Consider the following 41,847-nt stretch of genomic DNA (forward strand, 5'->3'; position numbering starts at 1 on the left):
GGTGACCTGTTCAACGCCCTGACGGTCCGCACTGACGTCAGCTACTCTAGCGATGTAGTTCTTCGATACTTTGGTCGGCCGGGGGACGTTCAGAAGGCCTACACGCTCCTGAATCTCTCAGCAGTGCTGATGGATCGAGGAGAAAAAACGATGCTCCGCGCATTCATAAATAATGTTACCGACAAGAACTATAAGCTGAGCTCAGGATATTTGGCCACCGTCGCCGCCTACATAGGAAACTACGGTCCGCCAAGGACGTGGGGTCTCCAGCTTAGCCGTCGCTTCTAGCCCTAGCGCAGAGCGGGCGAAGAGCGGCTGACCGCACGGGACCAGCAGCCAGGGAGATGGCGGCGAGGTAATTCCTCGCCGCCATCTCGAAGCGCGTGGTGAAGCAGCATTTGATCAGGCGGCGCTGGGCGTGGAGGTGCTCGTCGAGCGGATGCTCGCGGGAGGCGCCGCCAGAGGGCCCGCTGTCGTGTGATGCTGGCGCGTCGCGTCCGCCCCCTCGTCGGCCCGTCCGCCGATCAAACCCGGCGCGTCGCAGCGAAGGACTCGTTGCCAATCGATTCAATAGGCAGTTAATTATGCATCGCGAGCGCTGACCCTCGCAGGCCATGGTGTTGCTGGAGCAAATTGCATGTTGATCAAGCCTGTGGCGCTTGGGCCCGGAGCGGACCTCCCACACCCGCCTAATGCGGACGAGTGGTGGCAGGAAAGCGTGGTGCTGGGCTGGGCCGACCCGTCGAAGCAGATCGGCGGTTTTATGCGCATCGGGCACCAGCCGAACCGCGGTTTTACCAAGTGTTGCTTCGGCGTCGTGTCCAAGAACGGTCCGGGCTATACGCGGAGCGTCCAAGACCTGCCATACCGTCCCTGGGACCGAACCGAGGACACATTCAGTACGGATGAATTCCTCTTCGTAAAGTTTGATGATCAGCGCAGTCGATGGACGGCGTCTGATGCTGACTGCGAGCTCGACTTGTTCGTTCAGGACGCTCACCCGGTCTACGACTTTTTCTCCCTGACCGGGGGACACACCGAAGTCTCAAAGACGATCACGCCGAATCACATCCAGGCCGGCGGGACGTTCAAAGGCACAGTTCGAATTGGCGATGAAAGTCACGACGTCTCCGGCTTCACCTACCGCGACCACAGCTGGGGCACGCGTCTGCTTCACAACCCCAAGGCCGACTTCTACGCAGCTTGGTGGCTCGGCGGATCTTTCGGGCCGGATTTTTCGTTCGGATTCGGCGACGGTCGCGCGCAGTCGGGCGACAACATGCCCTTCAGCTACATCGTCAAAGATGGGTTGACGTATAAGGTCTCTGTGCAAGACGCCACCGTGGCGACCGCGTTCGCCGATGGCATGTCAATCAGCGAGGCGACCGTAATCGTGTCATGTGACGAACTCGGCGAGCTTACCTTCGTGGCCAAGGGTTACGGCAGCGTCGTTCTCGAAATGGAGCGCAAGCACTTCGAGCTGTCGATGCCGTCCACCATCACCTGCGGAGATCGCCACGGCGGCGGAATCGTGGACACGATCTTCAATCCCCGGAACGGCACATCGCGCCCCTTCTTCCTCGTGGGCGCAGCTCTTGAGAACGGCCTCAACCGCTTCAGCAACGGTCGCATCCAGCTCGACCAGGTCGCCCCCGTCAAAGGGAGTGCAGACTGATGGGCGCTAACGATCTGGATTCCCTCAAGGCGCTGCGATCATTCACGGCCACAAGCGCTCCGATCACCGAGGCGGCGATTGAGCGGTTTCTGGCTAAGCAAATCGAGTTCGAGGGCTCCGCGGTGAAAGTGAGCTTCGCCAACGAGACGCTGAACGCCGGCGCCTCTGGCGGAACCGTCCTCTTCCAGCTTGATAGCCCTGCGGACAGCCCACGATATGCTGATGGGCTTGTCCTGAAATATGAACTCGGGAACGCAAGCTTTTTCTCGCAAACGAGCCAGCGCAGCCAGTTCGAAATACTTCAAGCGTTACGCGGGCGCGGCTTACCTGTGCCGGACGCCATTTGGCTTGACGAGGCGGGAGAGATCGCCGGAGCCCCGGCGATCATCATGGGCCGCGTCCGCGCCCGTGCACCAAGCATTCAGTATATGCAGGCCGGCCCGTTCGTTGAGGCGGACGACGCCGGGCGGCTTACGATGCTGCGGCGACTACTCGAGCTCGGCGCAAGGATTCATCAGGTCGATGCCGCTGGACTCGAGGCGCCCTCTCTTGCGACCAGGGGCGGCGAAGGCCAGCACTTCATTGACCGCCAGATCAACTGGGCCCTGGCCGAGATGCACGCCAAGTTCCCCGCGAACGAGGGGGGCGAGCGCGCCGAATTGCACGCCGAGATCCGCACCACGATCGAGGACGCGGCTGTCTGGCTGCGCGCGAACGCGCCACGCCATCGCACCCCGAGCCTGGTGCATGGCGACCTGACCATCGCCAACACCATGTACGGCGACGACGGCTCGATCGTCGCGCTGCTTGACTGGGAATTGGCGCACTTGGGGCTGCCCGAAACCGATGTCGCTTACCTGCTCTACGCCATGCACAGCATCGCCCAACTCGGCACGCCGATCGAGAACCTGCCGAGCCTTGATGACGTAGCCGAATACTATCGCGACGCAGGCGGGGAGTTGCCTGACTGGACCTTCGGCCGCGCCATGGGCGCGTTCTGCCTCATGACATGGGGAGCGATTGGAATGCGCCGGATGCCTCGGGAATTCTGGCCCGTTCAACGCAGCATGTGGCGACAACAAAGCGGCATGTTCTTGGCTGCGCAGGCCGACTTTGAAGCCGACCGTCAAGGCTCTGCCGGTCAGATCGCGGCCGTCCAGTGAACGCTGCGGCGAGCTGCGGCTGGCAGCGTCTCGGCCGGTCGCAGGCTCGATTCTAGCCGGTGGCCATGACCACCAAGCGGCCTTCCGGCTCTGCCTCGCCGAGCGACGGACTGCTGACGATGGCGTCACCTGCGCGCGTGCGGCGCTTCGAGCAGGGCCGCCATGGACTCGCCGAGGTTGTCCAGAACCTCCGTCGAGCCCCAGGTGAGGTGAGGGCGGCCCGCGTCCGCAAGCTCCGCTTCGCGGCCGGCCAGCACGCCCCCCAGAAGTGCAAGTAAGAATACGAAGCGCTGGTTTTTGACGGCGAGCGGCATGTCCGGCATAAGCCGGCGCAGGTGATCGAGACACCGCAGGTAGCCGGAGTTCCAGCGGCCGCCCAACGTCTCTTCGAAGAAGCGACGATGCGTCATGCCGAGCATGACCACGAAGCGGTTGAAGGTCTCTTCGCCTCTCCCGGGGGCCCCCAACGCGGTCTGGATCAACAGGTCCACCAACTCGCGAACGGTAAGCTGGCCGCCCTCCCCTTCCAGCCGGTCGAGCCACTCGTTGCGGCGAGCGTCGATCAGCGCCGCGCCGTCGATCACCAGCTCGCGGATGAGACCTTCCTTGCACCCGAAATGGTAGCCGACAGCAGCATGGTTCTTCTGGCCAGCGGCTTCAGCAATTTCCCGCACGGTGACCCCATCCACCCCCCGCTCCGCGAACAGGCGCTGCGCCACCATTTTCAGGTGCTCCGCCGCTTCGCTCCTCGTCTTGGGTTCCAGCCTGGGCATAGGGCGAAATCACATTGCCATCAGGATTAGTCAAGCGCATTATCCAGTTGTCTCAATCGGGCGTGCGTATGGAAACGGGCATCGATCTCGGCAGGCTCATGGCCTGGATGGATGAGCAAGGCATTGGCGCGGGGGCGATCGAGCGCGCCAAGCTGCTGGCCGGAGGCACGCAAAATCTGCTGTTCCAATTCGAGCGTGGGGGCCAGTGCTACGTGCTGCGCCGCCCGCCGCTCCATCTGCGGAAAGACTCGAACGACACCATGCGGCGGGAGGCGAGGATGCTGGCGGCGCTTGCCGGCACCGCCGTGCCGCACCCCCGCCTGATCGCAGCCTGTCCGGACGAGACCGCCCTGGGCGCCGCCTTCTATCTCATGGAGGGCGTCGACGGCTTCAACGCCGGTAATGGATTGCCGCCGCTTCACGCGAACTCCGAGCTGATCCGCCACCGGATGGGTCTGGCGACAGTGGAAGGCATCGCGTCGTTGGGCGCGCTGGATTACCGCGGGTTGGGCCTCGACCACTTCGGCCGAGCCGAGAACTTCCTGGAACGTCAGGTGGCTCGTTGGAAGGGGCAACTCGCAAGCTATTCTCAGTTCGCAGACTGGCCGGGCCCCGGCGGGATCCCTGGCGTAGAGCGGGTGGCCGGATGGCTCGATCAGCATCGCCCGAGCACGTTCCAGCCCGGGATCATTCACGGCGATTATCAGCTGACGAATGTGATGTTCCGCCACGATGGGCCAGAGCTCGCGGCCATTGTGGACTGGGAGCTGACGACGATCGGCGACCCTCTGCTGGACCTCGGCTGGCTGCTGGCCACATGGCAGGACGAGGCGGAGGGCCAGCAGCAAGGATTGAATATCCAGCCGTGGCGCGGCTTTCCCACTCGCCAGGAACTGGTCGATCATTACCGTCACCGAAGCCACCGCGATCTATCGGCCATCGACTGGTACGCCGTACTCGCCTGCTACAAGCTCGGCTTGATCCTTGAAGGCACCTACGCGCGCGCCTGCGCCGGGATGGCGACTCACGCGGTTGGAAAGCGCCTTCACGCCCACGCCATCCACCTGTTCGAGCGCGCCCTGCGCTGGATCGCCTGACGGCCCATAGAGCGATGATTGAAGACACGGATTTCACCGACCGAGCTGTGCTTGTCGTCGGCGGCTCGAGCGGCATCGGCAACGGCATCGCACAAGCCTTCCGGGCGCGCGGCGCAGAAGTTCATGTCTGGGGCACACGCCCTCGACCTGAGGACTACGACGGCAACGAGGGTTCGAACCTGGGTGGTCTCGGCTACACCTGCGTTGACGTGGCGAACGCGGACGCAGTGGCGGACGCTCCTGCATCTTTCGACCGCCTCGACGTCTTGGTGCTTTGCCAAGGGGCGGTTTTCTACAGCCGCGCCGAGTTCGAGCGGGACGGCTGGGATCGGGTGGTTGCGGTGAACCTCAACAGCCTCATGCACTGCGCTAGGCGGTTTAAGCCGAGCCTCACCGCGTCGCGAGGCTGCGTCATCATCGTGAGCTCGGTGTCCGGCCTAATGGGCAACATCGGTAATCCGGCATACGGCGCCTCCAAGGCCGGAGCGATCAACCTCACCAAGTCGCTGGCGCAGGCCTGGGCCCCAGAAGGGGTGCGGGTCAATGGCCTCGCACCAGGTCTGGTCGACACCAAACTTACGAAGGTCACGACAGAGCACCCCAGAAGGCGCGAGGGCGCGATCGCCCGTATCCCAGCCCGCCGCCTTGGCGAGCCTGCCGACATGGCCGGGGCCGCCATCTTCCTCGCTTCACCGCTCGCTGCCTACGTGCACGGCCACACCCTGGTGGTGGACGGCGGCTACTCGCTTTGACGCCCTTTAGGAGACTTCCGTGAACTTCGAACACTCGCAGAAAGTCAAAGGCCTGCTCACCAAACTTGAGGCGTTCATGCAGGAATTCATCTATCCCCAGGAGCGCAGCTACCACGAGTTCGTACACGACCCGTCGAACCTCTGGCAGGAATGGCCGAAGATGGCGGAGCTAAAGGCCGCCGCGCGCGAGCAAGGCCTCTGGAACCTGTTTCTGCCGAAGGATTACGGCGACTTCAGTCCGGGTCTCACCAACCTCGAATACGCGCCCCTGGCTGAGATCATGGGGCGGACCCTCTGGGCCTCCGAGGTCTTCAACTGTTCAGCGCCGGACACCGGCAACATGGAGGTCCTGGCCAAGTTCGGCTCGCCGGAGCAGCAGGCCCGGTGGCTGAACCCGCTCCTCGCCGGTGAGATCCGCTCGGCCTATGTCATGACCGAACCGCAGGTCGCCTCCTCCGACGCCACGAACCTGGAACTCACCATTCTGCCGGATGGAGATGACTACGTGCTGAATGGGCGCAAATGGTGGATTTCGGGAGCGCGGCACCCGCGTTGCAAGCTGTTCCTGGTCATGGGAAAGACCCTGCTCGACAACCCCCGTCACCAGCAGCATTCGACGATCATCGTGCCTCCCTCGACGCCCGGCGTGAGAATCGAGCGGCGGCAGACCGTGTTCGGCTCGCTGAACTCGCCGGGCGGCGAAAGCGAGCTGAGTTTTGAGAACGTACGGGTGCCGAAGTCCAACCTAATCCTTGGCGAAGGCCGGGGTTTTGAGATCGCTCAAGGACGTCTTGGGCCAGGCCGCATTCACCACTGCATGCGTTCGATCGGCCAGGCGCAGCGCGCCCTCGAACTCATGGCGCAGCGCGCCGAAAGCCGCGTCGCATTTGGCCGCAAGTTGTCCGAACAGGGCAGCATCCGCCAAGACGTCGCGCGGTCATTCTGCGAGATCGAAATGGCCCGCCTGCTGACGCTAAAGGCGGCGGACCAGATGGATCGCTATGGCGCGAAGGTCGCCAAGGATCTGATTGCAGCGATCAAGGTCATTGCCCCGCAGATGGCGCAGACCGTCGCCGATCGCGCCATTCAGGCGCATGGCGGCATGGGCGTGAGCGACGACACGCCGATCGCCGAGTTCTTCACCCTCAACCGTTACCTACGCATCGCCGACGGTCCGGACGAGGTGCACATGAACCAGCTCGGGAAGCAGAAGATCAGCGCGTGCGCGGCCGAGGGCACGCGCTGACCGCGCGTGGCAAAGGCGCCCGGCTGGCGGCGGGCCCTTGCTCAGTGTCAGCGCCGCCTGCGCAGACATAAAAGCCCGCTGGCTAAGCGATCATCTCGGGCAGTTGGACCAGCAGCTTGCCGTCGTGGTCGCCGCGGAACAGCCGATCGAGGGCGTCAGGCGCCTGGTCCAACCCCTGGACCACATCGACCTTCCACTTGAGCTGACCTTCGCGCGCCATGGCGCCCAGATAGGTCAGCGCCTCCTTCGCTCGCGGAAGGTAATCAATGACAACGAAGCCTTGGACCGTCAGCCGGTTCATGAGGATCCGGCCGAAGTCGGCGGGTCCCGGCATCGGGCCTTCCTGATTGTACGCCGAGATCATTCCGCACAACGCCATTCGACCGCCGACGTTGAGGCGGTCGAACACCGCGTTCATGACCGCGCCGCCGACGTTCTCGAAGCCGACATCTACACCATGCGGACAAAGGCGATCGAGCTCGACCGCCACGTCCTGCGCCCTGTAGTCGATGGCGACGTCGAACCCGAGGTCCTCAGTGATCCATCGGCACTTCTCGGGGCCGCCGGCGATCCCCACGACATGGCAGCCGATGTGCTTGGCGATCTGGCCGGCGATCGATCCGACCGCACCGGCGGCGGCCGAGATCACCACGGTTTCGCCGGACTTCGGGCGCCCCACATCCGTCAGCCCGAAATAGGCGGTGAGCCCCGTTGGCCCGAAAATGGACAGGTGCGCCGTCAGCGGCAGTCCCGGCGCCTGACGAACCCGCCCGAGCCGCTCAGCAGAACAGGTCACGTAGTCCTGCCATCCGCCGTCACCTGCACTCACCAGGTCGCCGGGTTGAAAGCGGTCGGAACGGCTGTCCAAGACCAGTCCCAAAGTGCCGCCCCGCATCACTTCGCCGATCCCGACCGGCGGGAGATATTGCGCGCGGTCGCTCATCCACAAACGGTTCGTCGGGTCAAGCGACAGATAGAGGTTGCGTAAGAGCACCTCGCCAGATCCTGGCGGCGAAATCGGCCCCTCCACCAAGATCAGGTCCTCCTGACGAACTTTCGCCGCCGGTCGCCGGCGCAGAACCCAGCGACGGTTGACCCCGTGATCCTCGCCGAGCAGCCTGTCGAGTGTTATGTCCGCCATAACTCCGCCCTCTTCGCTGATAACGCACCCGCCGCCCAAATCCATTGCCGGGACTTCAATAGGCGATTAATTATGGACGCCGCAAGCGTCCGCGAGAGGTTGGCGATCCCTGCTGGCTGGCCACGCCATCGCGCGCGGCCATAGCATAGGCAGGCCTCGACACCTGCAGGAAAGGCGTCGCGCGCCGCCCGCCGCTTCGCAACGCGGAGCGGGCGCTCTGTTGCAACGAAGAGCCGGAGAATGCTGATGCAGCGCAGTGATCTGATCGACAGCTTAGATGTCCTGTTGTCGACACGCCGGTCAGTTCGCGGGTTTAAGCCCGAGCCAGTGCCTCCTGACGTCCTGCAGCGCATCTTCACGATGGCCGCGCGTGCGCCATCGAACTGCAATGTGCAGCCGTGGGTCGTGCACGTGACGTCCGGCGCGACCGCCGAGCTGCTGCGGGACCGGCTTCACGCCGCTGCGGGCGAGGGACTTTCGGCTCAGCCGGATTTCCCACTGACGGGCCCCTACCCCGGCGCGTATCGCGTCCGTCAGGTAGAGGCCGCAAGGGCGCTGTTCGCCGCTACCGGTGTGTCCCGTGAGGACGTCGCCGCCCGCGCCCGGTCGTTCCAGCGAAACTTTCGGTTCTTCGAGGCGCCGCACGCCGCCTTCATCATGCTTCCGGACTGGGCCGAAATCCGCGAAGCCGTCGACTGCGGCCTGTTTGCACAGTCGTTGATGCTCGCCATGACGGCGCATGGGATCGGCTCGTGCGCTCAGGGCGCTCTCAGCCACTATGCGCCGATCGTGCGCGAGGCCATCGGCGCACCGCCCAATCTGCGCCTCCTCTTCGGCATCGCCTTTGGGTATGAAGACGCAGATCATCCGGCCAACAGCGTGCGCACCTCTCGCGCGGCGATCGAGCACACGACCCAGTTCCACACCTAAGCTGGACGCTGATTTGGCCCTCGATGGGGCGGTTGTGCCGCTCCGGCAACGCGGGTAAGAGCTTAGTTGAACATTTAACGAAGGAATTGCGGATGGCGCATGCGCCCATCTTTGATCTGAGTGGCCGGGTCGCTCTGCTCACCGGAGCATCCTCCGGCTTGGGTGAGCGATGGGCGCGGCTCCTGGCGAAGGCCGGCGCGAAGGTCGTGCTCGGCGCGCGCCGCATCGAGCGCCTTGAGGAGCTGAGCCGGCAAATCGGCGAGAGTGGCGGGCGGGCGATCGCGGTTCGTTTGGACGTCGCGGACGAGAACTCGATCAAGGCGGCCTTCGACGCCGCGGAAGCCGCGTTCGGGCTCGTCGACACGATCATCGCCAATGCCGGGATCAACGTTGAGGGCAGCGCCTTTGAGCTGACGCCGGACGGTCTGGACCAAATCATGTCCATCAACGTCCGCGGCGTGTTCCTGACAGTCCGCGAGGGCGCGCGTCGGCTGATCGAACAAGGCGCCGGCGCTGAGCGCGGTCGAGTGGTCATCAACGCCTCGATCACGGCCAACTACGTCGAGCCTGGCATCGCCGCTTACAGCGCCTCGAAGGCGGCCGTGCAGCAGATGGGCAAGGTGCTCGCGCGCGACTGGGCCAAGACCGGGCTGAACGTGAACATGCTTTGCCCTGGCTACGTCAGAACCGAGATGACGCAGGACTGGTTTGAGGCGCCGGGCGGACAGAAGCAGATCTCTCGGTTTCCTAGACGCCGCCTGATGGACGAAAGCGACCTAGACGCCCCGCTTCTGTTCCTGTGCTCCGACGCTTCCCGCGCGGTCACGGGGGCGTCATTCACGATCGACGACGGTCAGTCACTTTAGATCCCTCGCGGAGAGAGACCATGAGCCAAGCATATATCGTGGACGCCGTGCGGACTGCCGGCGGACGTCGCAACGGCCGGCTTTCGGGCATCCACCCGAATGACCTCGGGGCCCTGGCGCTGAATGCGATCGTGGACCGCACCGGCATCGATCCAGCAACAGTGGAAGATGTGGTCTGGGGGTGCGTGAGCCAAGCCGGCGAGCAGTCCATGCACGTGGGGCGCAATGTGGTCTTGGCCTCAACGCTTCCGCCGAGCGTTCCAGCGGTGACCATCGACCGCCAGTGCGGCTCCTCCCAGCAGGCCGTCCATTTCGCGGCTCAGGCCGTGATGTCCGGGACCATGGACGTGGTGATCGCCGGCGGCGTGGAGAGCATGTCGCGCGTGCCTATGGGGAGCCCCACGCTGCCCGGCTCAGGCGCCGAGCCGTGGGCGAAGTCCGTGCTGGACCGCTTCGAGGTCCCGACGTTCAGCCAGTTCACGGGCGCGGAGAGGATCGCCAGGAAGTGGGGATTCGATCGCGAGACGCTCGACGCCTATGGTCTGGAAAGCCATCGCCGAGCCGCCGCCGCGACTCAGGCCGGTGAATTCGCCCACGAGATCGTCCCGGTCGCGATCACGCTGCCGAACGGCGAGGCAGCGCTGCACACCAGCGACGAAGGGATCCGCTATGACGCCAGCCCGGAGTCGATGGCCGGCGTCAAGCTGCTGGTGGAGGGCGGCGCCATCACGGCAGCCACCGCCAGCCAGATCAGCGATGGTTCGTCGGCAGCGCTGATCGTCTCCGAGCGCGCACTCAAGGAATATGGGCTGGCGCCGCTCGCGCGGATCGTGAACCTGACGGTGACCGCCGGCGACCCGGTCATCATGCTGGAAGAGCCGCTCTACGCGACCGAGAAGGCGCTGAAGCGTGCAGGGCTGCGGCTCGCCGACATCGATCTCTATGAGGTGAATGAAGCCTTCGCCCCGGTTCCCTTGGCCTGGCTCAGGCACCTCGACGCCGATCCAACCAAGCTGAACATGAATGGCGGCGCTATCGCCCTGGGGCATCCATTGGGGGCGACCGGAACCAAGCTGCTGGCCACGCTGGTGCATGGTCTTAAGCGGCGCGGCGGGCGCTATGGCCTGCAGACCATGTGCGAAGGCGGCGGCATCGCTAACGTCACGATCGTCGAGGCGCTCTGACCGACATGCCTTTAAGCCGCCAGCGTAACCCGCCGGCGACGGTGCTGGAGCGGGCGAAATTGACAGCGCCTCACGCGGTTGCGTGAGGCGCTCTTCGTTCAGCGATCGTGGGTGAAGGACTCGCCTTGCGCGGCTTTGCGCACGAGCAGACCTGCCGGGCGGAATGCATCCCCGTAGGTGGACTGATACTGTAGGAGCTTCTCGACGATGGCCTTGAGGCCGATGGTGTCAGCCCAGAACATCGGCCCGCCGGTGTAGATCGGCCAGTTATATCCAAGGATCGCGGCCATATCGATGTCCGAAGCTCGCAGCGCGATCCCCTCCTCCAGCAACTTCGCCCCTTCGTTCACCACCGGATAGAGCAGGCGGCAGAGGATCTCTTCGTCGCTTTGCGCGCCGGCGTTGGCGATCCCTTTGAAGCGCGCGAAATCGGCGATCACGCCTTCCGCCGCGGCGGAAGGCGCGGAGCGGCGCTGGTCGTCGTAATCGTAGTAGCCGCCGCCCTGCTTCTGACCAAGGCGTCCCATCCGAACGAGATCTCCGCGGACGGAACGTTCCGACTCGCCACGCCCGATCACGTCCAGACCGACGAGGTCGAGCATCTGAAACGCTCCCATCGCAAAGCCGTAGTCGTACATTACGCGGTCGATGTCGGCTGGGGTTGGGCCTTCAAGCACTAGCGCGTCCGCCTGGACCATGCGCTGGTTCATCAGACGATTGGCGATAAAGCCGTGGCAGACACGGCTGACAACAGGAACCTTGCCGATCGTCTTGGCCAGACGCATGGCGGTCGCCAGCACCTCCTTCGAGGTGGCGCTGCCACGGACCACCTCCAGCAGCTTCATCACGTTGGCCGGCGAGAAGAAGTGCAGCCCGACAACAGACGCTGGGCGGGCCGTGCTGCTGGCGATTTCGTTCAGATCAAGGAAGGAGGTGTTCGAAGCCAGGATGGCGCCGGGTTTTGCGATCGCGTCAAGCTTGCCGAAAATCTCCTTCTTGATGCCCATTTCCTCGAACACCGCCTCGATCACGAGGTCGGCCCCCGCCAGCGCCTCGAGCGACAGCGTCGGGGTGATGAGCGACATGCGCCCTTCAACCTGCTCCGGCGTGAGGCGTCCTTTTCGAGCCGAGCCCTCGTAATTCTTGCGGATGTTCGCCACGCCCCGGTCCAGCGCCTGCTGGCTGGTCTCGACCACGACAACGGGCAGCCCCACGTTCAGGAAGTTCATGGCGATGCCCGCACCCATCGTGCCAGCGCCGATCACGCCGACCGACTTGACCGGAAGCGTCGGCGTGCTCGAGGGCACGTCCGGGATGCGCGCCGTCTCCCGCTCGGCGAAGAAGGCGTAGCGTTGCGCCTGTGACTCGATACTGGGCTCGAGCTCACAGAACAGGGTGTATTCCTGCTGCATCCCCTCGTCGAAGGAAAGATCAACAGCCGCCTCGACGGCCTTGATGATGTTTTCCGGCGCCTTGAAGCCGCGGAAGGCGCGTGCGTGATGGCGTCTCACTTCGGCAAAGATCTCAGGCCGCCCCCGCGCCGCTTCGATCTTGTCGTTGCGGTCGCGCACTCGCAGCAACGGATAACCTTCCGTGACAAGCTTGCGCGCGAGGTCAACGGCGTCCTCGCGTAGGCGGCCCTCTTCGGAGATCGCATCGATGACGCCGAGCTTCAGGGCCTCAGCGGCGCCGATGGCGCGACCTGCCAGCATCAGGTCCAGCGCTGCTTCGACGCCCACGAGGCGAGGCAGGCGCTGCGTCCCGCCCGCACCGGGCAACAGCCCGAGATTGACCTCGGGGAGGCCGATCTGCGCGGAGCGTGCGGCGATGCGATAGTGGCAGACGAGCGCCGTCTCCAGGCCGCCGCCCAATGCGGCGCCATGGATGGCGGCGACGACCGGCTTGCGGCTGCTCTCGATGAGGGCCAGCAGGTCACGCAGGCCCGGCTCGGCAGGCGGACGGCCGAACTCCGAGATGTCAGCGCCGGCGAAGAAGGTTCGCCCCTCGCAGATCAGCACAATCGCGCGCACCGCGTCATTGGCGGCGAACTCGCTGAAGCCCTGATGCAAGCCCTGCCGGACAGCGGCGCCGAGCGCATTGACCGGCGGCGAGTTGACGGTGATCACACCGATCCCGTTCTCGACGGACAAGGAAAGGACGTCGCTCACTGAAGCTCCTGGGCTGTGGTTATTGCGCTTGGATGATGGCGTTTAAAGAAGGACGAATAGATAGATACGTTACTCGTCAGATCGAGCGGCTGATCACTTCCTTCATGATCTCACTCGAGCCGCCGAAAATTCTGCTCACCCGCGCGTCACGCCAGAGCTGAGCCACAAGATACTCATTCATGTACCCGGCGCCGCCGTGCAGCTGCAGCGCGGCGTCAGCCACCCGGCCCTGCAGTTCGGTGTGCCAGAGCTTCGCGGCCGAAGCCTCGGCCGTCGTCAGTTCGCCGGCGTTGTGGCGCGCCAGGCACCAGTCGATGTGCGACCAGCCGACCTGCAGCTGCGCCTTGAGGTCGGCGAGCGTGAAGCGGCTGTTCTGGAATTGGAAGACGGTCGAGCCGAAGGCCTTGCGTTCCTTGGCGTACCGAACGGCTTCGTCGAACGCGCGCTGCGCCCCGGCGTGAGCGGCGATTGCGATCGACAGGCGCTCCTGTGGAAGCTGGGACATCAGGTAGGCGAAGCCCATCCCCTCTTCGCCCAGGAGATTGCTCGCCGGCACGCGCACGTCGGAGAAAAACAGTTCCGAGGTGTCGGCGGAGCGTTGGCCGATTTTGTCCAGGTTCCGGCCCTTCTGGTAGCCGGGCGTGTCTGCATCGACCAGAATGAGGGAGATGCCCTTTGCGCCTTTGCTCGGATCGGTCTTGGCCGCCAAGATCGCGACATCGGCGTTCTGACCGCTCGTTATGTAGGTCTTCGAACCATTGATGATGTAGCGGTCGCCGTCCTTGACGGCCGACGTCCGAATGCCTTGAAGGTCTGATCCTGCGCCTGGCTCGGTCATGGCGATGGCCATGATCACCTCGCCCGTCACCATCCCAGGCAGGTATCGCTGCTTCTGCTCCTCCGAGCCGTAACGCAGCAGATACTCGGGCACGATGTCGTTCTGCAGCTGCAGCCCGGCCGATGACCCTAGGTAGGCAAGCTCCTCGTTGACGACGGCGTTGAAGCCGAAGTCCAGGCCCGGTCCGCCATAGGCCTCGTCAATCGTCGGGCACAAAAGGCCTGCGGCCCCACAGCGACGGAAGAAGTCGCGGTCGACGATGCCCTGCTCTTCGAACCGCTCCAGGTGCGGGACGAGTTCGCGTGCGAAAAATTTCCGCACGGACTCGCGGAACATCGCATGACCTTCGTCGAAGGCGGTGCGGCCAGTGAGGTCGAGCATGCATTTCTCCAATGGGTCGACGACGGCTCGTTGCCACGATCGCCCTTGCAAGTCCATGCTAGTTCATCGTTTAATGAAAATCCAATCGGCTGCTTAGGTTTGAGCTCGTGCGGCTGAGCCCGGGCGCTCAAATGCAGCGCAGAGATCAGCGGAGGCGCCGAGTGCTCGAAGGTGGCAAGGTCGTACGGCTCGCCGAGCAGGAGGGGCCGGCGCGTTACCTGATAGCGCGCGAGTCAAATGTCACGCCGCGCGCGGGCGAAGTCTTAGTGCGTGTCCACGCTTCGTCGCTCAACTTCCATGACTATGCCGTGGTGACCGGCATGTTGGGGCCGAGGCCTGGGGTGACGCCGATGTCGGATGGCGCCGGCGTCGTCGAGGCTGTGGGTGACGGCGTCACGGAGTTCGCATCCGGCGACCTGGTCATGAGCCTGTTCTTCCCGGAATGGCGAGACGGGCCAGTTGGCGGAGCAAACCGGCGCGTCATGCCAGGAGACCTCGGTGACGGTTTCGCAGCGGAATGGGTCACCCGGCCGGCGCATTGGTTCACCCGCATTCCGAAAGGCTACACCCTGACCGAGGCGGCTTCCCTGCCGTGCGCAGCACTGACCGCCTGGCGCGCTCTCATCGTCGAGGCGCGCGTGAAACCGGGCGATTGGGTCGTCACACAGGGCACCGGCGGGGTGTCGCTCTTCGCCGTTCAATTCGCCAAAGCCGCAGGTGCTCGCACGATCGCCAGCTCCTCGTCTGAAGCTAAACTCGAGAGGCTCAAGCAGCTCGGCGTCGATCACGTCATCAACTATCGATCCACGCCGGACTGGGCTCGCGTCGTGCGCGAGGCGAGCAGTGGCGGCGCCGACGTGGTGGTGGAGATCGGCGGCGCAGGCACGCTCAACCAGTCGATCCGCGCAGTACGGCCAGGCGGCTGCATCGTTCTGATCGGCACCCTTGCAGGGCTGCATGGCGACGTCGCCACGCGCGACATCATGGCCAACAACCTTCGCCTGCAAGGCATCACAGTCGGCAGTCGGGCTCATCAACTCGACATGATCCGCGCCATCGAAGCGAACGGCGTCCGACCGATCATGGACCGCCACTTCCCGCTCGAAGGCCTCGCCGACGCTTTCGTTTATCAGGCGTCGGGCGCTCACTTCGGCAAGGTGATGGTCGACATCGCCGGCCCTCGACGTTGAGCCCCATCGGCCATCAACATGGACTGCAGATGCTGAAAACGCGCTTCACCGACCTCGTCGGCGTTGATCACCCTATCGTACAAGGCGGTATGCAATGGGTCGGTACGGCCGAGCTCGTGTCCGCCGTGGCGAACGCGGGGGCGCTCGGTATGATCACCGCCCTGACGCAACCGACGCCAGAGGCCCTCGCGCGTGAGATCGCGCGGACCAAGGAGATGACGGACAAGCCGTTTGGCGTGAACCTGACCATCCTTCCGTCGATCAACCCGCCCCCGTACGCCGAGTACCGGCGCGCGATCATCGAGAGCGGCGTCAAGGTGGTCGAGACGGCGGGCTACAAGCCACAGGAGCACATCGACGACTTCAAGGCTCATGGCGTCAAGGTCATCCACAAGTGCACGGCGGTCCGGCACGCCGTCTCGGCGGAGCGGATGGGCGCAGACGCCATCTCGATCGACGGCTTCGAATGCGCAGGGCACCCCGGAGAGGATGACATCCCAGGCTTGATTCTGATCCCGGCTGCGGCCGATCAGATCAATGTTCCGATCGTGGCGAGCGGGGGCTTTGCCGACGGGCGCGGGCTGGCGGCGGCGCTGGCGCTCGGCGCCGACGCGATCAACATGGGGACGCGCTTCTGCGCGACCCAGGAAGCGCCGATCCACCCGGCGTTCAAGGCGGCTCTAGTCGAGAACGACGAGCGCGCCACCGACATCATCCTGCGCAGCTACCGCAACAGCGCGCGTGTCGCGCGCAACGCGATCAGCCAGGCGGTCCGCGAGCTGGAGGCGCAGGGTAAGCCCTTTGCAGAAGTGGCGCACCTGGTGAAGGGCGCGCGCGGCCGGGAGGGCCTTATCAGCGGCGAGCTTGATCACGGTGTCTGGACGGCAGGGATGGCGCAGGGCTTGATCCACGATATCCCCTCGGTCGCCGAGCTCGTCGACCGGATCATTTCGGAAGCCGTCGAGATCATGACGGGCCGTCTCAGCGGACTGGTGGTTGCGCGCGGGGCCGCGCAGGCGGCCTGATGCAATGACCCTGGCCCTCTGCCGCGCCGAAGCCGCGTTCGAAGCGAAGGCTTCGACGAGGCCGCCTGAAAGGCGCCGAGCGGCCTTGGCCGCCCGGCGGGTCAGATGAAGCCCATTCCCGCGGCTTGGGCCTGACGCACCGCCAGGTCGAGGAGTTGCGGGAGGGCGCGGACGCGTTCGTGCGCTTGCTCAGAGGCCGCGGTGCCGCGCAAGACGCGGCCCTTGATGCCGTGGAAGATCGCCGCCAGCCGGAAGAAGTTGAACGCGATGTAGAAGTCGAAGTGTGGGATTTCCTTGCGACCGGTGCGACGGCAGTAGGCGGCCACGTATTCGGCCTCTGTCGGGAGCCCCAGCTCCCTTGGATCCTGCCCGCCGAGTCCGGGGACAATCGTCGGCGGCACGCGGTAGGACATGGCGCTGTAGGCGAAGTCCGCGAGAGGATGACCGAGTGTGGAAAGCTCCCAATCGAGAACGGCGGCCACCCGTGGCTCGGTTGGATGGAAGATGATGTTGTCGATCCGGTAGTCGCCATGAACCAGGGTGGTTTCATCACCGGGGGGAATGTTGTTCGGCAACCACTCGACGAGCCGGTCCATACCGGGGTCACGTCCGGCTTCGTTGTCTTCCAGATACTGCTTCGACCAGCGGCTGATCTGCCGTGCGAAGTAGTTGCCCGGTCGGCCGTAGTCCGCCAGCCTCAGCGCGTGGTGATCCAACGTATGCAGCTGCGCAATCGCCGCATTCATCGAGTCGTAGCAGGCTGACCGCTCGGCGGGGGCGAGCCGCTCGAGCCGCGCGTCCCAGAAGATGCGGCCCTCCACCAGCTCCATCACATAGAAGGCCGTGCCGATCACCTCGGGTTCGTTACAGAGGCCGAACACGCGCGGCACGGGGAAGCCGGCTCCGTGCAGCGCCGCGACCACTTGCGCCTCCCGCTCGACCGCATGGGCGCCCTTGAGCAGAAGGCCGGGCGGCTTGCGACGCAGGACATATTGGCGGCCAGGCGTCGTCAGCTTGAAGGTGGGGTTCGACTGGCCGCCGCGGAACTGCTCGACGCCCAGCGGACCGCGGAAGTCCGGAACGTTTTCGCACATCCAGACCGCCAGGGCCGTCTCGTCGAAGCGGAGCGACTCGCGGACCGACACGACGCCGCTGTTGGCTTCCTCCAGCCCGCTCATTGCGGCGCACTCGCGAGAAAATCGCGCTTAAGCTTTTTCGCCAGCGACCATTTGTGGACCTCGGTGGGGCCATCGTAGATCCGGAAGGCGCGGATCTCTCGGTAGAATTGTTCGACCATCGTCTCACCGGAGACGCCGGTGCCGCCCATGACCTGAACGCAGCGGTCGGCCACGCGGCTCAGCGCTTCAGAGACCGCAACCTTGGTCATCGAGCTCTCGACCCCGCCGTGTTTGCCGCCGTCGAGGACGTCGGCGCACCAATCGATCATCTGCGCGGCTTGGCGCAGGTCGATCATGTTCTCCGCGAGCATGAAGCCGACGCCTTCGTGGTCGATCAGCAGCTTACCGAAGGCGCTGCGCCGGCAGGCATATTCGGTTGCGATCTCTTGCGCGCGGGTCGCGACCCCGTGCCACCGCATGCAGTGCGACAGACGCGCCGGGCTGAGCCGAACCTGAGCGTAGGCGAAGCCCTCCCCGGCTTCGCCGAGCATCTGCTGGCTGGGCACCCGGAGGTCGTCGATGAGGACTTCGGCATGACCGCCAGGCATGGAGCTGTCGATCGTGTCCAGAACCCGCTCGATGCGCACCGCCGGATGCGGGAGGTTGACGACGAACATGCAGGCGCCCTCGTCAGCTTTGGCCAGGATAATCCCGACCTTGGCGCCGACCGCGCCGGTGATGAACTTCTTGCGCCCCTGGATGATCCAGTCGTCGCCCTCTCGCCGGCAGGTGGTCTTCAGCATGCCCGGATCGGATCCAGCGCCGCCTTCGCTGGCGGGCTCGGTCATGAAGAAGGCCGAGCGCGCCTGGCCCGCGACAAGCGGGCTTAGGAACCGCTCCTTCAGGAAAGCGCTGCCCACCTTGCCGAGAAGGAACATGTTGCCCTCATCCGGTGCAGCGGTGTTGAGCGCGACCGGGCCTAGGATCGACAGGCCGGAGGCTTTGAGAACCGTCGCAGTATCCCGTTGCGTCAGGTGCCGCCCGTCCTGGAGGATATGCGGCGTGAGCACGCCGGCTGCCCTCGCCTTTTCGCGCAGTTCGTTGACAAGCTCTTCCGTCGGGCCATGCGGCGTGCATCGGGCGTCGCGCTCGTAAGGGATTACGACTTGGCGAACGAAGGTTTCCACGCGCCCGGCAATGTCCTGCGCATCGCCGATTTTGTCACCGCTCATCATCGCCTCGCCAAGTCGCACGCGCTTCAGCCCGGCAAACCGCGCGAGCTCGCTTGCCGCATCACGTAGCACGACTTAATCAAATAATTAAAGCGCTGAAGGTGGCTATCGGCCATCCTCGTCACCGTCAGGCGGCGCTCAGCCAGGATCAGCAGATGTCCAGAGACAAGCCGCGGTGGATGAAGGTCTCAAAGCAGGACCAGGTCGCCGTCGTCACCTACTCAAACCCGCCGCAGGGGCTCATCAGCGCGAATGGTGCGATGCAGCTCGACGAGACGCTCACCTTACTGGTCGGCGATCCGGAAGTCCGCTCCATCGTGCTGAGCGGCGGCCAGGCCGGCGTCTTCATCCGCCATGCTGACGTTGGTCAGATTGCTTGGGCTGGAGAGGCTCTCGCCGAACAGCGAACGCAGCCTGCGGACTGGCTCCAGTCCCCTTTCCGGGCGTTGTGCCGCACCATCGCCATGTCTCCCAAGCCGATCATCGCGGCGATCGACGGCGTCTGTTTTGGCGGCGGCCTTGAGATCGCTCTGCCTTGCGCCATGCGGATCGCCAGCCCGGACTCCAGCCTCGGCCTTCCGGAAATTCGGCTGGGCATCTTCCCTGGATCGGGCGGCACCCAGCGCCTGGCGCGACTGATCGGCTCCCACTTAGCCCGGCTCTGGATCCTGCGCGGCGAGATCGTATCGGCAGATCAGGCGCGGCTCGTCGGATTGATCGACGAGATCGCATCCGCCCCGCTCGACCGCGCGATAAGCGTGGCGGCGGAACTCGCCACACGCCCTCCCGCGGCCGTCGCCGCGGTGATGGCGCTTACGCGTGAACCAATGGAGGACCCGCGACTGGACGAGGAAGTGCTTCGTTTTGCCGAACTGCTCCGTGACCACCCCGAGGTCCGCAATCGGCTGCGCGCCTTCGTGGACGGAATGGAGCAACTGCACGAACTTCCGTAAGGCCTCATGGACGATCGGTCCGTGGGCGCCAAGTTGCACCAGCTGGTTGGCCGTTTAACGGCCAATGCCAAAGGCTGCACCGGGTCGGCGGCGGGGCCAACTCCGCGATCAGGCGCCGATCGTCTGCCTGATCAGTTTGCGAACCGCGTCGCTGTACGGCGGACGCAACAGCTTGAGAGGGCCCACGTCCGACTTGATCTGGTGGTAGATAGCTTTGCGATGGCTGAACTCGATGAAGCCGTCTCGACCGTGGTAGACGCCCATTCCGGACGGACCAACGCCGCCGAAGGGCAGGTTCTCCTGTGCGCAGTGCATAATGACGTCGTTCACGCAGACGCCGCCGGAGGTCGTCCGGTCCGTCAGCATTTGAAGCTCGGCGTCGTTCCGCCCAAAGTAGTACAGCGCCAGTGGTCGCTCGTAAGCGTTGATCTCCTCGACGACGTCTACCAGACGGTCGTATTGCATCACCGGCAACAAGGGACCGAAGATCTCCTCCTGCATCACGGCCATGTCCCGCGTTGCGTTGAGGATCAGCGTCGGCGCAATTTTCCGGCCATTGCTCGTCGTAAGATCTTCCCCCGCCGGATTGAGCTCCACCAGCGTCGCCCCTTTGCTCTCCGCATCGGCCAGGTAGCCGCGCAGGCGCGCGAAGTGGCGATCGTTGATGATGGACGTGTAGTCCGCGTTCTCGCGCAGCGTCGGCAGCATGCTTGTGACGGCCGCACGGGAGGCGGCGACAAACGCCTCCTGCACGCCCTGCGGCACGAAGACGTGGTCGGGCGCGAGGCAGATCTGGCCCGCGTTGAGAATCTTTCCGGCCATGATGCGGTTCGCGGCGAGCGCCATGTCAGCGTCGCGGCCCACCACGACCGGGCTCTTGCCCCCGAGTTCCAGGGTGACGGGGACCAGGTTCTCAGCGGCGGCCCGCATCACGTGCTTGGCGACAGCGCCCGCGCCCGTGAATATCAGGTGATCGAACGGTAAGCGAGTGAAGGCGGCGCCGACCTCAGGCCCGCCAGTCACGACCGCAAGTTCATCCAGCGGAAACCGACGCTCGATGAGGCGCTGGACCAGGTCCGCCGTGCGCGGGGTGTACTCCGAAGGCTTGACCAACGCGCGATTGCCGGACGCAAACACACCCGCCAGGGGTGAGAAGATCAGACCGACTGGGAAATTCCAGGGGGAGACGATCCCGACGCTGCCCTTGGGCTGATAGCAAACCAGCGCTTTGGCCCCGAACAGGGCCAGAATCGGCGGATCAACGCGTCGGCGCTCGGGTTTCATCCACGCGCGCAGGTGCTTGCGGGCATGCTGCAGGGCTGCGACGGGCGTCATGATGTCAGTGAGCGCCGAGGCGTGCAGAGAGCGACCGTTGAAATCCTGGTCGATCGCCGCCTCCAAGGCGGCTGAGTTCTCCTTAAGCAGCGCGATGCACCGGTCGATCCGATCTATACGCAGCTCCGCTGACGGCGAGTTCTCCGCTAGCTGTGCTGACTTTTGAGCCGCGACTAGAGCTTCGAGCTCCAGTCGCGCTGGCGCAGCCCGCGCGGCGGCGGCGGGGCTTGCACTCATGGCATCACCAGGACCGGTTTGACGACCTTGCCGCTCTTGTGGTCAGCGACAGCCTCGTTGATCTCGGAAAGCTGGTAGGTCCTGATCATCCGCTCAAAGGGGAAGGATCCAGCCGCCTGCAGCGCCAGAAGCTCAGGGATGAACTCATGCGGATCACTGTCGCCTTCCATCACGCCGACCACCTTGGCGCCCATGGTGACGAACAGCCCGCTGCGAATGGCGAATGTCTCCCCCGGCTTCTGCGGCGATCCCGTCAGGGCGCAAACGCCGCGCTTGGCCAGGCTGGTGATGGCGGTCTCGATGACTGACGGGACACCGCTCAGATCGAGACTGTAGCGTACGCCGTCGCGCACAATCCGCCGGATCGCCTCGCCGACGTCGCCCTCGGCGGGATCGACCGCATGGGTGGCGCCGAGTTCGAGTGCGAGCGTCCGCCGAGCCGCGACCGGCTCAATGACGATCACCGGATTACAGCGACGCACCTTCGCGGCCATGACCGCGCTCATCCCGACCGCCCCAGCTCCGAAGATGGCGATCGACGAGCCGGGCTGGCAATCGAGCGAGCGCAAAACTGCGCCTGCGCCAGTCTGCACCCCGCAGCCCAGCGGCCCCAGCAGTTCGATCGGCAGCTCGCTTTCAACCTTCACGACGTTGCGCCGATGAGCGAGCGCGAAGGTCGCGAATGACGACTGGCCAAAGAAGTGGCTGTGCACCGGACCGGCTTCCGAGCGCAGCGCCGTGCGCCCATCCGACCGCCGGCCCGAGAAGTTCAGCACACCGAAATGGTCGCAGTAGGGGTAAGCATGCTCGGAGCAGGGCCGGCAGCTTTCGCAGTAAAGGAAACTCAAGACGACGCGATCGCCAGGCTGGACAGCGGTCACATTGCGCCCGACGCGCTCGACGACGCCAGCCCCTTCATGGCCCAGCACCGCCGGCAACGGGACCGGGATAATCTGGTCGCGAGCGACGAGATCGGTGTGGCAGACCCCCACCCCGGCGACGCGCACGAGGACCTCGTCCGCCTCGGGGGCTGCGAGCGTCAGATGCTCCAGGCTGAACGGACCGTTCGGCTCACGGGCTACTGCGGCGAGAACAGCGGTGTCCGTCGTCATGTACGCTCCTTAGTTCGCTTAAACCCAGGGATGATCTGCGGAGCGATGTCGTCGTTCTGTTGCCAGTAGGCGTCACGCACCAACCGCTTCAGGAGCTTGCCGGTCGGCGTCCTCGGGAGGGTGCGGATGAAATCGACTCTCTTCGGCGTCTTGATGGGGCTGAGACGTGATTTCGCCCAAGCGAGGATCTGCTCGGCGGTGGCGCTAGGATCATCGGGCCATCTGAGGGGCTCGACGACCGCCACGACGTTTTCTCCGAACTCGGGATCCGGGGCGCCGACCACCGCGACATCGCCGATCTCGGGATGCTCAAGCAGGAGGTTCTCGATCTCCTGCGGGTAGATGTTCACCCCGCCCGAGATGATCATGAAGCTCTTGCGGTCGGTCAGATAAAGAAACCCATCCTCATCCAGGCGACCAACATCCCCGAGCGTCGACCAGCCGTACTGGTTGTAGGCTGCCGCGGTCTTCTCCGGATCGTTGTGGTAGGCGAAACATGGCCCATTGGCGAAATAGACGAGACCGGTTTCACCGGCCGCCAGCGGCTCCCCATCATCACCGCAGATCTTCACGTCGCAATTGAAGGCGCGCCCCACCGTGCCCTTGTGGCTCAGCCACTCATCGGGCGAGGCGCAGGTGATCCCGTTGCCTTCGGAGCCGGCGTAGTATTCGTGGATGATGGGCCCCCACCAGGCGAGCATCTGCTCCTTCACCGGAACAGGGCACGGGGCTGCAGCGTGGAAGACGGCGACAAGGGAGCTCAGGTCATACTTTTCCCGAACCGCCTCCGGCAGCCGCAACATGCGCACGAAATGCGTCGGCACGAACTGCGCGTGCGTGACCCGATAGCGCTCGATCAGCGACAGCAGCTCTTCGGAGTCAGCTTGCTCAGCCACGACCACGGCGCCGCCCAGCCGCTGCACGGCCATGCACCAGCGCAGCGGGGCGGCGTGGTACAAGGGCGCGGGTGACAGATAGACCGTGTGATCCGTCATCCCGTAGCGATGCTTGGCCTGTGCGGTGATCCGCGTGGACGCGTCTATCGGCTCTTCGGGCAGGGGCGGCCGCACGCCTTTGGGACGACCCGTGGTTCCCGACGAATAAAGCATGTCGGCGCCCGAACTCTCGTCGGCGATACGCGCGTCCGGAAGGGTGCTTCGCAGACGATCGAACTCGCCGCTGAGCCCGTCCGGGGCCGCGGCGAGCACCTGCACGCTGCGGGCAGCCGCAGCCGCTTGCGCCACCTCCTTCAGCTTTTCAGAGGTGACCAGAAGCTTGGCTTCGCTGTCGGCGAGGATATACGCCACCTCGTCGGCGGTCAGCTTGGACGACACGCCGACGAGGTAAAGCCCAGATCGCTGCGCCGCCCAGGCGATCTCGAAATAGGTCGAGAGGTTCTCCATCAAGACGGCGACGGAGTCGCCGCGCTGAAGGCCACGGCCGCGAAACAGGTGGGCGACCTGGTTCGAGCGCCCGTCGAGCTCGCGATAGGTCACCACCTGCCCGGTGCGCGACATGATCACTGCGGGAGCATCGGGCTTCTCTTGGGCGTGGATTGATGGATGCATGCGGGCGCCTGCGTGGTGATCGAAGGTCACGTGGCGACGCTGAAGCGGACCGGTAGCCGCTTGAGCCCGCCAACGAAGTTGGATTCCACCCACTTCGGTTCGTCGATGAGCTCGACCGACTCGATCTGCCGCAGCAGCTCCTCGAAGAACACGCGAAGCTCGAGCTTGGCGAGATGCTGACCGAGGCAGACATGTGGTCCGAAGCCGAAGGTGAGCTGGCGGCCGGCGCTTCGGGTGATGTCGAACCGGTACGGGTCCTCGAATACGTCCTCGTCGCGGTTGGCCGACGGGTAGCACATCATCAGCGACTCGCCCGCGCGGATCTGGCGCCCACGCAGTTCGTAGTCCTGGGTCGACGTGCGAAAGAAGTGCGTCACGGGGCTAACCCAGCGCAGCATCTCTTCGATCGCGCCCCCGAAAAGCTCAGGTTGGTCACGCAGTCGGGCGAGCTGGTCGGGATGCTGGATCAACGCCAGCAGGCCGCCGGCCAGGGTCGAGCTCGTCGTGTCATGTCCGGCCGTCGCGACCAGGATGTAATAGGAGAGCGCCTCCAGCTCACCGATTGGTTGCCCATCGATCTGCGCCTGCGCAATGATGGTGGCGATATCGTCGCGGGGCGACTGCCGCCGCTCAGCGGTCAAATTGCGGAAGTAGTCAAAGAAGCTGCGGACGGTGGCGACCACATCCGTGTTCGTCTCTGTCTTAACGTCCGGGTCGTCGGGTCCAAAGATCTGCTGCGTGAGGCGCAGCATGAGCGGCTCGTCGCTCTCCGGCACGCCCAAGATGTGCATGATCACGCGTAGCGGATACCAGCTCGCTACGTCGCGAACGAAATCGCACTCCCCGCCGTTGGCGAGAGCAGTGTCGATGTATTCGCGCGCATAGCCGCGAAGCGCCCCGTCGAGCGCCTTCAGCCGGTTCGGCATGAACCAGCCCTGCGTCAGAAGGCGATGGTTCATGTGCACTTCGCCGTCCATGTTGGCGAGGTGGCGAAGCAGCAAGGGCCGTCCGCCTGTGGCGGCGCGCACTTGGTCCTCCACGGCGCGGCTGCGCAGCATGCTGCGAGGCGCGTTGATGAAGATGTCTTTCGCGAGCTCCACTTCCTGGATGTCAGCGTGCTTGCTGACCACCCAGAACGGAGCAAAGCCTTCCGGCTCGACCCATACGACAGGCGATTCCCGCCGCACCTGGTCGAAGAGCTTGTGGTAGGCGCCGGGTGTAGAATAAAGCTTGGTGGAGACGATCTGGTCGCCAATCGAGTGCGGCCGACCGGGCGCCGACATTTCGGCATCAAGGCTGATCAAAGCGAGGCTCCCTTAGGAATTCTCATGAATGGGCGCGGCCGGTCTGTCGTCCTGCGCGGCTCGCCGCCGCCATCCCCGTAGGCGTCGCCTCGCGGAGAAAGACGGCGGCCGCCGAGTCATTCGGCCGCCAATGCGCCAAGGGCGCTGATGTTGGACGTGACTTGCAGCAGCCGACCGGGTGTCGCGCCGGTGAACTTGTCCGCAATGCAGGTGGTCGCGCCGTTCACCAGGATTTGCGCATAACCGCCCGCACAAGCCCTCCGCGGCGGCCAGTCACATGTCGGCATGTCGTGGACGATATCGAGCTTCTCCATGTCGCAGAAGAGCTCCTCGAGATCGTCGGCCCGGAAGCCCGGCGCATCAATGGCCGTTGCGCCGGTAATGATGGCGTCGCAGCGCATTCCGGGGTCCCTCCTTAATCGAGAACTTAAACGCTCGGTTTGGTTTCGCCAAGCCCGCACAGAGACACGTTTGGTCCACCTGTACCGCTGGAAGCCCGCGGCGTCGGCGCGGAAGCGGCATCCACAAAATAGAATGGGTGGCCGCCCCGCCTCATGCCCGACCACTCACGTTATCTTTTCAGTACTTTATGGCAAAAGAGACGCCCCGTGCGCACGATCAAAAGTAATTCGCGCGCTTCAGCTTTCTCTTTTTTTGATCCCGCAGAACCGGATGGAGCTGCGGGCTCGGGCTGGCGCTCACCCTTCTATCCGGCAGCATCTGGACCAATGATAATTGGTTGTTTAATTATATTGGGCGGAGGAATTTTTCCTTGCGCGCCCGCCGACGGAGCTCAAAGGCGCAGCGAAGACAGAGCGGTTGCGTCCGTGAGTGAGCCTCTACGCGTGAAGCCCGGGGCAGCATCGATGGCGACCGGTGTGGCGAACAACTCCCTGCCCAAACTCGACCGGCTCGGACGGGACGAGTTCAACCCATACGCCTAAACCAAGACAGTCTGGCAGCGACTTCACTACTCGATTAATCTCACGGCCGGGAGTTGATTGTCCGCTTGAAGAGCCTTGGTGTAGGGTTGGTCGCTCGCGCGCCCAGGGTAGGGTGCGCCCCTGCCAGAGGTGACGCCTTGGACTTCTTCAGCGACTTCAGCATGACCATCGATGGCGTCGCCGTGCGGGCGGCACAGACGGTCCCGGTGCGCAACCCGGCTACCGGAACGGATTTCGCCTCCGCGCCACGCGCGGGGGAAGACAATCTGAATGCAGCCGTCGCCGCGGCTCAACGAGCGCTTCCTGCTTGGAAGACGTTGGGCGTGGAGGGTCGGCGTCAGCGGCTGATGGCGTTCGCAGACGCCATACGTGACCACGTCGAAGAGCTTTCCAGCCTTTTCACGCGCGAGCAGGGCCGCCCGCTGGCCTTTGCCCGAAGCGAAATCCAGCTATCGGCAGCTTGGCTCGCAGGCGTGGCTGGCCAGGACTTCGGTCCGGAGATCGTGGAGGAGACCGCCGAGCGTCGGGTCGAACTGCATCACGAGCCGATCGGCGTCGTGGGCGCGATCGTCCCGTGGAACTTCCCGGTGCTGCTTGCGATGTGGAAAATCGCTCCGGCGCTTCTCGCGGGCAACACCATGGTGTTGAAGCCCTCGCCCTTCACGCCGCTTTGCGCCTTGAAGCTGGGCGAGCTCTCGCGCGATCTCCTGCCGCCTGGCGTTTTCAACGTGGTGAGCGGCGACGACGCGCTGGGACCGATGATGACCGCACACCCGGGCATTCAGAAGATCTCCTTCACCGGCTCGACGGAGACCGGAAAGAAGGTCATGGCCGCGGCCGCCAGGGACCTGAAGCGACTTACCTTGGAGCTCGGCGGCAATGACGCGGCGATCGTCATGCCCGACGTCGATGTGGATGCGGTCGCACAGCAGATCTTCAACGGCGCCTTCTTCAACAGCGCCCAGATCTGCATCGCAACCAAGCGGCTGTATATTCATGAAGACATCTACGACGCCCTCCGCGACCGGCTGCATGCCATTGCCCGCGCCGCGCCGATCGGGGACGGCGCGCAGCAAGGGGTGATGTTTGGGCCCGTGCAGAACGAGCCGCAGTATCGCAAGGTCCTCGCTTTGATCGACGAGGCCCGCAACGCGGGCCTGACCCTGTTGCAAGGCGCCGAGGCGCCTCAGGGCGGCTACTTCATCCCTATCATCCTGGTAGACAACCCGCCCGAAACCGCGCGGGTCGTGGAGGAGGAAGCCTTCGGCCCTGTGCTCCCGCTGCTTAAATTCAGCGACGTTGAAGACGCAATCGCCCGCGCGAACGACAGCCCCTACGGCCTCGCCGGGGCGGTCTGGAGTAAGGATGTCCAGCGTGCGGTAGAGATTGCAGGCCGCCTGGAAACCGGGACAGTTTGGATCAATCAGAACCTTCAAACCGCGCCGCACATCCCGTTCGCGGGCGCCAAGCAGTCGGGTTTCGGCGTCGAGAATGGTCGTGCCGGCCTGCTGGAGTTCACGCAGTCGAAGACGATCTTCATTCCGAAGACTGCCAACTGTTGATCATCAGAGGCTGGCGCCCAGCCAATCCGCCTGCTCAAGCGGTCGGTGACCGACAGGCGTCGGTAGCTCACCTTGCGGCCGAAGCCGTCGGTCAGGCCGTTCGTCGCCGCCGCAAGGTGGGCGTCAAGCGGCGTGGTTCGCGCAACGACGGCGGCCGACGTCAGGCGGGAGTCAGGTCGACCGGAAGACTTGACTGCTGAGGCATGCCGTCGATCGGCTGGACGTCCTTCAGCGCCAGCGACACTAGCCACGACGTATGGTCGGCCGCCGAGCCTGCGTCAGCGACGCCGTTCCAACAGTGCGGCATCGCCACAACACCGCGCCGCAGCGTCGGATCCGGTCGCACACGCGCGGTAATCTTGCCGTGATCACCGGTGATCGTCGCCGCCTGCCCGGGCTCCAAGCCTTCCGCCGCCATGTCTTCCGGATTCACATAAAGCGGCGCTGCCCCATCAAAGCGGTTGATCAACCGCTCGGAGTTGCGGAACTCGCTGTTCATCAGCTCCGTGATGCGACGGCCCACCAGACGATAGCGGCGCGGGGAGCCATCGGTCGATGTCTGCGCGATCACGGCGAGTTCCTGGCGGACATCCTCCGGGCAGGCGTCGAGCCGCGCCCCATCGTCGACCTCAGGCGCGAAGACGCGCACCACGTCGCCGTGACGCTTCAACCCATTCGGGTGATTCCGCAATTCAGCGATGCTGGTTCCGACCCCGGCCAGAGTGATTTCGATCAGCTCTTCCGTTCGCCAAGTACGATCCATGGTCAGCTCCGTGCCAGCGCTTGCGTCGCCGGCGGAGCCGAAGGTGTAGGGCGAGAGCGTTATGGTGTGGCCAAGTCGATTGGCCAGACCATTGAAGATCTTCCATTCTTCCATCAACCCAGGCGGCGGCTGCACCACAGGATCCGTGTACTGGATGTAGGGGATATAGGCCCACTCGGCGATCAGCAGGTTGATGTCCGCCACTTCATACTGGAGCGGCGGCGCGATGACGTAATGCGCCAGCTCCGTCGTCTCCGTCGACCGGGGCTCGATTACCACCAGGCAGTCCAGCGCCCCCAGCGCCTCACGCATGCGCTCCGGCTGGCCAAACGCCATCATCGGGTTAGCGCCCAGGACGATGAGAGTCCGGATTTGCGTGGGACCAGGCGTCAGAATCTCATCTGGAATCCGCGAGGATGGGAATTCGCCATAAATGGCGCCGAAGTTGTTGCCGATCTTCGGCCCGGTCTCCCAAGAACGGCTGGGAGGAATGACCGTCTCGACCCTAGGCTTGGCGGAGTAAACGCCCGCGTTCCTGTAAACGTCACCCGCGCGAACAAATCCGCCGCAGATGGCGTTCAGGCCTTCGATCATATGCGCCGCCGTGTTCGGGTTTGGAGACATGGACGTTCCGGTGCCAAAGCCCATCGACAAACGGCGTGCGGCTCCGATCATCCGGGCGGCTTCGTGAAGCTCGACGGCGGTGATGCCGGCGCGCTCAGCGACCATGTCGGGGGTAAATGGCTCGACCGCCGCGCGGAGGGCCTCAAGGTTCATGACGTAGCGATTGCAGAACGCCTGGCTTTCGTAGCCGTTCTGAAGCACTAGGCGGATCAGCGCCGCAAAGATTTCAGTATCGAACCCTGGTCGTGGTTGAATGTACAGGTCCGCTATCCGCGAGGTCTCGGTGGCCCGGGGATCGACGATGATCATCTTGCCGCCGCGCTTCCGATATTCCTGCAGCTGCGGGATGTGATTCACAGTCGGTACGACGTGATAAGGACCGCCGCGAGAAATCACTGGGTTCGTGCCGGACAGTATAACGAGATCGATATCACCGAGCTGCGGCTTTCCGCTCGCGAATACTCCCATTCGGCCATCGACCACCCAATGGGCCGACTGGTCGATTGTCATCGTGGAGAAGACAGATGGGGAGCCGATCTTTCCCATGAACTGCTTGGCCATCGAGAGATTGAACGACTTACGGTAACCGGCCGTACCGATATAGAGCGCCACCGAGCTCGGACCATGCTGCTCGATCGAGCGCCGGATCTTCTCAGCGATCTCGTCCAGCGCCAGGTGCTTATCGATCGGGCTCAACTGACCGGACGCATCGCGCTTCATCGCCGAGGCGAAGCGCCGCTCCTTGCCCTGGATGACCTCGACCGACATGTCGGCCTTGATGCACTTGTAACCAGCGCTGCTCACGTGATCGCGGTTGCCGCCGTGGGACAGGATCTCGTTGCCGGCGACTTCAAACTTCAGACCGCAGTAGGAAACGCAGCCGCGGCAATAGCTGAACACTTGACGAGTAGAGGTCTCATCCGACATGGCGTATCTCCTCCTAATACCTCGCGAGCAGCGCAAGTCTGGTGGCGCTGGTCTGCTTCAGCATTTCCGCGCGCCGTCTTCTTACGCAGCTGCGCGCCGTCAGCTTCCGCTCAATGCGGAAGCGTCCAGGTACGGCCGAGCTCCGGGTGTTCGACGATGGCTCCGGCTTGGCCGACTGGCTCTAGGAGCCCATCTGTGAAGTAGCTAAGCGCAACGGGGTCACGCACGTCGATGTGCGCCAAGGTGCGCGCGCCCGCGGGCGTTCGCGCGATGACGACGCCGCCGCGGGCCGAGCCGTTGCGGCCATAGAAGACCGTGTAAGTTTCTATCCGGCCTGGGCCGACGTACGCCTTGTCGAGGTCTGGCGCCGGCCCGCGGGCCGCATCGGCTTCAGCCTGGCGATCGAAGTCCTGCGGGAACCTGGCGCCCGCGATGGCCTCGCGCCCGATCAGGATGCAGTGATTGTCGGTGGCGAACCCGCCGTTCGCGAACAGGAAGCCGAAGCGGCCCCGCTCGCGCAGGGCGGTAACCATCGAGACCACAGCATGGCCCATGTAATTGCCGATAGGGCCGCCGCCGAACGTCAAGCCGCCGAAAACGCTAGCCGGTCGGTCTGCTGGCCAGCCAAGGGTTCGCCGCGCCATCTTCGGCACACACGGGAAACAGCTGTAGAGCTCGACCAGGTCGAGATCCTGCACGCTCACGCCATTCGCCGCGAGCGTGGCGCGGATGCTGACATCCATGCTGACGCTGCGGTCGAAGCGGTCGCGACGCAGGAGGTTGGCAGGCTCTTTGGCCGCCGCGCCCTGCCCCACGTAGATGAGTTGCTCGTCTGGCACGCCGCGACGTCTCGCCTCGGCAAGGCTCGCCACCAGGAAGCCGGCGCCCTGGTTGACCGAGCTATTGGCCACCATCAGCTTATTGTAGGGAAACGCTATCGGGCGGTTGTCCTCCGACGGGGTGAGGATCGCCTCGGGGCTGGTGCGCCGGCGCACCCAGGCGCCCTCATTCCGTTCCGCAACTTGGGAAAACAGCGACCAGATTTCGCCGGTCTCGGCCTGCGCCTCGGCCAACGATTGCCCGTAGCTGGCTCGGCTCGCGTTCTCGTAAAGCGGATAGATGTCGACCGGAGCGACTAGTCCAAAGCTCTGCAGGTACCCAGGCTCGCGTTGCGTGGCCGAGCGCCGGACCACGTCAATGCTCTCGCCGCCCTGAGTGCGCGCTCTCGCTCGCGCCGCCGCCGTCCGGAGCGCCTCGCCGCCGACGACCGCCGCCAGCTTGATCTCACCTGCGCCGATCCGGTTGGCCGCGCCGTTCAGTAAACGAATGGGCGTATCGCCATGGGGCGATGGGCTTTGGTAACTCACCGACGGCCGAGCACCGATGGCTGCGGCCAGCGGCGCACACAGCTCACCCAGCTCGGGGAAGCTGATTTGATCGACAACGCCCAGCATGTCGACATCGGCGAGCACGCTCCCGCCGGCGTCCTTGTCGGCGCGGCGCAAGGCCTCCAGCATGAGCTCGCCAGAGTCGAGGCCGACAGCGCCTTCGGCCGGCCGATCGTTGATCTGGCCGACGCCGATGATGACCGGCGTCCGCTCCGGATCTGCTTCGCTATTCGCCATTTCAGCGCGCCTTCCAGTTAGGTCGGCGCTTCTCGACAAACGCCAGCGGCCCCTCGAGTGCGTCCTCGGAGCGCATGACCGCGCGGATCTCGGCGTTGCTCGAAGCCCACCACCCCGCATCGTTGATCGCCTTACCCTCCGCGAGGCCGTAGGCCACGCGCTTGGAGGCCTGCACGGCGAGGGGCGCATTGGCGGCGATCTTCTCGGCAAGCTGCAAGGCGGCTGCGCTTAGCTCATCCGGCTCCACGACCTGGTTGATCAAGCCGAGCTGATGGCCGCGCTCGGCCGTAAAGGCGTCCCCGGTGAGCAAGTATTCCAACGCCAGCTTCGGCGGGATCTGCTGCACCAGTCGAAACGCACCGCCGCCTGCAGCGATGATGCCGCGCTTCACCTCCGGCAGGCCAAAAATCGCTGTCTTGGAAGCCACGATGAGATCGCAGGCAAGGGCAATCTCGGCGCCGCCGCCGAGCGCCATCCCGTTCACGGCCGCTATCACCGGCTTCGAGATCGGATGGGCGACGACTCCAGCGAAACCCCAGGCCACCTGACGCCGATCGCGTGGCGTAAGCCGCTCGCCCCGGGCCACAGCCTTTAGGTCGGCGCCGGCGCAGAACGCCTCACCGGCCCCCGTGATGATCACAGCCCGGATCTCGGGGTCGGCCTCTGCCAGCTCGAGTCCCTCGCCCAACCCGACATGAACATCTGCATTGACGGCATTGCGGGCGTCCGGACGATTGATCGTCAGGATCAACAGATGGCCACGGCGTTCGGCCAGGACGGCCTCTGGACCTTCGCTCATCTCACAATGACCTCCTGACGCCCCTCGCCCCGCGCGAGCATGGCCACAATCTCCGCGTCCGCGGGCTCAAGCACGCCTGCCTCCAGCAGCTGCTCGATCTGTTCCTCGCTGAGGCCCAGCCACTCTTGCGCAATTTCTGCGGTGTGTTCGCCAGCAAGCGGAGCCGGACGCGTCGGCGGCGCCGCCAGGTCGCTGGACTTCACGTGGAAAGACTCAGCGATAATTTCTTCAGCGAGGTTCGGGTGTTGCTCGACCCTGAAGAGCTCGCGTTCGCGGAAGTAGCCAAAGTCGGGCAGGTCGGCGACGCGCAGCATGCGCGCCGCGGGAACGCCGGCGCCTTGAAGACGCCGCATCGCTTGATCGGCGTCCATGGACGCTAGCCAAGCCGCAACCACGGCGTTCAGCTCGGCCGCGCGCTCACAGCGGCCGGCGCGACCTGCCAACTGCGGATCTGCAGCGAGGTCGGGCCTGTCGATAGCCGCCGAAAGGGCAGCCCACTCCTCATCGCTGCTGACGGTGACGACGCACCACTCATCGTCGCCCGCAGCGGGAAACACGCCCCAAGGCGCGTCCGGGTGTTCGCCGATCCCGGTCAGGCCCAACGCGGCGGCCCCGATCGCCGGCTCGAAGTGACTCAGCATCACCTCGAGCTGGGAGACGGAGATGTGGCCGCCACGGCCGATGCGCGCGCGGCGCCGAAGCAGCGCGAGGATGGCGCTGGCGCCTAGGCGAGCGGCGACATGGTCCGGGTAGACCGTGATAGAGTCGGCGAAGCCTTGCTCGTCATCGGCATAGCGCCAGGCCTGCGTCAGGCCGGCGATCGCTCTGACGAGCGGCCCGTACCCCATTCGCTTCGCCCAGGGGCCGTGCGAGCCGAACGCGCTGCTCTCGACGGTGATGATACGCGGGTTGATCGCCTGCAGCGCTTCGTGACCGAGGCCGAGCGACTCCATCGTGCCAGGCTTGAAATTCGAGAGAACGACGTCCGCTTTCGCCATCAGCTGGGCGAACAGCGCCTTACCCTCGTCAGACCGGAGGTTGAGTCCAAGGCTCCGCTTATTGCGGTGCCCAGCCGCAAAGCTCACCGATAGACCGGTCGGCAGGTAGGATTGGCGACCTCCGTCCGGGAACGCCAGGGCCTCCACCTTCACGACGTCGGCGCCCATATCGGCCAGCAGCCGCCCCTGTTCACCGCCCACGACGATGACGCCGAGGTCCAACACGCGCACACCCTCGAGGGGGCGCAACGCAGCGGAAGGGCCCGGTTGGCCGACCGGCCGCCGAACCTTGTCGCCCGCCCGGCTCGTACCGGCTTCGGCGCGAACACCGTCGATCTCCAAAGCGCCGTTCACGACGGGAGCTTCGCCGAACCCCGGAAGCTCAACCCGCCTCATGGCGCGCCGCTCAAGGAGATGGTCCTGTTCGAGACATTCCGGCAGTGAGAGGAGTGCCGCGAGCGGCACCCCAAACATTTTAGCCTCGTCCTCCAGCTCCGCCCGCGACTTGGGGGCGAGAAAGGCGCCGATGACGGGCCAGAGTTCACGCGACTGGTAGCGCACAATCGTCTTGTTGAACTTCGGGTCGGCAAATTCGGCAGGCTCTCCCATCCAACGGAACATGCCCTGCCACTGCCGCGACGCGAGCAGACAGATGCGCACCCATCCGTCGACACACGGGAAGCAGGGGTACTGCAGCCCTTTTTGCGGCCTTTGTCGGGAGAGCAGCTTGGCCGGCTTGCCGAGCGTGGCGCTGCCGCCGATCCCGTAGCCCGGGTCCAGAGCCTGAACGCTCCCGTCGAGCGCCGAGAAGTCGAGGCGCATTGGACGGCGCAAGGCTTCAGCGGCGTAGAGCCCGAGCATGCCGGCATATTCGGCCTGTGCGATTGCGCAGCGAAGCGAGATTTCCCCCGGAGGCAGCAGCGGCTCGCGTCCGCGGATGCCGGAGCGGCTAAGCTGGCCGGAGAGCGCGCTCAGGATCGGGTCCGTCGCCCGCCATTGCGCGTAGCTCGTATTTGCGCCGAACATGCTGACCGTAAGCGTGGCCGGCTTGTTTTCCCGGCAGGCAGCGAGCGCTTGCGGCCAACCATCTGGCTGGATCGACCAATCCTCGATCAGGAGAGCGGCTTCGTTCAGAGCCGAGATCGCCCTCTCGAGCGCATGTGGCGCCTCAAGTTCGATCGACTCCGCTCCGACCCGGGCGAGCTCCCGCGCGAGCCGTCGATGCACGTCTGCCGGCACCGATACGCGATCCAGGTGAACGACCCGAGCCCCAAGGCTTGAGTAGAGGCGCCCGAGGTCGCCCAGCGGCCCGTCCACCGCAATGACGACCGTCGAGCCGGCAAGCGGAAGAGCCATCTCTCGGTCTTTGGGCGACATGCTGTAGGGCTACCCTGATCTGATCGCGAGCCGACCGGTGGGGCCCGCCGGATGCCCGGGCGCGCAACCGATCCTGAACGTCACGAACGACATCCTGCTTAGGGACTAAACCCGCGGGTCGTCGGTTTCAAGTGAATGTTTAATTAGAGTGGGCGCCGAGTGGTCTCGTCAAAGTGGGTGCGCCAACACAAACCACGGGTGAGACCGTCTTGTGCGCAATAGCTCGCAGTCGGGCGGCGGTCCGCCGCCGCAGCTAACGTCGGGCCTTGGGGGGGTTCGCCAGCAAGCCGTTGAGCACCAGATCAAGCAATGTGTCTGAATACTCTCGCTTCAACTGCTCATCCAACCCGTCGACGCCAAATGCGTGCCGCAGAACATGTTGACTGAAGAAAATCTCTTCGCACGCACCAAGCACGATGAAGTAGAAAATCATCGGGTTGATCGGCTTGAAGACGCCGCTGTCGATCCCCTCCTGAAGCAACGAGCGTTGGGTCTCGGCCAAGGGTTTTGAGATCTTCTCCGCGACCCGCTTACCCAAGTCCGGGTCTAGCAACATGGAGTGGATAAGGCGATTGATGAAGGGGAATCGGAAGTAGACGTTAACCACGCCCTTGATATGAAGTCTCAACTTGTCAACGACGGACAAATCCATCGCGAGGAGCCCACGCATCTGTTCCAGACTGGCCCCGAGGACGTCTTCCGCCAGCGCGAGCATAAGGCCGCTTTTGCCGCCGAAATAGTACTTCACCAGAGCGGCGTTGAGGCCCGATCGCGCCGCAATCTCTTGCAACGAGATCTCGATCGACCCGCGTTCGATCATCAGCTCTGCGGCCGCTTGAAGCAGGACGGCGCGCGACGGGCTCCGCTCAGTTGGTTTAGCTGCGGTTGACATACGCGCGCCCTACTCTGATTGGCTGATTAATCCAAGCGGCAAACGCTTGATCGCTCGGGCTGCCCGGTGACCGCGGGACGCAGCCGTTGGATGCAGGCGGCCGGCGCCTTACGAGGAGGACCGCGGGCCCATGCCAGGCCTGCGGCTCGCCGCGCTCACGCGTTAGGGTTAGCGGGGGGGCATGCGAATGGCGCCGTCCAGACGGACATCCTCGCCATTGAAGTAGCTGTTGCGGCACATCTCGAGCGCTAGGGACGCATACTCGGGAGGCTCGCCAAAGCGCTTAGGGAACGGAACGCTGGCCGCCAGCGCAGACTTCACCTCATCGGGCGCGGCGTTCATCAGGGGCGTGTTGAAGATCCCGGGCAGGATGGTGTTTACCCGGATGCCCTCAGACATCAGGTCGCGGGCCACCGGCAAGGTCATGCCGACGATGCCACCCTTCGAAGCGGAGTATGCGGCTTGGCCGACTTGGCCGTCTTCGGCGGCCACCGACGCCGTATTGATGATCACGCCCCGCTCGCCATCCTCTTGCGGCTCGAGCGTCAGCATACCGGCTGCGGATTTCGCGACGCAGCGGAAGGTGCCGACCAGGTTGATCTGGATGATGCGGTTGAAGTCGTTGAGTGGGAAATGCTTGATCGAGCCGTCCTTGCCGCGAGACGCCGTCTTCGCGGCCACTCCGGCGCCGGCGCAGTTGACGAGGATACGCTCCTGCCCGTGCACGGCGCGCGCCATCGCAAAGCCGGCGTCCACAGAATCCTCGTCGGTGACGTCGACGCGGCAGAAAACACCGCCGATACTGCCGGCGACCCGCTGGCCCGCCTCGTCGTTCAAGTCGAAGATCGCGACCTTCACGCCCGCGTCGGCCAGCGCCCGCGCCGTGGCTTCTCCAAGACCGCTAGCGCCACCCGTTACGACGGCGGCGACACCTGAAAGGTTCATTGGCATCCTCTGAGATCAAGTTGAGTTCTAGGGGCGGATAGCGGCGGCGGCCCGGCGCGTTCGCTCTGGCGCGCGGGTCAGCGGTAAGCAGGCTCTTCCCACCACGGGAAGTAGTCTGGCATGTCGCTCGACACGCGATCGGGGAAGATGGGGCTGCGCTTTTCGAGGAAGGCGTTGACGCCTTCGGCGGCGTCAGGACTCCGGCCCCTGGAGAGGATCCCGCGACTGTCGACGCGGTGCGCCTCCATCGGGTGCGCCATGCCGAGCCCGCGCCACATCATCTGGCGGGTGAGCGCCACGGAGACGGGCGCCGTGTTGTCGGCGATCTCCCGGGCGAGGGCGACGGCGGCCGGCAGGAGCTGATCCGGCGCAAGCACCTGGCGCACCAAGCCTGCCTCCCGGGCCTCTTCTGCCGGGAACAGTCGCCCGCTGAAGCACCACTCGAGCGCGCGGGAGATGCCGACGAGCCGCGGCAGGAACCATGAGGAGGCGGCTTCAGGAACAATGCCGCGGCGGGCGAAAACGAACCCGAAGCGGGCGTCCTCGCTCGCCAGCCGCACGTCCATGGCCAGGGTCAGCGTTGCGCCGATGCCGACCGCCGCGCCGTTGATGCAGCCGATCACCGGCTTGAGGCACTGGAAGATCCGCAGCGTGAGGAGTCCGCCGCCGTCCCGGGCGGACGGGCGGCTGTAGAGCGGCTTCCCCTGAGCATCGAACGGCGCGTCGGGGACGCTGGTGGCGTCGAACGTTCCAGCGCCCGCGCTCAGATCAGACCCGGCGCAGAACGCCCGCCCCGCTCCGGTGACGATGACCGCGCGTACGTTGTCGTCTCGATCGACCTCGTCGAACGCGTCGATCATCTCGCGCATCATCTGCGCCGTGAAGGCGTTCAACTTGCCGGGGCGGTCAAGCGTGACCGTCGCGATACCGTCCTCGACAGCGTACTTGATGGTTTCGTAAGTCATGGCGACTCCTCGCGCAGACGGCTCCAACGCCGCGCGCTCGTTCTGGTAGTTGCCGCCGGCGGCCGCCGGCTAGCGAAGCCTCGCCTGTGCGATCAGCACCGCTCGATGATGACGGCCGGGGCCATGCCGCCGGCGGCGCACATCGTCACAAGTCCACGCTTAAGGTCGCGCCGCTCAAGCTCGTCGAGCACCGTCCCGATGAGGATCGCGCCTGTCGCGCCGATCGGATGACCAAGCGCAATCGACCCGCCATTGACGTTCACCCTCGACCGATCGAGCTTCATGTCGCGGATGAACTTCTCGGTTACGACGGCGAACGCCTCATTGATCTCCCAGAGGTCGATGTCGTCCGCGGTGAGGCCCGCCTTGGCGAGCACCTTTTTCGCGGCGGGGACCGGCGCGTTGAGCATCAAGGTGGGGCAGTCACCTACGTTGGCGAACGCCAGGACCCGCGCACGCGCCTTGAGTCCACGCTTGGCCGCATACTCCGGAGACGCCAGGAGCAGCGCGGCGGCGCCGTCAACCACCCCCGACGAGTTGCCAGCGTGATGCACAGCTTCCCACTCCAAGCCCGGATAAGCCGCCTGGATAAGCTTGCGGTACGTAGCGCCTTGCTCGTCGAGCGGAATGTCCGTGATCTTGGCAAACGCTGGCTTCAAGGCTCCAAGGTCATCCAGCGTGGCCTCTGGCCGGGGATGTTCATCCTGTTCAAGCACCAGAGCGCCGGTATCATCGCGCACCGGGATGAGGCTCTTGGCGAAACGACCTTCGGCGATCGCGACCGCCGCCTTTCGCTGGCTCTCAAGGCCAAATGCGTCAACGTCGGCGCGCGTGATTCCCTCCATGGCGGCGATCGCGTCGGCACAAACGCCCTGGTGAGCCTGCGGTGTTTTCGCCCTTAGGCGCAGATTGCCACGATCCATCATCGGCGGGCCCGTGACTGGCAGGCTGCCAGTGTACGACATCATCTCTACGCCGCCCGCGACGATGAGGTCCTCCATGCCCGACATGATTGTGGCGGCGGCCAGATTGACCGCGGTGATGCCGCCACCGCAGAACCGGTCGAGCGTTACGCCACTGGCTTTTCTGTCGTAGCCCGCATCGAGCGCGGCCATGCGACCGATGTCCGCGCCTTGTTTGTCGACCTGGATGCTCGTGCTCCAGATCACATCGTCGACTTCAGCGGTGTTCAGCCCGTTGCGATCCGCGACTGCTTGCAACACCGCGGCCGCGAGATGTTGGGGATGCATGTGGGCGAGAGCGCCCCTGTCAACCTTGCCGGTCCCACGAGGCGTGCGGACAGCGTCGATGATGAAAGCTTCACGCATAAAGATCTCCTCGCATCGGCCCGCCAAGTTACCGGCCCCTGCCTACACGAGGATCTTCGCAGCCGAAAGGAGATTCATCAATCAGTTATATAATGCCGAAGCCACCCACTCCCGGCGTGAGGCGCATCCTGTCAGGACCCGATCCGCTCGCCGATCAGGAAACGGCGGATCCCGTTCCGACCCGCGCCGATATCGTAGAACTTGGCGACCCGCAGGCAGCGCCCGGCCGGGATGGTCTCTGGTGCACCGGCGCCTCGATACAATGCGCTGCGATCGCCGTCAGATGGAATCCAGGCTGCTGGGCGTTTCCTCGGCGCAGGTGAAATTATCGGCCACGCAAGGGTCTCCCGCGCCGGAGTACTGCGCGCGGCCCGGATAGGCGCACACCGGGCGACTCATCGTCAGCCGTCCGGTAGCGACATCGTATCGCTCGCCAAGGACCTGATCGGGCGCCCGTTGTTGCTCCACCCATTCCATCAGGGCGGCCATTCCCCGGGCGAGAGTCAATCCAGGGCCAGCGGCCGTGACGTGGGAATGGCCCTCGCCGGGAGCCTGGAACAGGCGGACGAAGGATGACGTCTCCGCCAGGCCGCCCATTTCATCTAAAACCTTTCGATAATACTGAAGGGTTCCCGCCGACGGTATGACCTCGTCGTCCAATCCATGCGTGAGCAGCAGCTTTCCACCACTTTCTCGCAAACCTGACAGATCCGGATCGTCGGTGTCGAGCTCGCTGAAGTCGCGGACACTTATGGCGACCATCTCGTGGAAATTATCAAGAGTAAGCTTTCTCCAGTCCCACTTGGGATCCCGGAACACCCAGGCACCATAGGCGCGGCCAATCTCAAAGGGAATTGGGACGAAGTCTCCATTGATCCTTGTGGACATGGCGACTCCACTTCCGAACAGGTTATCTCCCCAACTCTCTGCTCCGGGGCGCAAGCCGAACCAGAGAAACTCGCCGGCCGGCGCTCTCGGGCCCTCCCATATTTTCTGCATTACGAGGGCGTCGCCGGCAGTGATCTCGCCGTCCTCAGTCTGAGCCCCGACCAGCCCATGGGGATCCGGCAGCGCCGGTTCGCGTACGCTTATGAACCCGTCGCGACATGCGGCAGAACCGGCGCTCACCACGGCGGCCCTCCTGAACAACCTTAGCTTCGCAGGCGTGACTACGCCGAGCTCTTTCATAACCACCGCGGGCCAGAGCGTAGAGGGAATCATCCGGCTCCAATTAATGGCGGGGTCGGACGCCCAGACACCATCATAATCGCCTGGGTAGCGTTGGACCTGCATCAAGGCCTGGCGACCGCCGCCGGAGGTTCCCTGAAAGTAGGAATAGGTTGGCGGCTTACCGTGGATCGCGGCTGTCACGGCCTTGCCGATGAGCGTCATGTCGTGGGTGCTGCGATGCACCCAATTGCAGATGAGCTCCCAGTCGAGTTCTCCTGACTCAGCGACGCCCCAGTCCGCGAACCGCGGATCTCTGTTCCCCGCGTCGGTCTCAGCCGCGGCGAACCCATTGCGCAAAGCGCGCGGCAGCGTGGCGATGCGCACTCCCGAGGGGTAGATCCACGGCGCCGATGTGCGGTTCCCCTGCCCGCCAACACCGAAAAACCGCCCATTCCAGGCGAGGGGCACCCAAACGGTGGTGAGCACCACGTGGCCGCCGACCGATTGCTCCACGCGAACGTCACAGAACTCCGGAAGGCCTGTTTCTGCGAGGTCGCCATGACCAGGGCGATGCGCGTCGATGGCCTCGATGTTTGCCGGCATAGCTTCGCCTGCGGGCTCAACATGCCGCCCGGAGTTGTTTACGGTCACTGATACGATGCGCGCGCCATCCAGATGGTCGATCGCCTTCTGCAGGAGGGAAGGACAGCAGCGTTGCAATATCTCTGGCGAGTACGCCCGATCGTTATTCGAAATCCACTGGAGCGGTCCCGTGGGGGAGACAAAGTTCCAACTAGATTGCATTGTGAAGCTTCGCTCCGTTTTTTTTGGCAAGTTTTCGTGGCCGGCTGCGCCAACCATTGCGCCAGCGGAAGCGCGCGGCGGGCTCGGCAATCAGGACGTAGCGGCTTGGAACCGGCGCCTAAGCGATAGCGAGTAGGTGTCCGGATCTCCGTGCTGAAAATACGGCCGGAACCGGTCGGCACGGTCGCAATGGGTTAGCTGGCGTCTAAGCGCGCGTGGGCGATGTAGTTGCCGCAGTTGCTTCGGCGGCGCCTAGCCATAACGTTTCTCCCGCACATTGCTTTTGGCTCGTCAAAGCCGTAGCTCAGCGCCGCAGCGGGTGCAAGCGTACTTAAGCGATTATTGAATGGCTTGCCGCGGACGACCGAATGGTCGGGTTCGCTGATCCATGCGGAGTCCGCGAGTTCCTGGCCGTCGGCGTCCACGATCCGGACGCCAGCCCAGGGTTCGAAGCCGGCCGGCGCCACGCCGGACGGAGTCCAGGTTCGCGCACCGCGAGGGTCCGGCGTACCTGCTCATCCGCGGGCCGCTGCAGCTGTTCCTCATTCTGTGGGCGGGGTGGCCTGTCCTGCGCGGGGGCGCCGTTCGCATCGGCGCACCGGTAGGTAGAGCCTGATCGCGCACGGCGCCTCTTGCGGGTTGGGGGACACGCAAGCTCGTCATCATACGCACTTGCTCGAATTTTTTCGGCTCGCCCTAAGTGTCTGCCCCGAAAAGAAGTTGGGTGATATCAGAGGCTTGTGATTCTGTCGGTGTTGCGAAGCATCGACGGAGCGACACATGTGGACCGATACCACCCGGGCAAAGCATGCCCGCAAGGGATTGCGGTATTCAAG

At 64.6% G+C, this 41,847-nt stretch carries 33 protein-coding genes; 13 read left to right on the forward strand and 20 right to left on the reverse strand.

From position 1 onward, the window contains the following. The 3 genes from VJS38_RS15640 to VJS38_RS15655 all read left to right on the forward strand — a co-directional run. Positions 1–288, forward strand: a 288-nt coding sequence (locus tag VJS38_RS15640; protein WP_324089081.1) for a hypothetical protein, incomplete at its 5' end; no start/stop codon positions are given. A 349-nt stretch (positions 289–637) separates the two neighbouring features. Next, positions 638–1,675 (forward strand): DUF7065 domain-containing protein, encoded by a 1,038-nt coding sequence (locus tag VJS38_RS15650; RefSeq protein ID WP_324089082.1) that lies wholly within the window; start codon positions 638–640, stop codon positions 1,673–1,675. Next, positions 1,675–2,838, forward strand: a complete 1,164-nt coding sequence (locus tag VJS38_RS15655) for a phosphotransferase family protein (protein WP_324089083.1) — start codon at positions 1,675–1,677, stop codon at positions 2,836–2,838. The genes VJS38_RS15650 and VJS38_RS15655 overlap by 1 nt, the downstream gene beginning before the upstream one ends. 125 nt (positions 2,839–2,963) lie before the next feature. On the opposite strand, the gene VJS38_RS15660 is transcribed toward VJS38_RS15655, so the two are convergent. Beyond that, the gene (locus tag VJS38_RS15660; RefSeq protein ID WP_324089084.1) at positions 2,964–3,611 is read right to left on the reverse strand and encodes a helix-turn-helix domain-containing protein; all 648 of its coding nucleotides are present in this window, start codon (positions 3,609–3,611) and stop codon (positions 2,964–2,966) included. A gap of 68 nt (positions 3,612–3,679) precedes the next feature. Here VJS38_RS15660 and VJS38_RS15665 point away from each other — a divergent pair, with 68 nt between their 5' ends. From VJS38_RS15665 to VJS38_RS15675, 3 genes are read left to right on the forward strand one after another with little or no spacing between them, the layout of a single operon-like run. Then, on the forward strand, positions 3,680–4,708 hold the full coding sequence (locus tag VJS38_RS15665) for a phosphotransferase family protein (protein ID WP_324089085.1): 1,029 nt from the start codon (positions 3,680–3,682) through the stop codon (positions 4,706–4,708). A gap of 14 nt (positions 4,709–4,722) precedes the next feature. Further along, positions 4,723–5,460, forward strand: a complete 738-nt coding sequence (locus tag VJS38_RS15670; protein WP_324089086.1) for an SDR family oxidoreductase — start codon at positions 4,723–4,725, stop codon at positions 5,458–5,460. A gap of 19 nt (positions 5,461–5,479) precedes the next feature. Continuing rightward, a complete protein-coding gene (locus VJS38_RS15675) occupies positions 5,480–6,706 on the forward strand; it encodes an acyl-CoA dehydrogenase family protein (protein ID WP_324089087.1) in 1,227 nt (408 codons plus the stop codon). Positions 6,707–6,788: 82 nt separating this feature from the next. Here VJS38_RS15675 and VJS38_RS15680 read toward each other — a convergent pair whose 3' ends face one another. Next, the gene (locus tag VJS38_RS15680; RefSeq protein ID WP_324089088.1) at positions 6,789–7,892 is read right to left on the reverse strand and encodes an NADP-dependent oxidoreductase; all 1,104 of its coding nucleotides are present in this window, start codon (positions 7,890–7,892) and stop codon (positions 6,789–6,791) included. Between the two features lie 195 nt (positions 7,893–8,087). Here VJS38_RS15680 and VJS38_RS15685 point away from each other — a divergent pair, with 195 nt between their 5' ends. The 3 genes from VJS38_RS15685 to VJS38_RS15695 all read left to right on the forward strand — a co-directional run bounded on the left by VJS38_RS15685 (position 8,088) and on the right by VJS38_RS15695 (position 10,827). Continuing rightward, positions 8,088–8,777, forward strand: a complete 690-nt coding sequence (locus VJS38_RS15685; RefSeq protein WP_324089089.1) for a nitroreductase — start codon at positions 8,088–8,090, stop codon at positions 8,775–8,777. A 92-nt stretch (positions 8,778–8,869) separates the two neighbouring features. Continuing rightward, the gene (locus VJS38_RS15690) at positions 8,870–9,643 is read left to right on the forward strand and encodes an SDR family NAD(P)-dependent oxidoreductase (protein WP_324089090.1); all 774 of its coding nucleotides are present in this window, start codon (positions 8,870–8,872) and stop codon (positions 9,641–9,643) included. A 20-nt stretch (positions 9,644–9,663) separates the two neighbouring features. Beyond that, a complete protein-coding gene (locus tag VJS38_RS15695; protein WP_324089091.1) occupies positions 9,664–10,827 on the forward strand; it encodes an acetyl-CoA C-acetyltransferase in 1,164 nt (387 codons plus the stop codon). A gap of 98 nt (positions 10,828–10,925) precedes the next feature. Here the strand turns inward: VJS38_RS15695 and VJS38_RS15700 are convergent, their stop codons facing one another. Both VJS38_RS15700 and VJS38_RS15705 read right to left on the reverse strand, forming a co-directional pair. Beyond that, entirely contained in the window at positions 10,926–12,995 is a 2,070-nt protein-coding gene (locus tag VJS38_RS15700) for a 3-hydroxyacyl-CoA dehydrogenase NAD-binding domain-containing protein (RefSeq protein ID WP_324089092.1), read from the reverse strand. Positions 12,996–13,071: 76 nt separating this feature from the next. Then, positions 13,072–14,271, reverse strand: coding sequence for an acyl-CoA dehydrogenase family protein (locus tag VJS38_RS15705; protein ID WP_324089093.1), 1,200 nt, complete (start codon positions 14,269–14,271; stop codon positions 13,072–13,074). Positions 14,272–14,375: 104 nt separating this feature from the next. On the opposite strand from VJS38_RS15705, the gene VJS38_RS15710 reads away from it, so the two are divergent. Together VJS38_RS15710 and VJS38_RS15715 are read left to right on the forward strand one after the other, a co-directional pair. Then, positions 14,376–15,404 carry an NAD(P)-dependent alcohol dehydrogenase gene (locus VJS38_RS15710; protein WP_324089094.1) on the forward strand — a complete coding sequence of 343 codons (1,029 nt, stop codon included), beginning with the start codon at positions 14,376–14,378 and terminating at the stop codon, positions 15,402–15,404. A gap of 29 nt (positions 15,405–15,433) precedes the next feature. Then, a complete protein-coding gene (locus VJS38_RS15715) occupies positions 15,434–16,429 on the forward strand; it encodes a nitronate monooxygenase (protein ID WP_324089095.1) in 996 nt (331 codons plus the stop codon). Positions 16,430–16,530: 101 nt separating this feature from the next. On the opposite strand, the gene VJS38_RS15720 is transcribed toward VJS38_RS15715, so the two are convergent. After that, positions 16,531–17,607: a phosphotransferase family protein gene (locus VJS38_RS15720; RefSeq protein WP_324089096.1), complete on the reverse strand. Its 1,077-nt coding sequence runs from the start codon at positions 17,605–17,607 to the stop codon at positions 16,531–16,533. Beyond that, positions 17,604–18,851 (reverse strand): acyl-CoA dehydrogenase family protein, encoded by a 1,248-nt coding sequence (locus VJS38_RS15725; protein ID WP_324089097.1) that lies wholly within the window; start codon positions 18,849–18,851, stop codon positions 17,604–17,606. Before VJS38_RS15725 ends, VJS38_RS15720 begins: the two co-directional genes overlap by 4 nt. A gap of 83 nt (positions 18,852–18,934) precedes the next feature. Here VJS38_RS15725 and VJS38_RS15730 point away from each other — a divergent pair, with 83 nt between their 5' ends. After that, positions 18,935–19,732 carry an enoyl-CoA hydratase/isomerase family protein gene (locus VJS38_RS15730; protein WP_324089098.1) on the forward strand — a complete coding sequence of 266 codons (798 nt, stop codon included), beginning with the start codon at positions 18,935–18,937 and terminating at the stop codon, positions 19,730–19,732. Positions 19,733–19,840: 108 nt separating this feature from the next. On the opposite strand, the gene VJS38_RS15735 is transcribed toward VJS38_RS15730, so the two are convergent. From VJS38_RS15735 to VJS38_RS15755, 5 genes are all read right to left on the reverse strand, one after another. Further along, positions 19,841–21,304, reverse strand: a complete 1,464-nt coding sequence (locus VJS38_RS15735) for a coniferyl aldehyde dehydrogenase (protein ID WP_324089099.1) — start codon at positions 21,302–21,304, stop codon at positions 19,841–19,843. After that, positions 21,301–22,416, reverse strand: a complete 1,116-nt coding sequence (locus VJS38_RS15740; protein ID WP_324089100.1) for an NAD(P)-dependent alcohol dehydrogenase — start codon at positions 22,414–22,416, stop codon at positions 21,301–21,303. Before VJS38_RS15740 ends, VJS38_RS15735 begins: the two co-directional genes overlap by 4 nt. Further along, entirely contained in the window at positions 22,413–24,014 is a 1,602-nt protein-coding gene (locus tag VJS38_RS15745) for an acyl-CoA synthetase (protein WP_324089101.1), read from the reverse strand. Before VJS38_RS15745 ends, VJS38_RS15740 begins: the two co-directional genes overlap by 4 nt. Next, positions 24,011–25,288 carry a cytochrome P450 gene (locus VJS38_RS15750; protein ID WP_324089102.1) on the reverse strand — a complete coding sequence of 426 codons (1,278 nt, stop codon included), beginning with the start codon at positions 25,286–25,288 and terminating at the stop codon, positions 24,011–24,013. Before VJS38_RS15750 ends, VJS38_RS15745 begins: the two co-directional genes overlap by 4 nt. Positions 25,289–25,404: 116 nt before the next feature. Beyond that, entirely contained in the window at positions 25,405–25,689 is a 285-nt protein-coding gene (locus VJS38_RS15755) for a hypothetical protein (protein ID WP_324089103.1), read from the reverse strand. 680 nt (positions 25,690–26,369) lie between these two features. Between VJS38_RS15755 and VJS38_RS15760 the strand changes: the two genes are divergently transcribed. Next, entirely contained in the window at positions 26,370–27,794 is a 1,425-nt protein-coding gene (locus VJS38_RS15760; protein ID WP_324089104.1) for an aldehyde dehydrogenase family protein, read from the forward strand. A 160-nt stretch (positions 27,795–27,954) separates the two neighbouring features. Here the strand turns inward: VJS38_RS15760 and VJS38_RS15765 are convergent, their stop codons facing one another. The 9 genes from VJS38_RS15765 to VJS38_RS15810 form a co-directional block, all read right to left on the reverse strand. Next, on the reverse strand, positions 27,955–30,108 hold the full coding sequence (locus tag VJS38_RS15765; RefSeq protein WP_324089105.1) for a molybdopterin-containing oxidoreductase family protein: 2,154 nt from the start codon (positions 30,106–30,108) through the stop codon (positions 27,955–27,957). Positions 30,109–30,218: 110 nt separating this feature from the next. Further along, entirely contained in the window at positions 30,219–31,733 is a 1,515-nt protein-coding gene (locus tag VJS38_RS15770; RefSeq protein WP_324089106.1) for an acetyl-CoA acetyltransferase, read from the reverse strand. 1 nt (position 31,734) lies between these two features. After that, positions 31,735–32,532, reverse strand: a complete 798-nt coding sequence (locus VJS38_RS15775) for a crotonase/enoyl-CoA hydratase family protein (RefSeq protein ID WP_324089107.1) — start codon at positions 32,530–32,532, stop codon at positions 31,735–31,737. Next, on the reverse strand, positions 32,529–34,886 hold the full coding sequence (locus VJS38_RS15780) for a CoA transferase (RefSeq protein ID WP_324089108.1): 2,358 nt from the start codon (positions 34,884–34,886) through the stop codon (positions 32,529–32,531). Before VJS38_RS15780 ends, VJS38_RS15775 begins: the two co-directional genes overlap by 4 nt. Before the next feature lie 274 nt (positions 34,887–35,160). Then, entirely contained in the window at positions 35,161–35,799 is a 639-nt protein-coding gene (locus VJS38_RS15785) for a TetR family transcriptional regulator (RefSeq protein ID WP_324089109.1), read from the reverse strand. A gap of 168 nt (positions 35,800–35,967) precedes the next feature. Further along, positions 35,968–36,744 (reverse strand): SDR family NAD(P)-dependent oxidoreductase, encoded by a 777-nt coding sequence (locus VJS38_RS15790; protein WP_324089110.1) that lies wholly within the window; start codon positions 36,742–36,744, stop codon positions 35,968–35,970. Between the two features lie 77 nt (positions 36,745–36,821). Beyond that, positions 36,822–37,709, reverse strand: a complete 888-nt coding sequence (locus VJS38_RS15795) for a crotonase/enoyl-CoA hydratase family protein (RefSeq protein WP_324089113.1) — start codon at positions 37,707–37,709, stop codon at positions 36,822–36,824. 92 nt (positions 37,710–37,801) lie between these two features. Then, on the reverse strand, positions 37,802–39,037 hold the full coding sequence (locus VJS38_RS15800) for an acetyl-CoA C-acetyltransferase (RefSeq protein ID WP_324089111.1): 1,236 nt from the start codon (positions 39,035–39,037) through the stop codon (positions 37,802–37,804). A gap of 279 nt (positions 39,038–39,316) precedes the next feature. Beyond that, on the reverse strand, positions 39,317–40,810 hold the full coding sequence (locus VJS38_RS15810; protein WP_324089112.1) for a tannase/feruloyl esterase family alpha/beta hydrolase: 1,494 nt from the start codon (positions 40,808–40,810) through the stop codon (positions 39,317–39,319). Positions 40,811–41,847 lie beyond the last annotated feature (1,037 nt).

This window comes from Phenylobacterium sp., assembly GCF_035276905.1.
Lineage (GTDB): Bacteria > Pseudomonadota > Alphaproteobacteria > Caulobacterales > Caulobacteraceae > Phenylobacterium.

Bases quoted from the DNA above. Each gene is read 5' to 3' on its own strand.
- VJS38_RS15650 (WP_324089082.1), top strand. From the start codon at position 638: ATGTTGATCAAGCCTGTGGCGCTTGGGCCCGGAGCGGACCTCCCACAC.
- VJS38_RS15790 (WP_324089110.1), bottom strand. From the start codon at position 36,744: ATGAACCTTTCAGGTGTCGCCGCCGTCGTAACGGGTGGCGCTAGCGGT.
- VJS38_RS15810 (WP_324089112.1), bottom strand. From the start codon at position 40,810: ATGCCGGCAAACATCGAGGCCATCGACGCGCATCGCCCTGGTCATGGC.
- VJS38_RS15780 (WP_324089108.1), bottom strand. From the start codon at position 34,886: ATGGCTCTTCCGCTTGCCGGCTCGACGGTCGTCATTGCGGTGGACGGG.
- VJS38_RS15735 (WP_324089099.1), bottom strand. From the start codon at position 21,304: ATGAGTGCAAGCCCCGCCGCCGCCGCGCGGGCTGCGCCAGCGCGACTG.
- VJS38_RS15715 (WP_324089095.1), top strand. From the start codon at position 15,434: ATGCTGAAAACGCGCTTCACCGACCTCGTCGGCGTTGATCACCCTATC.
- VJS38_RS15690 (WP_324089090.1), top strand. From the start codon at position 8,870: ATGGCGCATGCGCCCATCTTTGATCTGAGTGGCCGGGTCGCTCTGCTC.
- VJS38_RS15720 (WP_324089096.1), bottom strand. From the start codon at position 17,607: ATGAGCGGGCTGGAGGAAGCCAACAGCGGCGTCGTGTCGGTCCGCGAG.
- VJS38_RS15660 (WP_324089084.1), bottom strand. From the start codon at position 3,611: ATGCCCAGGCTGGAACCCAAGACGAGGAGCGAAGCGGCGGAGCACCTG.
- VJS38_RS15795 (WP_324089113.1), bottom strand. From the start codon at position 37,709: ATGACTTACGAAACCATCAAGTACGCTGTCGAGGACGGTATCGCGACG.
- VJS38_RS15770 (WP_324089106.1), bottom strand. From the start codon at position 31,733: ATGGCGAATAGCGAAGCAGATCCGGAGCGGACGCCGGTCATCATCGGC.
- VJS38_RS15775 (WP_324089107.1), bottom strand. From the start codon at position 32,532: ATGAGCGAAGGTCCAGAGGCCGTCCTGGCCGAACGCCGTGGCCATCTG.
- VJS38_RS15705 (WP_324089093.1), bottom strand. From the start codon at position 14,271: ATGGACTTGCAAGGGCGATCGTGGCAACGAGCCGTCGTCGACCCATTG.
- VJS38_RS15740 (WP_324089100.1), bottom strand. From the start codon at position 22,416: ATGACGACGGACACCGCTGTTCTCGCCGCAGTAGCCCGTGAGCCGAAC.
- VJS38_RS15685 (WP_324089089.1), top strand. From the start codon at position 8,088: ATGCTGATGCAGCGCAGTGATCTGATCGACAGCTTAGATGTCCTGTTG.
- VJS38_RS15730 (WP_324089098.1), top strand. From the start codon at position 18,935: ATGTCCAGAGACAAGCCGCGGTGGATGAAGGTCTCAAAGCAGGACCAG.
- VJS38_RS15695 (WP_324089091.1), top strand. From the start codon at position 9,664: ATGAGCCAAGCATATATCGTGGACGCCGTGCGGACTGCCGGCGGACGT.
- VJS38_RS15670 (WP_324089086.1), top strand. From the start codon at position 4,723: ATGATTGAAGACACGGATTTCACCGACCGAGCTGTGCTTGTCGTCGGC.
- VJS38_RS15655 (WP_324089083.1), top strand. From the start codon at position 1,675: ATGGGCGCTAACGATCTGGATTCCCTCAAGGCGCTGCGATCATTCACG.
- VJS38_RS15785 (WP_324089109.1), bottom strand. From the start codon at position 35,799: ATGTCAACCGCAGCTAAACCAACTGAGCGGAGCCCGTCGCGCGCCGTC.
- VJS38_RS15755 (WP_324089103.1), bottom strand. From the start codon at position 25,689: ATGCGCTGCGACGCCATCATTACCGGCGCAACGGCCATTGATGCGCCG.
- VJS38_RS15665 (WP_324089085.1), top strand. From the start codon at position 3,680: ATGGAAACGGGCATCGATCTCGGCAGGCTCATGGCCTGGATGGATGAG.
- VJS38_RS15680 (WP_324089088.1), bottom strand. From the start codon at position 7,892: ATGGATTTGGGCGGCGGGTGCGTTATCAGCGAAGAGGGCGGAGTTATG.
- VJS38_RS15765 (WP_324089105.1), bottom strand. From the start codon at position 30,108: ATGTCGGATGAGACCTCTACTCGTCAAGTGTTCAGCTATTGCCGCGGC.
- VJS38_RS15800 (WP_324089111.1), bottom strand. From the start codon at position 39,037: ATGCGTGAAGCTTTCATCATCGACGCTGTCCGCACGCCTCGTGGGACC.